The following is a 55,684-nucleotide window of genomic DNA, read 5'->3' as shown; positions in this document are numbered from 1 at the left end:
CGCCGGCTGCGTGAACGGCCGAGGTCACCTCCTTCCAGCCCGCGACCTGTTTTTCCGTCCAGATGCCCGGCGTATGGGGGTATCCAACCCCCTGAGGCGTGACCGAAGTGGCTTCGGTAATGATCAGGCCTGCACTTGCGCGCAGCGCATAGTGTCTTGCGTTGAGCGGACCCGGGCTGCGCGCGTCGAACGCCCTCATGCGAGTGAGCGGCGACATGACGATGCGGTTCGCCATCTGTAGCGCACCGATCTGGACGGGTTCGAAGAGTGTAGACATTTGCGGGCTTCCCTTGCGCATTGGGTGATACTGATCGTGCTGCCCGGCTGGCAATCGCCGGCACGGGCACGTACGGCATCGTTGGGCTCACGGCCTGACGGGCAGGCGTGCCCGTCGCGTGCGAACGCGCACGACGAGCGAGTGCTTCGGCGCTTTCAGTGCGGCGCGTCGAGGTAGACGCCTGCCGACAGCCCGGCCTTCACCTCCCGCGTGAACTCGTCGGTGGACACTTCTTGCGCACCTGCCTCGATCGCGTCGTAGGCTTGACGCACGACGTCGGCCGGCGTTGCTTTCGGAACTTCCAGCCCGCGCGTCAGATCCGTATCGATAAACCCGGCATGCAGCCCGACAACCTGCGTGTGCTGATCGCGCAGCGAATGCCGCAGCCCGTTGGTTACCGCCCACGCGGCCGACTTCGACACGCCGTAAGCGGAGAGGATTGGCCGGTTTATCCAGCTTGCGACCGACAGCACGTTCAGAATCGTGCCTCCGCCGTTGCTGGCGAGATTGCCCGCGAAGGCCCGCGACATCGCCAGTATCCCCAACACGTTGGTTTCGAAGTGATCACGCAAGGCGTCGAGCGCGCCGTCGTCCGTCAGGCTGCCGAGCCGCGCGATGCCCGCGTTGTTGATCAGAAGCGTGACGTCGCGCGCCGCATCGGCGGCAGCGGCCACGGCCGCCGGATCGGTTACGTCGAGCTTCACGGGCACGACGCCCGTCAGCGTCACGCTGGCCGGATCGCGCGCGCCAGCGTAGACCTTGTGCGCGCCTCTTTCGAGCGCCTGTTTTGCGAACTCGAGGCCAAGCCCGCGGTTAGCGCCCGTCACGAAAACAACACCACCTTCGACCTTCATATTTCGTCCTTTCTGATGATTGAATCGCATGTGCGCTGGTTCGCCGCGCGCGTGAGAGCCGCTGAAAACAAACCTGCCAGTGCGTAGCGAGCCATTGCGCCGCCGAACGGCACCTACATACGTCGGCCACCGGCGTCAAAGGCCGCGATGGCCCACTCCACTGTCATCCGTGCCGAGCCGACGTGGCTTCGCGTTGTGCGCGAAAGTGGGCTACACTTATTTCAATGTCGATCACCATCGTCTTATGGCGCATTGTGTCGAGGTAATTCGGACGTGTCAATGGTGATCGACATTGTGTTTTTTAATCGATGCGATCATCTATATAAGGGAGGGATCGATGGGGGTGTCACGACAGCAGGCCGCCGAAAACCGGAGCGCGATTGTCGCGGCCGCCGAGAGGCTGTTCCGGGCGCGCGGCGTCGACGCCGTCGGGCTGGCGGAGCTGATGAAGGAAGCCGGCTTCACGCAGGGCGGCTTCTATAACCACTTCGAGTCGAAGGACGCGCTGGTCGCCGCGGTGATGGAAAAGGCGATGCAAGACTATGCGGATTCGCCGAACGCCGGCAGTCTGGCGAAGCAGGCGGCGCGCTACCTGTCGACCTCGCACCGTGACAACATCGAGGCCGGATGCCCCCTGTCCGGCTTCGCGGGCGACGCTCCCCGGATGACCGACGCGGCGCGTGTGCCCTATGCGCGCGGCCTCGCCGTGTATCTTGACCGGCTGGCTGCCATGATCGCCACGGAAGGCGCGACGGCGCAACAAAGCCGTCGCGCTGCGATTGCAGCGTTCAATCAGATGGTGGGGGCGCTCGTGCTGTCGCGCGCAATCGCTGAAACAGATCCGGCCTTCGCTGACGAAATCCTCGAAGCGGGCCGGCGGACGCTCGTCGATGCGCCCGACGACCTGGACACGCCGGTTAGCGCGCGTCGGTGAGCGGCGGGTCTGCGTGATCGTCGCCTGCTTGCCCCAGCGCAGGCAGGTGCCTGCCGAAGTTCATTTCCGAGTCGCTCGGAACGCCATAGGCCAGGCCACGGAGCTCGGCGCGGCGGCCCTGCCCAGCCGGCGAAGCCATGCCGGGAAGAACAGGTCGATGCTCGACCGGACTTCGGCAGCCGTCGGCAGTCCGAAACGCTTGCCAAGCCCCCGGAAGACCTTGACGATCATCGCCATTGCTTCGGCGGCCCCTTCTAGCAAGCCCAGCGCGCTTACGCTCATGGCCATCGTGGCGACGAGGAATTATGGGTAGCTCGCGTGGACGTACCATGGAGTTGCAGTGCGGTAGAAGCCCGGGTTGCGCTGGGCCAATCAGACGCGTGGAGATGCGCCATGAAAAGCCTCCGGAAAATTGCCCCGACGCTGGCTGCGTCGGGGCTCCTGCTGACTGGATGTGCAGCTGGCGTGCCACAAAGCGGGCCACATCTGAGCCCAACGGAATGCCGTGACCTGGCCGCGCTAAGAAGCAACGCGCCTCCGACGATGGCGCAACACCAGAGCGAACTAGCGGCCCTGAGGAAAGCGGGCTACGACCCGTCACCCTGGTACGACGACCCTTACTACCCAGACGATCTGCAGGCGGCGCAGCGTCTGGTCGACTATTGGTTCAACACGGAGTGCCAGCAGGTTCAACCCCGATGAGAAAGGTGGGTTCTCTTGCCTGGCGACAGCGTAGAGTCTCGCTGCCGCGGACGCGAGCTGCAGGTTAGCGGCGTCGGTGCCGGCGTGCCATTTGCGCGCGAGTGAACTATCCTGAATGGATTACTGAAGGCTGGTATTTTCTACGCATTCGACAGGAGGTGTGCCATGTCGATGTCGGCCACTCTGCAGGAGCGCCTGCGCAGCAAGGGCTCACGTTACGAAATCGTGCGCCATCCGTACAGTCATTCGAGCATGGAAAGCGCTGCTGCGGCGCACATTCCCGGCGACCGTCTTGCCAAGACGGTGCTGCTCGAGGACGAGCACGGCTATGTGGCTGTTGTGCTGCCCTCGACCTACGCCGTGCAATTGTCCGAGCTTTGGAACAAGACAGGGCGCAGGCTCGGCCTTGCTACGGAAGACGAATTGCGCGAGCTGTTCAAGGACTGCGATGCGGGGGCGCTGCCGCCGATCTGTGCGGCGTATGGCATGAAAACCTACCTCGAGACGAACCTGGCCGGCCAACCGGACGTCTACTTCGAGGCGGGCGATCACGAAGAACTGATTCACATGGAAGGGGACCAGTTTCTCGCGCTGATGGACGACGCAGAGCGAGCCCATTTCGCAAGACGCATGCGAGGCATGGGTGTGCGTTCCTGAGGAAGTAGTCGGGCAGCGTGCGTTCAGGCAGGCGCGGTGCTGATTAACCCAATCGCGCCGGGCAATCGCATGCTCGCTCGGTTAGCATAGGGCGGTGGTGCTGCGTGAGCAGAGGCGGACGACCTCCACCAGGCGATCCGGCGACCACGCTCGTGGATTCATACTGCAGTTTCATGTTCATTCCCATTCTGCTTCACATAGTACTTTGGAGTGCGAAGCAAGATTCAAAGTCGTACATTCGGCGCCGCAAGGAGTTCGTTGCTCGAGTGAATCGCAGCCCCATGGCGATGCGCGAGAAGTGAAGGAGTCGGTCCGCAACGGCGGATGTATCTTTCCTGAGAGCAAGAAGTGAGCAAGACGGCAGGCACGCGCCCCGGCGCCGCGCGACAGTCACTGTCCTATACTGGGTATTCCCATTGAGCGACTTCCATGGGCCGCCTCACCGCATCAATCAACCGAAAACAGGAGGGAGAAAATGCGTATCGCCAGACAAATGTCGGTCCTGCTCGTCGCGGCATCGCTTGGGATCGGCGCAGTCACACCAACCTTCGCGCAGAACGACGCTTCGGGTGCGGGAAATGCCGCAGCGATGGGGGGCGCGTCGACTGCGAAGCCGACCAAAGCGGAACGCAAACAGGCCCGAAAGGAAGCTCGGGCGAAAAAGAACGCCGAATTGAAGAAGCTTGAAGATGCGGGCTACCAACCCGGCCGCGCCAATGACCAGAACTATCCGCAGGATCTTGAGAACGCGCAAAAAAAGGCGGGGATTGGGCAGGGAGCGAGTCAATAGTGGCCGAATGCCGTGTACCTGCTACTTGCGCAATCTAATGAGGCCCGGTCTCCCTTTTCCTGGCCCGGGTAGTGCGTCCACTACGCCGGGCTTCTGAACCTGCTATTAGAACCGGTGGTACATGCCAATGTTGGCTTGAACCTGGTTGCCGCCCGATGCCGTATTGCCGAAGTCGGCAGCCGAAGCCTGAGCGCCCTGAGCGTGAACGTAGGCACCCATGACGTATACCGAGGTGAGCTTCGACAGCGCGTACGTAGCACCCAGCGAGGCCTGGTTGATCGAGGCCATTGTGCGGCCCTCAGCGGCTTGTGCAGGCGTGGCTGCCGAACCGTAGACGTACGTGTATCCAGCAGCCAGCGACAGCGCCGGGGTTGCCTGATACTGCAGAAGGGCGCCCACTACGTTGAAGTGGATCGATTCCTGGCCATCGTTGCCTTCATATTGAGCGTTCGAGTAACGCAGGCCAGCCGTGTACGGACCAAACTGGTATTGGCCAGCGATTTGAGCGATGCCCGCGCTCTTGAACGCATTGCCACCGTAGTAACCCGAATTCGGATAGCCCAGCGCACCGCCGAACGACGGTTGCGCCGTTGCGTTCTGCCAGCCGTTCTCACCCTGGTTCGCGGCATGGAAGTAGCCGCCCGCGACCGTCAGACCGCCTTGGGCGTAGTCTGCAGCCACCGACCACGATTGACCCGAACCCATCGCGCCGGCAACGCCGCCGAACGAGTACGCGCCTTCAGCCTGGAAGCCGTGGAAAACCGGTGAAATGTACTTGACGGCGTTGTTCTGGTTCGTCGTGTTGTCGTTGTTGTCCACGTCGCCCGGGGTCGAGAATGTCGACGCCGAAACGGCGTCGCCCGTCAGGCCTTGAACCATTTCCGTCACTGCGTCGATCTGGCGACCCATACGCAGGGTACCGTACTGATCCGACGTGAGGCCGACGTAGGCCTGGCGGTTAAACAGCGAACGGGAGGAGCCAATGGGGCCCTGGCCGCCGATGCCGCCGCTGGCAATGTTGAAACCATTTTCGAGCTTGAAGACCGCCTTGAGGCCGCCGCCGAGGTCTTCCTGACCCTGGAGGCCCCACTTGTTCGAACCCGAGGCGCCGCCAACGAGGGCGACTTCCGAGTGGCCATTAACGTTCGAGGTGTAGCTGATACCAGCGTCCAGCATGCCGTACAGGGTGACCGACGACTGTGCCATTGCTGCCGAGGATGCGGCGAAAGCAGCAACAGCGATAACCGTTGCCTTGAGGGTGCTGTTTTTCATCTGTAATTCAGTGTCCCTGAGTATCTTTTGGATTGGTTTATTCGTTACTGCGCGCCGGAGGATACGGCACCTCCTGCAAACTCAAGAAACGAAAAAAAAAGACTGTCGCAAAAACGTAACAAGAAGGCGCTATGTCTTGTGCGGCGGCCGATCCATGGGCTATTCCGCGCCAGGTCCGGAACGGCTGGCAGTCACGATTGACTTAACCGGACATCCGCTCGCGCCAATCCTCATTGCGGCATCTCGAAAAGCTTCGCCTGGTCCAGGCTTCGCCATTCTCTACGGCACGCGAGACTTTGCCTTGGCGCTAGTGGATATGAGCCAGCATGTCGCCGGCTTGCGGAGACCGCGCGGTCCTCGCTCATCCCGCGGGAAATGGAGCAAAGAATGGGCGTCCCGGACCTGCAGATTCGCGACGGGAACAGTGGAACGACGTAAGGCGGACGTCCGAAAGGAGACCTTATCGATCAAGGCCGCAGATGGGGGGTGCGGACCAACGAAGCGGTCCGATACGCAGGCGTGCTGTCCGCCGACACTGCACGGGAGCAGACCCGGGACCGGATTGCCTGCTGCCGACAGACTGGGTCTGACAGCGTGCAGGATACGGGTCGGGAACTTTCGCTGTACAAACGGCTGAAGAGGGGTAACATGAGAGCGTCAGTCGACCTGCGACCGATCCCAGCCCTCCTCCTGCAGCCTTCCTCAGGGATCGAGCCGCTTCCCTCCATCGCAGACCACGAAACGCGATCGACCGCTGTCCAGATGTGTCGAGGCGGCCGCGTGCGCCCTTATCTCCGCTTTTGCCGCAAACGTGCGGCCAGAAGGTGACTCCATGACTGTCGCTGCCCGTCTCTACCGTGGACTTGAGATTTGCCCACTGGTTTATCCGCACCGACCAACCGCGTCCGGTGGCTCCCATAACTACGACGAGGGGTTTGATGCTGCTGTGCGGATCCTGTGGCCGCAGGAGCCAGACGGCACTCAACGGAGCCGGGTGTTTTGCCTCGCAGCCAGCCGCCCATTCGGAAGCGCGGGCGATGCGCGTCGTGCATCGATCGAATATGCCGAGCGCCTCATCGATACCGGTTCACCGGGCGAGATTGTGGTCGATTTGAAGTCCTGAACATTTTTTCCATTCACGTAGCCACTGTTGCGCCTGAAGCAATGGCTATGGCTTTCTTCGGTATCGATGGAGGTTCACCGTGAACAGAAACGACCTGCTCAGACGCATCCAGGTCCGCGGCCGCGACATTATCGACGAATTTTTTCCGTCGGATGCGAACGCCGACCTGGATAGCCTGATCGGCGACCGTCGCCATGAGGTCGACCCGCAAGCTTACCGGATGTTCGTCGCAGTCCGCGCGCTGTTACGCGAAAGCGGTATGCCGAGTTGCGAGTCGGATTGCGAGGCGGGGCAGATCATGGCCCTTCTCAACAGTCGCGCAGCCTGACGATCACGATGGAATCAGGCGTTCCGCGCCGCTTTGAGGCTTGCCGGCATGCGATCGAACACGTGCAAAGTTCGCGACACGTGCAGCAAGTTGGCTAACAGGATTGCCTTGTCATTTCCGCGGAGCTTCCATGCATCGAGTTTTCTCGCATCGCGGTTTTGAAATCCATGTGAGGCTGACGGAGGCTTCCAGAGGCCTCTATGACGCAACGTTCTGGATAACGGGAAACGAAAATCCCGGCGTGGTCGAAGAACTCGGCGCCGAGACGAAGCTTCGCAAAGGGCCGCTCACACTCGAAAGGGCCTTGGAGATCGCAGAGAAGGCTGGTCAAGCGGCTATCGATGCCGTTCTGGGAGAGGACGGGTCGTAAGCCTACGGCATGCCAAAATGCGGGCGATAACTCGTTCCGCGAGTCCTCCAACGTTTGGCGCGGCTTCTGTTTTGCGAGAGACCACCCTTTGGTCAGAGCGCACATCCGGTCAATCGAGGCTTGCGCGAAATCCGGTCGGCTGAAGTCGACCCGGAGCCGTCGTTGTCGCCACGCGCTCATAGACGCGCAGCAACTCGTCGTTGTCACCCGGACGGCTGCCCTCCCAGTACAGCCGCCAGCCTCCGGCGGGTACCTGTGCCTGCGTAGGTCGACCCTGTTCAATGAGCCAGTTGCACGTCGTGTCCTGAGGGTCCGTGGTAGGCACGTGCAGGACACCGGCGAAGTAGTAGAGCATGGGCGCCTCGGATTCGCCTAGCCCGCTGCTTGCCATGCAGTCGCCCGCTTTCCAGGTGCTGTTCAGTTTGGCACGCAGATCCTCGAAGGGTGCGCGATAGCTCTTCGCGACGTCGAGCCAGGGCAGCAGCAGCGTGCCGACGAGCCCCCATGCGACGACGGCGCCCAGGCACCAGCTGAATGCGCCGCGCCAGCGGCCTGCTGACTTGAGCAGCGGCAGCAGCAATACCCACCCGAGTGTGAGGGCGAGCGCCGCGACGATCAGCTTCGGCTGAATTGGCATCACCCAGTCGAGCGGGAGCCAACGGCCAAGCAAATGCAGGACACCGTGGGTATGGGGGGAGGCCGTCATCGTCCACCATACCGCCCATACAAGCACCACGAACGAGCCGAACACGATACGGCTCGTCAGGTCCCACGCGAGGTGTACGCGCTGCGGCAGATAGCGGACTCCCTGCATTGCCAACAGGGAGAGCGGGGCGATGAACGGCAGGATGTAGAGTTCGCGCACTGTCGCCGACGCCTGCAGTACCGCGAAGCCGATCCCGGAAAACAGCACCGGCAGCGCAACTTCGGGATCGCGTAGACGTCGCCAGGCGCCCCCCGCTAGCGCCACGAGCGCGAGCGGCACGACTGGAAAGCCGACTGTCAACGCCGTACGCAGCACAAATAGGTGGCCGACGTTTTCCGAGCCTAGTTGCGCTACGGAAAAGCCGAAGAAGCGGCCGATGTTGTTGTCCCACAGCCAGATTCTGAACAGCGATTCGGAGCGCAGATAGAGGCACAACGGCCAGATCAGTGCGAACGGCGCGAAGTACAGCGCCGAGCGCGCCAGTGAGCGCGCAAAACGGCTGCTACGGCATGCAGGGTAAAGCAGCATCGCCGCACAGATGGTCGCGCCGAACACGAGCGGCAGGAACAGGCCCTTTGCCAGAAAGGCGATGCCGACGCCAACGCCGAACATTGCGGCGGCATGCCGGGCAGCGGGGCTTTGCGTGCGAGGGCCCTGGCAATCGCTGGTCGCTTGCTGTGAAGCTGTGGAATCTGGTCGTGCGGGTGCAACGTTGCAGTCTCCGTTAGGATAACGACGTAATCTGTCTTCCATCTGCAAGTGAGCGCAGACAAGATCGTAAAGTGCGCAGAACGCCAGCGCGGCGCCGGCCATCAGCGCGACGTCGGTCATCATGTCGTGGATATGTTTGACGATCACCAGCGTGCTGGCGAAGAGGGCGATCATTCCGGACACGCGCACGTCGGTCCAGCGCTCGGCGCCGGTAGCCCGCCGGGCGAGGCGTGCCGTGCAGGCAAGCGTGAGCGCTGCGAATACGACGCTCGCGAGACGAGCCGCGTCGTGCAGCGGGAGAAAACGGCCGAATGTCCAGGCGAGTGAGGCTGCCACCCAATCGTAGATGGGCGGCTTTTCCATGAAGGGCTGACCGGCGTTGGTCGGGACGACCAGGTCGCCGGTGTCGAGCATGTGTTCGATGATGCCGAAGGTGTACGTTTCGTCCTGCTTCCACGGATCGTGGCCCAGCGTGCCGGGCAGGAGCCACGCACAAACGAGGGCAAGCGCAAGCAACCCGACGAACAATCGTGAAGTCGCCACTGTTCGCAAGCCTTTGCGGGTACCCGGTAATTCCGGGGCCAAGGCAATAGTGGGCGCCGCCGGCTGGCGGCCCGTGGTCAGTTCCAAAAGGCGAGGCACGTCGAACTGAGTCACGCCATTGGAGACGGGAACCTGTTCGGTGCTACCTTCTGCGCCACCGGCGTCATCCTTGCGTCCCTGCATGTAACCTCTGCTCCTGGCGCGCGACGCGATCCGGTCAGCACCTTTCGTTATGGCCGTCGACGGGACAGCTGTCACGAACAGAATTGTATGCGCGGATTATTACCAAACAGTACCGTTGGATGTCGCGTATTTGAAAGATGCGAGCGCGCCCCGCCGCCACGCCCGTCGCAGCGTCTTGCTGCCTTTTGTCAGTGGGAACGGCCGATGCTGCGAAATAGCGAACTGTACGGGAAATAGCGATGAGCCGCGTGCTGCTGGCTGACGACGATACAGCCTTTCGTGATGCGCTTCAGACCTTGCTGGACGACGCCGGGCACGAAGTCTCGACTGCGGGGAATGGCCTCGAAGCGGTTTCGGCGGCCCTTGCTGCCACGCCGGAGGTGATTGTCTCCGACGTCCACATGCCCGTTCTCGAAGGGCCAGACGCGATTTCCATGTTGCGAGCTATCCCCCGATTTTGCGATGTTTCAGTCATTCTCATGTCCGGCGAAGACACAGATGTAGCGATTGCTGCCGAAGGTTTTCTCCATAAACCGTTTGACCCAAGCGCGCTTCTCGACACCCTTGCGAGGGTTTCAGGACGCAAGAAGTGTGGAAGTGCAAGCGCGCATCCACCGCCGCTTAGTGGTGTGTGCCGGGCGGGCGAGAGGGGCACGAAGTCGGCCATAGCGACTCGGCAGCATCAACGCATTGTGCGCGCGTTCGAACTGGTGGCGGACCAGGAGCGCCGGATATGCGGCCTTGAACGGCGCGGTGTCGAGACCGCGCTGGCAATCGACTTGTACGAGAACATGGTGTGTAGCGTGGCGACGCTGAGGCGCTTTGAGGAGATCACGGCGAACCCGGATCTTTCCGCCCCATGCTGATCTCGTTGCCAGCCCCAGACGCTCGCGCAAGTCAAATCTGACGGGCAACGCATTGTTGCCAACGCGGCCATTGCGACGCATATGGGCACGCCAATTGCGGCTCCGGCCGATACGGCGGCGAGGACACCGCGCGCCAAATTGCGGAGGGAAAAGTCATGAGGCCAACCGTGCTAGGCGTATTCGACAGCTACGCGAATGCGTATTCGGCGCAGCGCGCACTGAGCGAGGCTGGGATAGCGCAGGCGGATATTGCCATCTACTCGATATCGGCTGATGCTCCCCGCGAAAAGGGGCCACGCGTCTATTTGCAGGGCGCTGTCGATACGCACCATCACAAGAAAGTATTCGATCGGCTGGAGCAGTTGTTCGCGCGCATCTTCACGACAGGAGCGTATCCACCGGATGCGGAGGATTACAGGGAATTCATCCGGCGCGGTGGCACGGTAATCAGCGCCGATATTGCTGAATTGCAAATCGATCAGGCGATCGAAACGATGCTGCGCATGGGCGCAGCCGACATTGAGGAGCGTGCCAACGCGTGGCGTACTGGTTCTGCGAAGGCGCCAGGTCCGGAACATACGGCGCATCCGGGCGGCGCCGCAATCGGCGAACGCGCCAGGCCGCACGAAGTCACACACGGATGGCAAGGCGACACGCGGGCCGCATCGGCGGCGCGGCCGATGCCTACCCAGGCTGCTCCTGCCACAGCAGCGCGCGGCCCCGCCACGGCCGGGGAGAAGCAGCCTCACACCGCGCAAGCGCACGACGCCAACACGGCTGCGTCAAACGCCCAGCGTCCATCGGGGACGGGTTTCATGGGCGACCCGGGACTCGGCAGCCAACACGACGACCAACAGCCATACGACAGCGAATTTAGAAAGGACTACGACGCACATTATGCGAATACGGGGGCGTCATACGACGAGTATCGGCGTGCCTATTCACACGGCGCCACGCTCGGACGCGACGAGCGGTTTCGCGGGGCCGACTGGCAGGGCGTGGAAGCGAGTGCGCGCGCGAACTGGGAGTCGCGATATCCGGAAAGCGGATGGGAGCGCTTCAAGACGGCCGTGAGGCACGGTTGGGAACGTGTCAGGGGCGGCGGCTAGGCTAGAACACTGGCTAACGGCGCGCCAGGCGCCGAAGCATCGACAGATTCGGTGGACGCTACGAAGGCATAGCCAATTTAGTTAAGACTCCTCTGGTCTACGCGGACAAATCCGCGTCGAGTGCCCGGCTCATGGCGCGCGAGTTCTATCACTCCCCGCACGAACGCCCGTGCGGATATCCGTCAGCCTGTTCCCGTCGCCAGTCCGCCGCTGTTCAAGCGCGCCCACGCAGGCAATGCTTGCGAATTGAAAGGTGGATATCCGCAATTACCCCAAGGAAAAGGCGCTGGCATTTCTGCGCCAGGCGTACTACGATGGCGCCCAATGTTACCGGTTACAGTAAACGGTAACATCGAGCTAAGCAGACCGCGCTTCACTGTGGCGCGGCCGCAAGCGAAATTACTAATAGAACAGGAGACAGGAGATGAATCTGGCCACCAACGTGCGAAGCCGCTCCAGGATTCGCTGGTGGGTTGCCGGGCTCATGTGGGCGGCGATTGCGATCAACTACATCGATCGAACGGTGTTGTCGGCGGCGGCGCCGCGCATCCAGTCGCAATTCCATCTGAGCGCGGTCGAAATGGGCGTCGTCATGTCGGCGTTCTTCTGGTCGTACGCGCTGCTGCAATTGCCCGCGGGGTTTCTCGCGGATCGTTTGGGCCAGAAGAAAGTGCTCGGTTTCGCCGTGCTCTGGTGGTCGCTGGCGACGGCGGCCACGGGCGTCGCGAACGGTTTCAAGTCGCTCGTCGCGTTGCGCGTGGCGCTTGGCGTGGGCGAGGCGGGCGCGTATCCGAGCAACGCGGGCATTGCGTCGAAATGGTTTCCGCGCAGGGAGCGCGCCACGGTCGCGGGTATCTTCGACAGCGGTTCGAAGCTCGGCGGCGCGATCGCGCTGCCGCTCATAGCCGCGATGCTCACGGCGTTCGACTGGAAGATCACGTTCGCGCTCAGCGGTTTGCTCGGTCTGATCTGGTACGTGGTGTGGCAATTCACGTTCAGCGATTCGCCGCGTGACCACAAGCGGGTCAATCCCGAGGAACTCGCGTACATCGAGAGCGATTTGCTGGCGCAGCAAAGCGACGGGGCGGCGAGGCCACCGCTGCGCAAGCTGCTCGCGCATCGCAACATCTGGGCGATGTGCATCGGCTTCTTCATGATCAACTACAACTCGTACTTCTTCATCACCTGGCTGCCCACGTATCTCGTGAAGGCACGCGGCATGACGATGATGGAAATGGGCTGGATGGCGTCGCTGCCGCTGCTCGCCTCGATCGTAGTCGAGATCTTCGCGGGCTGGGCGTCGGATCGCGTGTTCGCCTCGGGCAAGCTTTCGCTCACCGCCACGCGCAAGCTCTTTCTCGTGATCGGCTTGCTGATGGCGTCGATCATCGGTTTCGCCGCGTTCGCCGATTCGGCCGCTGTTGCGGTGCTGCTCCTGTGCATCGCGAAGTCGGGCACGACCGTGGCGGCTTCGCAGGTCTGGGCGCTGCCGGCCGACGTCGCGCCGCGCAACGCCGTGTCGATGGTTGCGGGCGTGCAGAACACGGTATCGAACATCGGCGGCGTGGTCGGCCCGGTCGTCACGGGTGCGATCGTCGGCGCGACGGGTTCGTTCGTGCCCGCGCTTGTAGTGTCGTCGGCGCTGATCGGCGTGGCGATCGTCAACTATCTGTTCCTGCTGGGCAAGGTCGAGCCGATTCGTCTCGACGGTGCTTCGACGCAGCCGCAGGCGCGCGAGTACAGCAACGCCCCGTAATTCCACCGGATCGATCTTCGTTGTGTCGATGGAAGCATTCCCGCTGATCCCTTGAGGCCGGAATCCGTAGTACTCCTGTAAATATTAAAACCAGACAGATCACCTGTATGAAAAAAGCACTTTTCGCAGCGGCCGGGCTTTTGTCCGTCGCACCCGTCGTGGCGCAGGCCCAGAGTTCCGTCACGTTGTATGGTCTCGTCGATGCCGGTATCGGCTATGTCAACAACATCAAGGGCGGCTCGGCGTTCCAGCTGACGAGCGGCCGCCTGAGCGGCAGCCGTTGGGGCCTGAAAGGCAACGAGGATCTCGGCGGCGGTTTAAGCGCGGTATTCACGCTCGAAGGCGGTTTCAAGCCCAGCGACGGCACCGCCGCACAGGGCGGGCGCCTGTTCGGCCGCAGCGCGTTCGTGGGCATTGCGAAGAGCGGCATCGGCACGTTCACGCTCGGGCGCCAGTATGAACCGCTCGCGGATCTGGTCGCGCAATACGCGGGTCCGGGCACGTGGTCGCCGTCCACGCACGTGGGCGACAACGACAACCTGAACCAGACGTTCCGCATCAACAACGCGGTGAAGTTCCGCAGCGAAACCATCGCGGGCTTCACTGTCGACGGCATGTACGCGTTCAGCAACCAGGCGAGCGGCTCGGCCGGGCAAGGCTTCGGCAACAATCGCGCCTGGGGCATCGCCGCCAACTACGTGAACGGGCCGCTTTCGATCGGCGGCGGCTACGTGCTGCTCGATCATCCGAACACGACGGCCAACACGAGCGGCGCGGTCGGCGGCGCATCGAGCACGACCGGCGACGACTACAGCGGGGGGTTCTTCTACGGCCTCGACGGCGGCGTAGCCCGTCAGCAGATTGCGGTGGCCGGCGCGAACTACAAGATCGGCAGCGCGATTGCGGGCTTTGCCTTCAGCCACACCGAACTCAACTACAACGACGGTTCCACGCGCAAATTCAACAACTACGACGCGAATCTGCGCTACTCGCTCACGCCGGCCACGACGCTGATCGGGGTGTACACGTTCACCGACGGCCGCGCGAACGGTCTGCCGGGCACGGGCGGCGCGACGCTCAAGCCGAAGTGGCATCAGTTCACGCTGGGCGTGGATTACGCGCTCTCGAAGCGCACGGACGTCTACCTTTCGGGCACGTATCAGCTCGCGGCCGGCGACGCGTCGACGCGCGTGGGTTCGACTTACAGCCGGATCGCGGCGATCGCGTATGCGGGCGGCGCGTCGTCCACGAATCGTCAGGTCGACGTGTTCACGGGCATCCGCACGAAGTTCTGAGCGCGCCTTCACGCGTTAAAAGCAAAAGGCCTCGCGATGATCGCGAGGCCTTTTTGCGTGGTCATCGCGACGCAATGAGTCTCAAGCCGAGCCGCGCTCGATCAGTGTGAAACCGACGTCGACTTTCGCACGCTTGCTCGTGCCGGTCTCGATTTTCTCGATCAGCATGGACGCTGCCAGCTTGCCGATCTTCGTGCCGTCGATGCGAATGGTCGTGAGCGGCGGGTCGGTGTCGGCGGCGAAATTCTGGTCGCCGTAGCCGATCACCTTGAGGCGCCCGGGCACGTCGAGCGTGCGCGCATGGGCCTCCATGAGCACGCCGAGCGCCATGATGTCGGCGCCGCAGAAAATCGCGTCGATCTGCGGATGTTCGTCGAGCAGCTTCGCGAACGCGCGCCGTCCGTCGCCGAGATGCGCAGGTGAGGGCACGGCGGCCACGGGAATCTCGCGCTCGCTGCCGAAGGCTTCGATGAAGGCGTCGGCGCGCAGCATCGCCCGGCGGTCGCCCGGCGTGACGATGGCCGGATGCCGCGCGCCGCGCTCACGCAGGTAGCGTGCAGCCGCTTCGCCCACGCGCGTGTGCGAGAAGCCGATCAGCATGTCGAGCGGCGAGCGGGTGATGTCCCACGTTTCGACCACGGGAATGCCGGCCGCGCGCAGCTTCTGCCGCGACGCCTCCGAGTGGATCACGCCGGTGAGCACGATGCCGGCCGGACGCCGGCCGATGATGGCGTCGAGCAGCGCCTCTTCGCGCGACTCGTCGTAGCCGCTCTGGCCGAGCAGCAACTGATAGCCGGCCGTCTCCAGCTCCGCGGTCAGGGCCGCGACGGTCTCCTGGAACACGCTGCCCGCCATCGCCGGGATCAGCGCGACGACGAGGTGGCTGCGATTCGAGGCGAGCGAACCCGCTATCAGGTCGGGCGTGTAGCCCGTTTGCCGCACGGCTTCGCGCACGCGTTCCAGGGTTTCGACCGAAACGAGTTCGGGATTGTTGAGGGCGCGTGAAACCGTGACCTTCGTGACCCCGGTCAGACGGGCCAGATCGCTGAGCGTGACCCGGCCGGTGTTCTTGCGGGCACGCCGCGACGCGGTGCCGGCGGCGGGCGGGGCGAATTCTGTCGAAGTCTTGGTCACGGGCGCGGGCGCTCCTGCTGCAAAAAAGGTGTTGGCAATTATCCCAAAACTATACTAGGATGGCATCTACGTTACCGGTTACATTAACCGGTAACGTGATTCCAGAACGAAAGGCGGCGCGTTCCCCGGCGCGGCCAGCAACCATCTCGCATGGGACCGGAGCAGGTGCCGCTCGCCCTCCGGATCGTCAGCGGAGACAGGCGAATGCTCCAGTCCAACAAGTCCTATAGCGGGCCGTTAATCCGGCTCAACCCGAACGACAACGTCCTGATCGCGCGCGAGCCGCTGACAATCGGGCATCAAGTCTCGATCGAAGGCGCCGCGATTCGCCTGCGCGCGCAGGTCGCCGCGGGCCACAAGGTGGCGGCGCGGCGCATTGCGTCGGGCGAGCCCATCCGCAAGTACGACACCGTGATCGGCGTAGCCGCGCGCGACATCGAGCCCGGCGACCACGTCCACACGCACAACATCACGCTCGTCGATTTCGACCGCGATCCAGGCTTCGGTCTCGACGTGAGGCCCGTCGACTACGTCGCGCCGGAACAGCGCGCGACGTTCAACGGCATCGTACGGCCCGACGGCCGCGTCGCCACGCGCAACTTCGTCGGCATCATCGCGTCGGTCAACTGCTCGGCCACGGTCATTCGCCATATCGCCGACTACTTCACACCCGAGCGGCTGCGCGATTATCCCAATGTCGACGGCGTGGTCGCGTTTGCGCAAACCAGCGGCTGCGGCATGTCCTCGCCGAGCGAGCACTTCGACGTGCTCCGCCGCACCATTGCGGGCTACGCGCGTCATCCTAACCTGGGCGGCGTGCTTATCGTCGGGCTGGGGTGCGAGCGCAACCAGGTCGGCGATCTGCTCGACTCGCAAGGATTGAAGACGGGCAAGGCCGTGCACGCGCTGGTGATGCAGGATACGGGCGGCACGCGCGCGACGATCGAAGCCGGAATCCAGGCAGTGCAGGCCATGCTGCCCGCCGCGAACGACATCGTGCGCACGCCGGTGCCCGTTAGCCATCTGAAGATCGGTCTCGAATGCGGCGGCTCGGACGGCTTCTCGGGCATCACCGCGAATCCTGCGCTGGGCGCGGCAATGGACCTGCTCGTGCGGCATGGCGGCACCGCGATCCTCTCCGAAACGCCCGAGATTCACGGCGTCGAATACATGCTCACACGCCGCGCCGTGTCGCCCGAAGTCGGCCAGAAGCTGCTCGACCGGCTCGCGTGGTGGGAGCGTTATACGCGCGGCCAGAATGGTCAGTTCAACGGCGTGGTCGGGCCGGGCAACCAGCAGGGCGGTCTCGCCAACATCTTCGAAAAGTCGCTCGGTTCCGCAATGAAGGGCGGCACGACGCCGCTGCAAGCCGTGTACGAATATGCAGAGCCGATCGATCGCGCGGGCTTCGTGTTCATGGATTCGCCCGGCTACGATCCCGTCGCGGTGACAGGCCAGATCGCGAGCGGCGCGAACCTGATCTGCTTCACCACGGGCCGCGGCTCCATGTTCGGCTCGAAGCCCGCGCCGACGCTCAAGCTCGCGAGCAACACGCCCATGTTCACGCGCCTCGAAGAGGATATGGACATCAATTGCGGTCTCGTGATCGACGGCGAACGCACGATCGAGGAAATGGGTCAGGACATCTTCGATCTGATCGTGCGCGCGGCTTCGGGCGAGCGCACGAAGAGCGAGCTGCTCGGGCTCGGCGACAACGAGTTCGTGCCCTGGCACATGGGCATCGTGAGCTGAGGGCGCGTAGCTGCGCCTTGAATCGACATCAATAGAACAGGTAGGGAGACGGCAGATGCTCGAAACTGCACAACGGCATGGCCGTTCGAAGATGCGCTGGTGGGTCGCGGGCCTCATGTGGGCCGCGATCGCGATCAACTATATCGATCGCACGGTGCTCTCGGCGGCGGCCCCGAAAATTCAGTCGGAGTTTCATCTCGACGCGATGCAGATGGGCATCGTCATGTCGGCGTTCTTCTGGTCGTATGCGCTGCTGCAATTGCCCGCGGGCTTGCTCGCCGATCGCCTCGGCCAGAAGAAAGTGCTGGGTTTCGCGGTGCTCTGGTGGTCGCTCGCGACCGCGATGACGGGCCTCGCGAGCGGCTTTCGCTCGCTCGTCGCCTTTCGCGTGGCGCTGGGCGTGGGCGAAGCGGGTGCGTACCCGAGCAACGCCGGTATCGCCACGCGCTGGTTTCCGCGCAAGGAACGCGCGACCGTCGCGGGCATTTTCGACAGCGGCTCGAAGCTCGGCGGCGCGATCGCCTTGCCGCTGATCGCGTGGATGCTGGCCGCGTTCGACTGGAAGATGACCTTCGTGCTCACGGGCCTGCTCGGCATCGTGTGGTTCGTTGCGTGGCTGGTGAGCTTCACCGATTCACCCGCCGATCATCGGCACGTGAATGCGGCGGAACTCGCGCACATCGAAAGCGATAAAGGCGCGCAAAACGCGCAGCCGCCCGTGCGTCCGCCATGGCGCAAGCTGCTTGCGCACCGCAACGTGTGGGCGATGTGCATCGGCTTTTTCATGATCAACTACAACTCGTACTTCTTCATTACGTGGCTGCCCACGTATTTGATGAAGGAGCGCGGCATGAGCGTGCTGCAAATGGGCTGGATGGCCTCGTTGCCGCTGCTCGTGTCGATCGTGGTCGAGATTTTCGCGGGCTGGGCCTCGGATCGCGTGTTTGCGAGCGGCAAGCTTTCTCTCACGGCAACGCGCAAGCTCTTTCTCGTGATCGGGCTCGTGATGGCGGCGAGCATCGGCTTCGCGGCGTTCGCGCATTCGGCGCTCGTGGCGGTGCTGCTGCTGTGCATCGCGAAGTCCGGCACCACGGTCGCGGCCTCGCAGGTGTGGGCGCTGCCCGGCGACGTCGCGCCGCCCAATGCGGTTTCGATGATCGCGGGCCTGCAAAACTCGGTGTCGAATCTCGGTGGCGTGGTCGGCCCGATCGTCACGGGCGCCATCGTCGGCGCGACCGGCTCGTTCGTTGCCGCGCTGCTGTTCTCGGCAGCGCTGATCGGCGTTGCGATCGTCAACTATCTGTTCCTCCTCGGCAAGGTGGAACCCATTCAATTCGGCGACCCCTCACAGGAGACACGCATTCATGAACCCGCAGACGTCAGGGCCTAATCCGTTCAAGGCGGCGCTGGCCGCGCGCAGGAAGCAGGTCGGCTTCTGGCTTTCCATGGCCGATCCCTACCTCGCCGAGGTGAGCGCGACGGCCGGCTTCGACTGGCTCCTCATCGACAGCGAGCATGCACCCAACGAGTTGCGCACGATCCTCGCGCAATTGCAGGCCGTGGCAGCGTACCCGGGCGAGCCGGTCGTGCGCCCCGTGAACGGCGATCCGGCGCTGCTCAAGCGTCTGCTCGATATCGGCGCGCGCAACCTGCTTGTGCCGATGGTCGATACCGCCGACGAAGCACGCGCGCTCGTCGCCGCTGTGCGCTATCCGCCGCATGGAATTCGCGGCGTGGGCAGCGCCGTGGGCCGCGCGTCGCGCTGGAGTCTGCGTACCGATTACCTCGATATTTCGGATGACGAAGTGTGCCTGCTCGTGCAAGCCGAAACGGCGACGGCGCTGGGCAATCTCGAATCGATCTGCGCGGTGGACGGCGTGGACGGCGTGTTCATTGGGCCGGCCGACCTCGCGGCTTCGATGGGCCATCGCGGCAAGGCCACGCATCCCGAAGTGCAGCAGGCGATCGACGGCGCGATCCGCACGATCGTCGCGTCGGGCAAGGCGGCGGGCACACTCACGTCCGACCCGGCGCTCGCGCGTCATTACCTGGAGCTCGGCTGCACGTTCGTCGCGACGGGCGTGGACATCCTGATGTTCGCGAACGCGGCGCGCAAGCTCGCGCGCGATTTCGCGGACGTACGCACAGCGGACTAGGGCCGCACGCGATTCGATCGCCGGTTACGCCCGTCGCGACGATATAACGGCGCACGATAACCCTTGTAGAAAGGAGCACGCAGTGAGTTTAGAGTTGACGCGAGGCGAACTGCTTCGACAGGAAAATTTCATCGACGGCAAGTGGATTGCCGCCGCCGGTGGCAACCGTTACGCCGTGACGAATCCGGCGACGCAGGCCACGCTCGCGCAGGTGGCCAACAGCAGCGCCGCCGACGCCCGCGCGGCGACCGATGCGGCGAGCCGCGCCTTGCCCGCCTGGCGCGACAAGCTGCCCCGCGAGCGGGCGCACGTGCTCAACCGTTGGCACGCGCTCATCATCGAGAACACCGAGGATCTCGCGCGCCTCATGTCGATGGAGCAGGGCAAGCCACTCGCGGAGGCGCGCGGCGAGGTTGCCTATGGTGCGTCGTACGTCGCGTGGTTCGCCGAAGAGGCAACGAAGATCTACGGCGACATCATTCCGCAGACGCAGCGCGGCAAACGCATGAGCGCGATCAAGGAGCCGGTAGGCGTCGTCGCCGCGATCACGCCGTGGAATTTCCCGCTCGCGATGATCGCGCGCAAGATCGCCCCGGCGCTGGCGGCCGGCTGCACGGTCGTGGCGAAGCCCGCCGAGGACACGCCGCTTACGGCGCTCGCGCTGGCCGCGCTCGCGCAGGAAGCGGGCTTGCCCGACGGCGTGCTCAACATGATCTCGGCGGCGCGCGACGAAGGCATTGCCGCTGTGGCCGACTGGCTCGCCGACGACCGCGTGCGCAAGATCACCTTCACGGGCTCGACGGCGGTGGGCAAGCATCTGGCGCGCGAATCGGCGGGCACGCTCAAGAAGCTCTCGCTGGAACTGGGGGGCAACGCGCCGTTTATCGTGTTCGAGGACGCCGACCTCGACGCGGCTGTCACCGGCCTGATGGCAGCCAAGTTCCGCAACGGCGGGCAGACCTGCGTGTGTCCCAATCGCATTTACGTACATGAATCGGTGTACGAACGATTCGGAGATCTGCTGGCGCAGCGCGTGGCTGCGCTTCATGTGGGACCGCCAACGGACCCCAAGGCGCAGATCGGACCGATGATCAACGAGCGTGCGATCGACAAGATTGCGAAGCACGTCGAGGATGCCGTGACGAATGGCGCGCGGGTACTCACGGGTGGCAAGCGGCTCGCTGATCTGGGGCCGAACTATTACGCGCCCACTGTGCTCGCCGACGCGACCGACGCGATGGTGCTGTGCTGCGAGGAAACGTTCGGTCCTGTCGCGCCACTGTTCCGCTTCACGCACGAGAATGACGTCATCAGGATTGCAAACGACACGCCTTTCGGTCTCGCGGCTTACTTCTACACGAACGACGTGCGCCGGATCGATCGCGTGGCGGGAAAACTGGAAGTCGGCATCGTCGGCATCAATGAAGGCGCCGTGGCCAGCGAGGCGGCGCCTTTTGGCGGCGTGAAGGAGTCTGGGTATGGGCGCGAAGGCTCGAAGTATGGCCTCGACGACTACCTGAGCACCAAGTATGTGTGCCAGGGCGGGCTCGACTGATGGTGGCGGCGCGCGTCTACATGGGCCGTTGCACGGCTAGGTGGGCAAAAGGCCAGCTTTTCGATAGCTTTCGATGAGTGCGTCATAGAGAGCGATATCGGAGCGGCTCCTCGCGATGAGCTGCGCGCCGGCGATCGCAGCGAAGATAGCGCGAGCCCGCTGTTTGCTCTCTCGCGGTCCGACCACTGCCGCGGCGGCCAACACTTTGCTCAACCACGCCACATTCACGTCAGCAAAGGTCCGGACTTCTTTCATCACGATTTCCGGCAGGTCGTCAGTTTCGGCGGCCATGAAGCTGCATAGGCATATGCGATTGCCGGTTTCAAGCGCCTTGCGGAAGGTGTCTGGGTAGTGACGAAGGCAGCGCAGCGGGTCCTGCGATCTGGCCAGCATGTCATCCAGAGCCGCCGCCGTGTCCTCCCAGTAACGCCTCGCTACCGCTGCGCCGAGATCGGCCTTGCTTTCGAAATGGTGGTAGATGCTCGCGGCCTTGATACCAACCTCGTCCGCGAGATCGCGATAATTCAAACCGCCGTAGCCGTGCGCCTGCGCGAGCCTCGTGGCGGCCGCCAGGATTCTCTCCTTCGAGTTCGAGCTCGCGTCATTGCTCACTGTTTCAGCCTCCGTAAGCGGGAAATAGGCGTTGACAACGCGTATTGTACATCTTATCGTTAACCTAACAAACGTTAGGTCGATTACCGGACGACGTGTCTTCGCGCCGCCCGATCCGATGCAGCCGACTATGGAGCGCCCCGGCAATGACTTCCCATACCGTCAGTTTCGACGCAACCCAGCTACCCGTGATGAAGATCTATGACTTCCCGACAGGGCCGTATCCGACACGCGTGCGCATCGCTCTGGCTGAAAAGGGGCTGCAATCGCGCGTGCAGTTCGTGATGGTCGACCTTTACAAGGGGGAGCACAAAAAGGCCGGGTTCATCGCCGGCAAGAACTATTCGGGGACGCTGCCGGTGCTCGAACTCGATGACGGAACCTGTATTGCCGAGTGCACGGCCATTACCGAATACCTCGACGCGCTCGGTGGCGCGCCTGTGCTTACCGGTGGCACACCGCGCGAAAAGGGCGTGATTCACATGATGAGCAAGCGCGCCGAGTTGGAGCTGCTCGACGCCGTCAGTGTCTATTTCCATCACGGCACGCCAGGTCTGGGCCCCGACGTCGAGACGTATCAAAATCCGGAATGGGGGTTCCGTCAACGCGACAAGGCGCTGAGGGGTATGCGCTACTTCGATGCTGTTCTAAAAGGACAACCCTATGTCGCAGGCGAGGCTTTCTCGATGGCCGACATCACCGTCATCGGCGGTTTGATCTTTGCGGCGCTTGTGAAGCTACCGGTGCCTGCGGAGTGCGAGGCGCTTCAAGCCTGGTACGCAAGAATGCTGGAGCGCGAGAGCGTAAGAAACCAGCCGGTGTTTGCTGCCCTGGCCCGGGCGTCAGGACCGACCGGGACAGACTAGTGATGGCTACGCAGCGCTTGTCCCGCGCGCTACGTGTGCCAACGCCAACGCCAGCCTTGCTCCGACCTCGGCATTGTGTTTCACGATCGCGATGTTCGTCGCCAGGCTACGTCCGCCTGTCAACGCATTGACGCGCGCGAGCAGGAAGGGGGTCACGGCCTTACCCGTGATTCCCTTCGCAGTGGCCTCGTCGAGCGCCTGCTGAGTCAGCGCGTCGATCTCTTCGAACGTCATCGCTGCCGCTGCCGGCACCGGAGTGCTCAGCACCACACCGCCCTCGAGGCCGAGGTCCCACTTGGTGCGGAGGAACCGCGCCTGCTCCGCGGGGTCGTCCAGCCTGAAGTCCGCGCGAAAGCCGCTGTCACGCATGTAGTACGCCGCGAAATTGTCCTGTTCGCAACTGAGTACGGGTACGCCGTGGGTTTCCAGGTATTCCAGGGTGAGGCCGATGTCCAGGATGGACTTCGCACCGGCGCAGATTACCGCCACCGAGGTCTTCGCCAGTTCCTGCAGGTCGGCCGAGATGTCGAAGGTCTCCTGCGCACCCCGGTGTACCCCGCCAATGCCTCCGGTGACGAAGACCTCGATCCCGGCCAACGCGGCGCAGATCATCGTGCCGGCGACGGTCGTGGCGCCGAGCCCGCCGCCGGCCAGGATGGCCGGCAGGTCGCGGCGGCTGACCTTGTGTACCCGTTCCGAGCGGCCGATCAGTTCCAGTTCGTCGTCCGTCAGGCCGATGCGGATCCGCCCACCGATCAGTGCGATAGTCGCGGGCTCAGCGCCCGCGTTACGGATCAAGGCCTCCACTTCGCGCGCAGTACGAACGTTCTCGGGGTAGGGCATGCCGTGGGCAATGATGGTCGATTCCAGCGCCACGAGCGGCCGGCCGGCGGCCTGTGCGGCAGCCACTGGAGAGCTGCAGGTCAACCACGAGCGTGCAAGGTCCGTCACCATGTCGATGCCTCGTCAACTGAGCTGGTTCGCTACGATCCAACCCGACCGCCGCCGAGCGCGGGACCAGGATGCGTAGACGCGCCGATGTGGTACAGGTTCGCATACGGCGCGCTGTGCCCGCGCTTATCTGAGACGCCCGCGAACGGGCGCAGCCAGAAGAACTGGTCTGGCGAGCATACCCCGAATCACCTCTTCATATACTTGCGAACAGCCTCCGGGCTCACCGGCGTAAAGAAGTTGACCAGATTGCCGTCCGGATCCCGAAAAAGCAGCGAGCGATTGCCCCATGGCTGGGTGGTGGGCACCTGTACAACGTCCTTGAGCCACTCGCCGAGCCGGCTGTAAACTTCATCCACATCGGGCACGTGGAATTCGAGAATGAGCGAGTGATTGCTTGCCGGTATCGCGGCGCCCGACCCGAACAGGTCCATGGTGCGCTTGCTGCCAATTGCGAGCGTGCAGGTAGCTGTAGACAGTTCTGCGAATTCCTCCGTGTACCAGATGGCCTTCAGCCCGATGTCCTCGTAGAATCGGACCAGCCGTTTGATGTCATCGGTGATAATGCGAGCGGAGACGAAGTCCATTTTATTGTCCTTTATGAGGAAAACCAGTATCCGGACCAGCATTGGCAAGCTCGAGGTCCGGCGATAAAGTCGCCGCTAACGCGGTAGACGACTTTCCAGCATCCTACAAAAGGCCTGCTGCCACCATTCTGTCAGCAGCGAAACTCCGTCATGCGCCGAGCAGATCGACTCTTCCAGATCATCCAGATTCTTCGACGCGCAAAGCGTCCCGTGACCGCGCGCGTTCTGTCCGATGAACTGGAAATCTCTGTGCGGACTGTTTATCGCGACATCTCCGATCTGATGGGACAACGCGTGCCCATTTCTGGCGAGGCAGGCATTGGCTACGTGCTCGACCGTCACTACGACATGCCGCCTCTCATGTTGACGCCCGATGAGCTGGAAGCCGCCGTGCTCGGCGCACAATGGGTCGCCCAACGAAGCGATCCGGTGCTGGCTAGAGCCGCTCGGGATCTGATCGCCAAGATCACTGCCGCGGTGCCGGACCAGTTGAGGCCATTCATCGCTGAGCCGACGGTCAGCACGCCGCCGCCACAATCGTCGCGGGCCGACATGCTGAACGTCGCGCAGGTTCGCGAGTGGATTCGCGTGGGTTGCAAGCTTCGAATCCGTTACCGTGACGAACACGGACGCGCGAGCGAACGCACGATATGGCCGCTGCTCGTTGGGTACGCGGATGCTGTCCGACTACTTGTTGCGTGGTGCGAATTGCGTCAGGAATTTCGCCACTTCAGGACGGATCGCATTGTCGACGCCACGTTTCTTGGCGAGCCGCATGATGTGCGGAGAAGAACACTGATGGCACGGTGGAAGCAGCATATGAAGCAATCGCGCGGAATCGATCTGCCGGAATAAATGGTTCCCCGTGCTCGCGACTGCGCTGCCGGCTGCCATGAAGGAAAAAGCGTATTGACTGCGAAAGCGGTCAATCCAACGTTGGGGAACGAATGACGGCTCCTCCTGCCGTCCGAAGCGTTCGGCTGCAGGCACCTTTCAGGCGTTGATCCAGGCTCGCGCCTGCTCCAGTTCGTTAGGGTGGAACGACTTGATTTCAGCCTTGGTGAAGAATCGCGCCAAATGCATCGAGGCGCGAATCCAGCCCGCGTCTGCCACTACTGCGGCGCGTGTGACCTTGCGGGCGAGGGAGACGCCGAGCGTCATGTCGGTCCACAACGCCTTCGGCTCCATACCGCTGAAGTGCTCGATGCGTTCGAGCACACGGGTCTTCCCGTTCAGTTCAAAATCGCCGCGCATGCGCTCGATGGCTTCGCGCAGTTCGTGGTCGGTGATTTTGCCTTCGACGGTGATTTCGATGACCGGCGAATCGGGAGTGGAATGATACTGGATCATGGCGGGCCCCCTGGGTACGGAGACGTTACACGCTCAGGCGCGGATAAGCCTGGCGCTCGGTAGTTTTCTCATGGTACCCCTTTCCTCGTGGCCGGTTGGCTTGCCACCCCACGGTAGCGGCGGTTCGAACCTCGATTCGCCGCTCCCGGCGCAGAGACAAACGGCCTCAAATGTTTGCAGTGCATAAAAAAAAGCCGCATACAGTGATGCGGCCGAGGGGTGCGCCTAACGGGGGCTATTCCGTATTCAGGCGCATCGCCAGATTACCTGCGGTGTGTGACAGTCAACTAGCCGACAAAAATAGCGGTGCGTCGTGTCGGCATAGCACAACAACAAAATTAGGGAATCTTGCGGCGCACTGTAGTCTCGGTTAGATCGGCCGCCTCGCCTTTAGCGAAGGTGCATTGGCGGGCCCCGCGGCCGGACGCAGTTTCCTGCCGATCACCCGTTATCGGTGCGCATCGCGAAACATGAAATCGCGGTCCCATCGGTCAACTGGAATCGCCTGAAAGCCGCCTTCATGGCAGCACGACGATCTTCCCTCCGGCCTTGTTCTCTTCCATGCACCGGTGCGCTTCCACGATATCGTCGAGTCGAAAAACCCTCCCAATGGGGATGCGAAGTGTTCCGGCCTTCACCTGCGCCAGCAGCTCGTCGTAGGGCGTCGCCATGAATTCATTGACTCCGCCGTCGTATATGGTGAGTTTCACCGTGCTCGGTATTACTTCCATCGGGCTGAAAGTATCGAACGACCATTGGTTGCCAACGATGCCCGTCATGCACACCACGCCGCCTTGTTTCGCACAGCGCAGCGAGTCCTTCAGTGTCGTGGTTCCGATGAGTTCCAGCACTTTATCCACGCCGCCGGGCGACACTTCGCCGATCTCCTGCGCGATTGCGCCCGTGTCTATGACGACACGGTCGGAACCGTTGGCACGCAGCGCGTCGCCTTTCTGCGGATTGCGGGTCGTCGATATCACAAACGCACCGTGCGCTTTGGCGATTGCGGCAGCGGCAAGTCCAACCGATGTCGTTCCTCCCCGAACCAGCAGCCGGTCCCGCTTCTGCAGCGCGAGGGCCTTGAAGAGCGAGCCCCACGCGGTCTGAAGCATTTCCGGCATTGCGCCGAGCGTTTCCCAAGGCACGCCAGTGATCAGTTTTTGCACCTGCCGGGCAGGTACGCAGGTGTACTCCGCATAGCTGCCGTCGAACTCACGCCCCAGGCCTCCCATCGCGGTGGCAACCGTATCGCCCTTGGCGAACTCCATTCCTGGTGCGTCTTCCACGGTGCCGACCGCCTCAATTCCGGGCACGCGCGGAAACTTCACGCTCTGGGAAAATCCCTGACGCGTGAACATTTCGGAACGGTTGAGTCCGAACGCCTTCACGCGGATCAGCACCTCGCCGCGCTGCGGCACCGGGATCGGACGCTGTTCGAGCTTGAGCACCTCAGGGCCGCCCGGCTCGTGGATCACTGCGGCTTTCATGGTCGTCATCGACGCCTCCTTTGCGGCACACGCGTGTGTATGCAAAACGATAGAGCAGGCGCGATTTTCCGGTAGGCGGTAAAGCAGAAAATCGTTTTCCAGTTCCGGAAAGATCAACGCGCCTCGACATGCCACTTGCGCGCCTGTGCAGCGGGTTCGCCCCCGTCCTTGCGACGCCGACGACGATTGGCGCACAATGGTTTTCCAACGATGGAAAAGCGATGGCGAACCTCAACTCGCTGGTGATATTCGCCAAGGTGGTCGAATCGGGCAGCCTCTCCGGGGCGGCACGCCGGCTTGGCATGCCGGTCTCCACAGTCAGCCGGCACATCGCGGAGTTCGAGCAGGCGCTGGGCGTTCGCCTCCTCGAACGCTCCACTCGTAATCTCACCCTCACCGAACTGGGCAAGGAGGTGTACGAGCAAGCCGTGCGGGGCGTCGAGCTGGGCGAGGCCATCGAGAGCGTCGCTTCGAACCATCTCTCGGACATGTCCGGGCTCTTGCGCCTTTCGGCGCCGCCGAGCGTTTCGGATACCTTGCTGACGCCGCTCGTCATGGAATTTCAGAAGCGCTATCCGAACGTGCGTTTTCAGATTCTCGTCACCGAGCGCTACGTCGAACATATCGCCGACGGCGTCGACCTCGTGTTCCGCGTTGGGGCACTGCGCGATTCGTCGCTGGTCGCGCGGCGCCTTCTGGCCTATCGGCATCGCATCGTGGCAACGCCCGCTTGCCTCAAGCGCTGCGCAGTGATCCGAAAGCCGCAGGATCTGCTCGAGCATCGCCTCCTCGCGTTTTCGCACTGGAAGCCGGATTGCAGCTGGTGCTTCGTGCACGAGAATGGAGGGCAAAAGCAGACGCTCACGTTCCAGCCGTTATTCGCGATGAACGATTTTGCCGGCCTCGCTGCCATGTTGCTGGCGGGTGCCGGCATTGGTGAGCTGCCTCCGGTGGTCCGGCCCGATCTCGTCCGCGAGGGCAAGCTGGTGGAGGTGATTCCGCAATGGCGCCTCCCGACATACGATCTCTCCCTTGTCTACCTGGGCAACCGGCACATTTCGAAACCGTGCAGGCTCTTCAAGGAATTCGCCATCGAGATGGCACCGGTGTTGTTTCCGGATCTTCCGGAGTAGCGTGCGGTACATTCGAATTCCTTACGGATTACGAATGATTGAAACGGGTTCGGTGGAATCGCCTGTTTTCGCCTTTCAGGATGGTAAGGTGCCAAAGAGCCCGGGCACCATCTTCGACGCGAAGTCCCTGAAAATACGAACCTGGCGGGGCAGATAGCGGTCGCGCAGGTTGGCGATGGTCAGGTCGAATACCGGCAGATGCCAGTCCGGCAGGACCTCGACGAGTTGCCCGCTACGCACGAGGTCTGGCTGGACGATAGGCGGCAGGTCCCCGATGCCGCAGCCTTCGAGCAGCGCCACGATGAGCCCTGTGTAATCGTTCATGGCGATTGCCGGCTGAAAGGAAACCGTTTCGGTATCCCGGCCGTTGACGTGAACAAAGCTCCAGCTATAGTCCGGCTTCCAGAACGAGAACGCGAAAAGCCGGTGCGCGGGAAGGTCTCTCGGCGATTCCGGCGGCGGGCATCTGGCGAGGTACTTCGGACTCGCCACGATCTGATGCCGGTAAGTCAGAAGCGTGCGCGCTGCGAGCGTCGCGTCGGTGAAGGTTCCGACCTTGAACGCGATGTCGACATCCTCGGCTATCTGGTCGACGATGCGCTCGGTAATGAATGCCTTGACTTCAACGTTGGGGTAAGACTGCTGGAAGGCTTCGACGACAGGCACGATGAGCGAGTCGGAGAGGCTCGGCGGCGCACAGAGCCGCACGGCGCCGGACACCTCGGGCAGGCGGTTCGAGATGACATTGTCGACGGCTTCGCTGACCTCCGTAGCCTGTTTTGCGAGCTCGAATACTTCGGTGCCGAAGTCCGTGAGCCTCAGGTGATGCGTGGATCGATCGAGCAAACGAATGCCCAGCTGATTTTCGAGTTCGGCGATACGGCGGCTCACCGAGGAGATGGGCATCTTGAGCCTCCTCGCGCCCTCCGAGAAGCTGCTCGCCTCGACGACCTTCGCGAAAATCAGCAGCGTATTCAGATCTTTCATTACCGTTACGCTCCGTCCGACCGGCATGTGGCTGGCGATCCGCGGCCTCCATCGCCTGACGCAGATTACCGCCGCAACCGGGCGGCAGCAAGGCGGCAGCATGCCCGCGGCGCGGAAGCTTTCCAGAAATGGAAATCCGATTTCCGCAATGTCCGTTAGCGGTCACCGGAGCGGTTGGCTACCATCGAGAAAAATCCGGTGAGCGTGTCGTCGTAGACCCGTCAAACCCGATCGCCCCAGACCGAAAGGGTGGATCCGGGAACATTGTTCCGGGCGAGCGACCAGGCTGCGCCAGGAAGGCCGCATCGCTCGTCCAAGCGGCGTTGGCACCGTGCATCAGATCATGGAGGGACGACTCATCGTGAACACCGCAACGCGCAACGTCTCCACGCTCGCCGAATTGCAGGCGGCGCTCGACAACGACCAGGTTCTGCATATCGTCGTTTCAGCGCAGATCGATGGGGTGGCGGCCCTTCGCCTGCGGCCCGGTCTGGCTCTGACCGGCATCGACGCACACGCCGCCCTGCGCTTCGCGCCCGGCAGCGACGGGCTGGAGCTATCGGCAGACAATCGGGTCGAGGGCTTGCGGCTTTCGACGGACCCCGATCGGCGCGCCATTTTCAACGATACTCGTGTCGACGGATTCGGTCGGCTCGTTCTCCACGATCTGAGCATTGCGGGCGTCGTGCGGTTGCTGGCCCGCGACAGCGTGGCTGGCGGCCACGTCGAAGCACACGATATCGACATTTGGGCTGCGGACGCCCGTGGCTATGACGAGCGCCCGAAGGGATATGGCGTCGAAGTCGTTCCGGGCGCATTCACGCTCTGGAATCAGCGCGAAGACCGCGACGTGGTCATCACGGCGGACCTCACCGGGCTTGCGGCGGGCCGTGCCGGTGCGCCGGTTCGCGGCAGCGGCATCTTCGTTGGCGGCGCGGGGGAGTCGGGCGGGCGTGTCGTCGCGCATCGCCTGGAAACGGGCGCCGTCCACAGCGATGGCGGCATCGCGCCGGGCACGCCGGATCGCATCACCGGCGGCGTGTTCGTCGTGTCGGGCGCATGCGTCGCCAGCGTGCACAATCACGGCCCGGTGACGACCTACGGTTCGAACGACATGGTGCTCGACAACTGGGGAGCCGTCGATAGCTGGATCGTCGACGGGAAAGTCACTTCCTATGGGCCGAGCGGCATCGGCTTCGTCAATTTCGGCTCTCTCGAGCGACTCGAAGTCAACGCGTTGATCGAGACGTTCGGCCAGGGATCGCGCGGCTTCAATGTCTACACGGGCACCGTGCGATCGGCGCAATTCGAGCGCGTCGTCACGCATGCCGATGGCGCAGTGGGCGTCCAGATCAGCCAGCCCGTCGGCGAGATCGCCGTCCGCCGGGGCATCGAGACGTGGGGCGGTACGGGCGACTCACTGGTCAAGGGCGTTGTTGTACGGCTAGCGGCGACGGCGCTCAGCATCAAGCCCGGAGGATCGGCGCGCAAGATCGCGATCGCCGGCGGCCTGATCACGCATGGCGAAGGCGTCAATCCGCTGGAACTGCATGGTGCGATCGATGCGCTCGAGGTCAGTGGCGGATTGACGGCTGCCGGCGGTGGATTTGCCAGCATCTAGCACCGAACGGTGATGCTACAGGGAACGCAATGGACCACACGACAACATCCGGTATGGCGGACGATGCCCGTTCGCGGCGCGACTTTCTTCGGGCTGGCTCGGCCTCGGCGCTCATGCTTGCCCTGGCGGCCCCGGCGCTGGCCTCGGGTGAAACGAACAGGGCTGAAGCGGTGCGATCCGGCTCGCCGCGACCAGGCGGTCCGCTCCAGTCTGCGGGCGCCCTCGAGTTCGGGCCCGACAATGTCCTCTTCGTCGGCGATATCACGGGGGCGGCCGTTCATGCGTTTGCCCTGAAGGATTCGGACGTGACCTCGCAAGCCGACGTGGAGATGGGAAATTATCATAACTTCGAAGGCCGCGATCTCGTCGTCGGCGTGGATCAGAAGCTCGCTGCGCTCTTCGGCACGACGGTCGGCAATATTGTCATCAACGATATGGTGATCCATCAGCCGTCACGACAGATCTTCATGTCGGTCGAGCGCGGCCACGGGGCAGGCGCCATGGCAGCAATCGTGAAGGTCAATCACGGCAAACTCGAGTTGCTCGAACTCGACGGGATTGCGCACTCGAAAATGGCCATTCCCAATGAGCCGGACCAGAAAGCGATGCTGGAGTTCGAGCCCCAGCAGGTCTATGCGATCACGGACGTGAAGTACTACAACGGCGAGGTTTTCGTGACAGGAATCTCGAATCAGCGCTTCGCATCGACGCTGTATCGCATCCCATATCCATTCGACTCCCGACTGTCGACGAGCACCGTCGAAATCTGGCACCCGACGCACGGAGAGTTCGAAACGCGCGCCCCGATCGTGCGGCAATTGATCCGGGAGATGGATGGAAAACCGTACCTGTTTGCGGTGTACGGTTGCACGCCGCTCGTTCGCTTACGGCTGGAAGATCTGAAGGATGGCGCGCATGTGCGCGGGGACACGATCGGCGAGCTGGGCTATGGGTCGAATCCGCTGGATATGCTGACTTATACTGATCCGATCGACCATAAGGACTACTTGCTGGTTACCATCGACGTGCGCAGCGCATCGCGTATCGAAGCTGCGGAGTTGACGACCGCGAAACCCGAGCCGACCGGTGGTCCCATCGATTTCGGGCCGGGCGGCCTCGGGCGCACGCAGCGCGATCTGCCGATCCGGGCGGAACATATCGCGATTCTCGATCCACGGTGGGCAGTCGTCGTCTGGCGGCATCCGAAGACGGCCTGGCGGCTGGACATCGGCACACTGATGGTTCCGTACTTCTTCGATCGCCGATTGGGAATGGCGGAAATGAACTGGCCGAATGGTCCGGATCCGTTCCACTACCGCGAACATCGCAACGAGATCGACCACGCGTAGCCGGTTGCCAGATGAACTGGACGCGGGGTATTGCGCAACGAGACTGCCTGAAAATGCCGATGACACTCCAGCCATCACTGCGGGTCGAGCACGAGACACAGCGGAGCGCGGCGGCTTGCGTCGGCGTGCACAACCTCGATCCAGGGCTTGTTGCGTTGCTCGTCGAACACCGGGGGACGGCTCGTCTGCTGCAATCCGTGCTGCGTGTGAACGTTGTCGATGCAGCCATGCGGGGCGGCGACGAACTTCCCGATGTGGCTGGCCGCTATCAGCTGCTGGAGACCGGGGTGCGATTCATCCCGCGTTTTCCGTTCGAACCGGGCGTTCGCTATCGAGCGAGTTTCGATCCGCAGCCGCTCGGGCGGGGCGAGCGTGCGGACGTGCTGACGCTCGAATTCTCGCTACCGGACCCAATCGGCGGCGACCCGGCTTTCGTGACGGGTGCCTTCCCATCCGCCGACGTGCTGCCGGAAAACCTGCTTCGATTCTACGTTTGTTTTTCCAGCCCGATGCGGCGTGGCTGTGCGGAGTCGCAGATCAGTCTCATCGGCCCCGATGGCCGGCCTGCTCACGACGTGCTCTATCGGCCTGCGCTGGAGCTTTGGGACAGGAGCATGCGATGCCTGACCGTTCTGCTGGATCCGGGCAGGCTGAAACGCTGGGTAGGCCCCAATCGGGAACTGGGTCCGCCGCTCACGATGGGGCAACGCTACGCGCTGGCCGTCGGCTCGGCGATGGTCGACTCGTCCGGTCGTCCGCTACAGCAGCATTTCTCCAAGCCTTTCGTTGTCGCCCAGGCGGTTCGCGAGTCCGTTGAGGTCGCACATTGGACGGTGCTGCCTCCTGCGGCGAACACTGATCAACCTCTGGAAATCATGTTTCCCAGGCCGCTGGATTGGGCGTTGCTCCGACGCGCGATTACGGTCGTTGGGGACGACGAGCTGCCGGTGCGAGGACGAGCCGCGATCGCACAGGGCGAAAGACGTTGGACCTTCACGCCAGCTTCGCCCTGGACGGCGACGCGGCCCGCCATTCGTGTCGCGCCGGACCTGGAAGATGTCTGCGGCAACAACCTGTTCGAGGCGTTTGACGGGCCGCTGCGAGCGCACCGCGAATCGAGCGTCGAACGCACCAACCGCACGATTCGCTTCGAACTCGCACTAGCGGCGCATTCCGCGTAGCGAGCGTGAAGGCGCCTTCGGTGCCCCCTCGTTCACCACGGAATCGTCTGATTTTCCCAGCGGGTAAATGTCCCCGACGGGCCCTTCGGTCCCAGCAATATCACGCGCACCGCCTCGCGGGCACCTTCCTCGACGGTCTCCGTGCCCGTGTAACCGTTCAGGTTCGTGCGGGTGTAGCCCGGCGAGACGGCGTTGACCCTGATGCCTTCCGGCTCCAGTTCGATCGCCATGGCAACGGTCAATGCATTGAGCGCCGTCTTGGAGGCGGGGTATACCGGACCGAAGATCGAGCGCCACGGGAAGGCAGGGTCCGAGTTCGTCGTGAGCGACCCAACGCCACTCGACACGTTGAGGATGCAGGCGGCCGTCGATTTGCGCAGGAGCGGCAGCATCGCCTGATAAACGGCCAGCACGCCGAACACGTTGGTGTCCCACACCGCGCGCATTTCATCGAGAGAGACATTGCTCGGGCGGGTGGTCTTTGCGAAGTCCTCCACGGATTGGCCGGGTTGCCGGTTCGTGCTAGAAATCGCGGCGTTGTTGACGAGCACGTCGAGGCGGCCATGCTCGTCGCGAATGCGCTGCGCGGCAGCTGCGATCGAAGCCCGATCCGTCACGTCGAGCTGGAGCGCCCGCGCGTTCGGCCCAATCTCCCTGGCTGCGACCTCACCGCGTTCGAGATTGCGCGACCCGACGAGTACCGTGAGGCCGTGTGACGCAAGATCCTTCGCGATCTGAAGACCGATTCCCTGATTGGCTCCGGTGACGAGAGCGATGACATTGTCCTGCATGAGAATCTCCTGGTGTTGATTAGTTGACCTCAGCTGCCCATGCTTTCGCGTCAGCGCCGGCGGGAATGTGCATCGGAGTCGAGGGGTCGGTTGCCGCGCGCCACACGGCCTCGGCGACGTCCTGTGCCTGGGTGAGAGGGGACGCCGTGTCCTCCAGACGCGCGAGGACTCCTTTGACGAGACCGGCATAGGCTTCGTTGTCGAAGCCGTGGATATGGGCACGCGCGTTCTCTCCAAAGCGCGTCTCCAGCGAACGGCCCGGCAGTACGAGGCGCGCCCGCACGCCGAACGGCTCGAGTTCCAGCGCCATCGACTCGGTGAACGCGTTCACCGCAGCCTTGCTGGCGCGATACGCGCCGAGCAGCGGGAGCGCCTTCAACGTCACACTCGACGTAACGTTTACGACGACGCCGGCCTTGCGCTTGCGGAACTGAGGCAGCACGGCTTGCGTCACTGCGATCGTGCCGAACGTGTTGGTCTCGAAGACCTCGCGCACGGCCTCGATCGGAACAAGTTCAGCTGGGGAAGCCGCGCCGAACCCCGCATTGTTGACGAGGACGTCGGTCGGGCCTGCGGCGCTGACGGCCGCGCGTATGCTTTCCGGCTTCGTGACGTCGAGCGCCAGCACGCGCAGGCGTTCCGAAGGCGGCAGTACGTCGTCACGCGGCGTACGCATCGTGGCGACGACCCGCCAGTCGCGGGCCAGGAAGTACCGGGCGATCTCGAGCCCGAAGCCGGACGAGCAGCCGGTGATCAGCACGGTTTGCATGGAATCTCCTTTGGCATGGGTCGCGTGTGTCCATACGATAGATCGCGCAGACCGTACTTGCTACAATCAAAGATCCGAATTTCGTTTGCAGGAGTCCGGCCATGATCGATCCGTTGGCTGAAGTCGTGACGCTGCTGCAGCCGAGTGCGCGCTTCTCCAAACTCGTCCTCGGCGCCGGCCCCTGGCGCATCAGTCGGTCGGGTGCTGGCGAGCCTTTCTATTGCGTCATCCTCGACGGCGGGTGCTGCATCACGATCGACGATCATGCGCCGCTCGAACTCGTGGCCGGCGACTTCGTCCTGATTCCAGCGTCCTATGGCATCGAGGTGAGCAGCCTCGAGCCTCCCCCGCCGGACGTCGACCCCGTGACGCCGGTCGCGATGGGCAACAATGAATTCAGAGTCGGCGCGCCGGACCACCCGGTCGACTCGCGCATGGTGGCGGGCCACTGCAGCTTCGGGTCGCCGGATTCGTCCCTGCTGGTTTCGCTGCTGCCGCAACTCGTGCATGTCCGCGGCCAGGAACGGCTGGCAACGCTCGTAAAACTCGTGCGCGAGGAGTCGAGAGCGCAGCGGCCTGCGCGCGAAGTCGTGCTCTCCCGCCTGCTGGAAGTGCTGCTCATCGAGGCACTGCGATCCACGGCGGGAACCTATGCGCCACCGGGGCTCGTGCGCGGGCTCTCCGACAGCCGCCTCGCGGCCGCGATCCGGGAGATGCACGAGCACCCGACGAAGCCATGGACGGTTGCCGCGCTCGCGAAGGAGGCCGCGCTCTCACGTTCGACCTTTTTCGAGCGCTTCAGCCGCGCAGTCGGCGTCGCGCCGATGGAATACCTGCTGACCTGGCGCATGGCGCTGGCGAAGGATCTGTTGCGTCGCAATCACGGCCGTATCGCCGAGATTGCACAACTTGTGGGCTATAGCTCGGCCAGCACGTTCAGCGTTGCCTTTACGCGGCACGTCGGCCGGCCGCCAACGCAGTACGCGCGCGAGGAGCAGATGGCTCCGGATGGCGCGTAAGCAGGCGCGAGCAGGCTGCCTGGAGGACTGTTCGCGTCGGCCAAACTTGTCCGCGGCACCGCTGCGACTACTGTCCGAGTATGGAGAGCGCCTCATGCACGGGCGCGAGGGAGACAGCGACGATTCCGCCGAGCGGCGTGTTCATTTCCAGAATCAGAAAAATGGCAATGGAGGTGGATATCGCGCCCAGAAAGAACGTGACGACGACTGTCGTGTTGGGTGAGGTGAACAGCCCAAACGAGCCGAAGATGATGCACAGCCACAGCACGAGCGTTAGCAGGAGCGGCATCGGGGTCGAGCCTGCCGCCTGCAGCAGCGCAAGCTCGCGCATGGCAAGGACGTCGCCGGCGATCTGGATGGCGTGCGCCTGCAGCCGGCGTTGCGTTTCGCTGTTCGGCGACAGTTCCGCCAGCCGGCGTTGGATATTCTCCCCGCGTTTAAGCTCCTCGGGGCTGCGCATGCTTGCCAGCTGAGCCGGATCGCCGGAGCTGATCTTCCGGATCCCTGTGGCGACGCCCTGCTTCAGCGAGGCCCGGATCTCCTGCGTCTCTGGACCATACTGTGCCAGTGTGCGATCGAGCAGAATGATATTGGTGGCGTCACGTACGACCGCTGCGTTCGCTGCATCGAATGAGCTTTTCGCCGACGAGATCAGCAACCCGAGCACCAATGCGGCCATGGTGGCTATCAATCCAATCGTCAGCTTAATGACGCTGACCGATTCGTCGCTGAGATGGTGCGCTGGCAGCATGGTGTGCAGATACAGGCCGAGCAGGGCGCTACTAAACACGCATGCAAACACAATGACCGCAATGCCCAGGTGTGGCACGGTTCGATTCTCCGTTTTCGCGTGCAGGCGCGGTGGCCTTCGCCGGATGCCTGAACGATTGTTTTGTATTACACGCCATGTAATTGGCCAGGCTGCGGGGCATCACTACTCTGTGACTGTCGTGTCATCGCCCCTTGATGCATGCGTCCCGCTTCAAGGGAAATATCGTGGCTAACTTCCCCGTATATACACTGGAATCGGCACCGGAAGCTCGAAGTCGGCATTTCGAGGCTTGCCTGCCGGCCGACGAGAAGCTCGCGGCGCTTTCGCATCTCGCGCGCACGTTGATCGACAAGCGTGAGCGTCTCGACGCCCAGGACGTCGCGTCGTTCACGGCCGCGGGTTTCGCTCCGGCTGCGGTGCGGGTCGTCATTGTGTTGTCGCTGCGTCGCCGATGACGAACTATACCGGCAGCGTCGCCAATCCGCCGCTGGTGATCGACGGGCGCAAGGCATAACCGAAAGGCGGATGTCTACGGGGCGCGCCTACCAGGACGATGCAGGAAAGCGCACAGCGTCTGGAATTTGAGGCAAGCGCGGAATAGTCATCGCCCGCAAGGTGTTCTGTTGACGCAAAGTAGATTCGCGTAGTGAAGCAAAGCCATCGAGAACCTTGGTATCTCTGCGAAAGGAAACAAGACAATGGAAACGCAATCGAGCACCTTGACGTCTGAAACCGGAAACGCATCTGCCGCTTCTCCGCAAAAGCTGCTTCAGCTGGCCATGGGTTTCTGGGCCTCGAAGGCGCTGCTATCCGCGGTCGAACTCGACCTGTTCACCGTTCTGGGCAGAGGCCCGCGCACCGCAACACAGCTGATGGAGCAAATGCAGTTGCATCCGAGATCGGCATACGATTTTCTCGATGCGCTGGTTGCGCTGGGGGTCCTGGATCGAGACGACGGCCTGTACCGCAATACCGCCGAGGCCGGTGCATTTCTCGACAGAGCCAAGCCGGGTTGTATCGCCGGGTTTCTGGGCATGGCTAACAACCGCCTATACCCGTTCTGGGGTTCGCTGACCGAAGCGTTGCGCACGGGGCTGCCGCAGAACGAAGCAAAGCAGGGCGGTAACCCGTTCGAGGCAATCTATCGCGACGACCGCGGGCTTCGTGAGTTTTTGGGTGCAATGACGGGTGTCAGCCTGGATCTGGCCAAGGAGATGGCGCAAAAATTTCCCTGGCAGAACTATCGCTCGGTTGTCGACGTCGGCACCGCGCAGGGTGCTCTCGTGGCGGAGGTTGCACGTGCACACGAGCACCTTGCGGGGGTTGGTTTCGATCTGCCTGCCGTCGCTCCGGTGTTCAACGACTACATCGCGGCGAACGCGCTACAGGATCGAATTCACTTTCATCCGGGCGACTTCTTCAAGGACGCGTTGCCATCAGCCGATGTCCTCGTGATGGGACACATTCTCCACGACTGGAATCTCGAACAGAAGCGCGAACTGCTTGCGAGGAGTTATCAGGCGTTGCCCGCTGGCGGGTGTCTGATCGTCTACGATGCGATGATCGACGACGAGCGCAGGCACAATGCATTCGGTCTGCTGATGAGTTTGAACATGCTGATCGAGACGCCCGGCGGTTTCGACTATACCGCCAGGCAGTGCGGCGATTGGATGACCGAGGCGGGCTTTCGTGAGATCAGAGTCGAACCGCTGGGAGGGCAAAACTCGATGGTGATTGGCGTCCGCTAGCCGTCGAGATGCGACAGCATGGGCGGCAGGTAACGTGTGCCCGCGGTCTGGTGTCCGGCAAGGAAACTCCGGATGCGATCCAGATCCGCTGACGCCAGGCGAACTGAAGCTGCGCTCAGGTTTTCCTCGAGGTATTGGCGCCGTTTGGTGCCAGGGATCGGCACCAGATCGTCACCTTGCTTGAGCAGCCACGCGAGCGCGAGCTGGCCTGGTGTCACGGACTTCTCGTCGGCAAGGGTCTTGATGAAAGCTGCGAGCTTGACGTTCGTATCGAAGTTGCTGCCCTGTATGCGCGGATCGTTGGCTGCTCGCCAGTCGTCGGCGGGCAGTTCCTCCGCCCGCCGGGCGTTGCCGGTCAGGAAGCCCCGGCCAAGCGGACTGTAGGGAACAAAGCCGATACCCAGTTCGCGCAGGGCCGGCAGCACCTTGTCTTCGACGCCGCGCTCGAACAGCGAATACTCGCTTTGCACGGCCGAGACGGGTTGCACGGCATGGGCGCGCCGGATGGTATCGACGCTCGCTTCCGACAAGCCGAAATAGCGAACCTTGCCTGCGGCGATCGCATCCTTCACCGCGCCCGCCACGTCCTCGATCGGCACGGCGGGATCCACGCGGTGCTGATAGAGCAGATCGATGTGATCGGTCTGCAAGCGGACCAGCGACGCGTCGATCACCTCCTTGATATGCTCGGGGCGGCTGTCGAGGCCGCGTACCCCGTTGTCGAACTTGAAGCCGAATTTCGTCGCGATCGTCACCGCGTGACGACGTCCTTTTAGCGCGCGTCCGAGCAATTCTTCGTTGGCGAAAGGACCATAGATCTCCGCGGTATCGAGGAATGTGCAACCGAGTTCGATCGCCCGATGAATCGTGGCGATCGACTCCGTGTCGTCGGGCGTGCCGTACGCGTAGGACATCCCCATGCACCCCAGCCCGATCTCCGAAACCACGAGTCCTTCACGTCCAAGCTTGCGCGTATTCAGCATATTGCCCTCCTGTGATGGCTAGCTACTTAGGATGGCACGCGCGTCGCAGACGTGTTAGCACAATACTCTCGATTGCTTGCACGATTCTTCGATGCTTGTTTTCGTTGCTAACGCGTACACACACGCCTGAGCGCGCCTCGCGCTACCCTGGGGCGAGCCCCGAATCGAACCTGTGGCATTACATCGCGCCTTCTCAGCGGCATTTCTCAGCGAGTCCATATAAGATGCATTGAAAATGAATGTATTGGCGAGAGTGATCATGACCGTCTTTCGGATCGAAGAACCCACCCCTGCGGCTCGCGGCGGTTTCGCGCTGTGGGCGCTCGGCTTCCGGCCGTTCTACCTTGGCGGCGCGCTCTTCGGCGGCGCGGCGTTACTGGCCTGGATGGCCGCGTATGCCGGCCATCCGTTGCCGGGGCTCAGTTCCTACCTGCCGGGCACGTTCTGGCACGCGCACGAGATGATTTTCGGCTTCGGCGCAGCGATCGTGGCGGGCTTTTTGCTGACCGCCGTGCGCGCGTGGACATCGGTCACGCCGGCGCAGGGCAAGTCCCTCGCGGCGCTGTGGCTGCTGTGGCTCGCGGGCCGCATTACCGTTGCTTACGCACCGTCTGGCGCCGCCGCCGTGGTCGACAGCCTCTTTCTACCTGCATGCGCGCTCGTTCTGCTGCGCGTGCTGATCGGCGCGAGGAACAGCCACAACATCTTCTTGCCGGTCGCGCTCGGCATGCTCGCCGCGCTGAACGTGGCGTTCCATCTTTCGATGCTGGCCGGCCGCGCGGACTGGGCGCTCCACAGCGCGTACCTCGCCGTGGGCATGCTGGTGCTGTTCATCACGATCATCGGCGGGCGCATCATCCCGTCGTTCACGGCCAACGCCGTGCCGGGCTACACGGCGCGGCGCTGGAATGCGGTCGAGCGCGCGGTGATGCCGCTCAGCGCGCTGGCGTTCGTGCTCGACGCCGCGCTCGGCTCAGGCTTGCTCGTCGCGATCGCCGCGCTCGCGGCGGCGTGCGCACACAGCGCGCGGATCTGGGGCTGGCGTTCGTGGCGCGTCGGCAACCGGCCGATCCTGACCATCCTGCACATCGCCTATGCGTGGATACCCGTCGGGTTCCTGCTGCTCGCGCTCGCCGCAATGGGTTTGGTCGCGCATACGCTCGCCGTTCACGCGTTCACGGTGGGCGCTATCGGTTGCGCGATCATGGCAATGATCACACGCACGGCGCGCGGACATACGGGCCGCAAGCTCGTGCCGGGCGGCTTCGACATCGCCTGCTACGTGTTGCTCGTACTCGCGGCGCTGATTCGCGTGGCGGGACCCTGGCTCGCGCCGCAGTGGCTCACATTCTGGATCGAAGCGTCAGGTGCGTGCTGGGCCGTTGCGTTCGCGGCCTACTGCTATCGCTACGCCGGCTGGCTCGTTGCGCCGCGTGTCGATGGTAAGGACGGCTGAACCATCGGCCTTGCGCACGGCGGATCGCGCGAGTATGTTGACTGGCTAGGGCTGGACGCGCGTGACGCCTTGGCCCGCCGATGAAGGAGGGTGAGCAATGCATCACTCTGTTCAGATCGCAGCCGCGGCCTGTCTCGTCTTTGTAACCTCGGTGCAGGCTCAAACGTCAGCTTCGGCGCCGCCAGCGGCTGCTGTGCCCGAGCGCATGCCTTACGACATTCCTTACGGTTCGCCTATCGGGCTCGAGGCGGCGAAGCATCTGCTTGCGCTTGCTGAAGCCGAGGCGCGCAGCCACGACTGGAAAATGAACATCGCCGTGGTCGATCCGCATGGCGATCTCGTTGCCTTCGAGCGCATGGATGGCGCGCAATACGCCTCTGTCGAGGTCTCTCAGAACAAGGCGCGCACGTCCGCGCGCTTTCGCCGCGAGACCCGCGTTTTCTATAACCAGTTCGAGAGCGGTCATGCCTACGTTGCCACGCTCGTGCCGGACCTCGTGGCTTCGCCCGGCGGCTTTCCGCTCGTGGAGGACGGTAAGCTGATCGGTGCGATCGGCTGCAGCGGCGGCACGGGCGATCAGGATGCCGTAACGTGCAAGGCGGCGGCTTCCGCTGTGAAGTAAACGCGCGAAACGCCGGAGCTTCTTGCGTCAATGCGGCGAGCCGTACCCCTGCACCTTGAGCAGATGCTCGCGCATGCAACGCGCGGCGGTTTCGCCGTCGCGGGCGAGAATCGCGTCGACGATGGACGCACCGGCCTCAGGAAACTCCGCTCGTAACTCACGATACAAAGCGTATCGTTGGAGTGAGGCCTGGGCTGTACTTCAAGGCGCCGCTCACGCTTGCGCCATTTCCAGAAGTTTCGCCACGGTATTCATGTTGCGCGCCGTTCCGGCCTTTGCCGCCGCGATCTTGAGCTTCGAGCGCCCGATACCGTCCTTGTAGAACACATAGATCTCGCGGGTGCCCAGGCGGAATTCTTCCGCCGCCTGGCCGCTCACGTTGTCGAACGCGTCCGCGGGCGGCGGCGTGTCGAGAAAGATGGCGACGGTGCGATCAGGCGCGGCAGCGGGAAACGGGTTGCCTTGCAGCACCGAGGCCAATTCCGCGTCCGTACGCACTGCTACGCCAACGGGCTTCCCTGCATAAGCTTCAAGGCTCTGCTCGAGCTTCTTTTTTACCGATGCTTCGCCCAGCCGGCTCTCGAACACCACGTTGCCGCTCGCGATATAGGTGCGCACTTGCGTGAATCCGAGCGTTTCGCACATGCCGCGAAGTTCGGGCATGGGGAGCTTGCCCGTTCCGCCGACATTGACGGCGCGCAGCAGGGCGATATAGACGGGCATGAGATTGGTCGGTAAGCCGCGAGTTAGTCGGGGCGCTGCGAATCGGCTACGGCGAGGCCTTCGTTTGCCACGACGGCGGCGCGCCTGCGTGCGTTGATCGTCACGAAGACCGCCATCAGCACCATGAAGGCGGCGAGTAGCAAGGCGCTGTTGACGAGCACGTGCGCGTAGCCGAGCTGAGCGACGTCGATGAACGGGTAGGGATAGAAGTCGGTCTCGCTGCCACGCCAGAAGGTGACAACAAGGTAGCCCAGCGGATAGACGAGCCAGACGAGGCGATCGCGAGCGCTAAGGGTGAAGCGCGGCACGAACAGCAGCCAATACGCCGCGCACAGCAGCGGGATCAGGCTGTGCAGGCTCTCGTTGAGCAGCGCGCGATAACCGTGCGGCGTCCAGAGATGCCGCAGCAGCAGATTGTAAGCAATGCCAACGAACACGATATACACCGTGACTGCGCTCACTGCGCCGGGAGCGCGGAGCAAGCGTGCGGGCCACGAGCGAGCGCGCAGCGCGATGCAGGTGAAGGTGAGCGCGACGAGCAATACGGTGAGATTGGTGAGGTAGGCCGAAAGCCTGCCGATAGCCTCGAACGTGTCGAAGCCGCGCAGCACCATGCGCTGGATCGTAATGTCGGTTTGGGCGGCGAGCGCTCCCCACGCGAGCAGCGCGATCAAACCCGCCAATGCGGTGGCGTAGGTGCTTTGCGGCTGCGCCGTGCCGGTGAGCGGCACGGCAGCCGCGCGTGCGGGTAGCGGTGGTTCGGACATGCAGCGATGGTAGCGCACAAAGATCAGGCGCGTCCGAAGCGGCTCGGCCCCGGCGGCAGGCTATTTGTCGCCAGCGCGCTCCGGAGTCGAAACGAGACATAGGCGCACGAGATCACGCAGTTCAGTCATGAGCACCGCGCGCCGAAAGTTCTTCGTTGGCGACGTCGGCGACGCCCTTGAGAATATGGATCGGCACGAGCCCTGGCCGGTTTGAGATGCGCTTTCGCCCGGGGCAGGCTGCCGGCGACGCCGCCGCGCATCGCTTCGCAAAAGCGCTTGCGGTGGTCGCCGTTACCGCTGCGGATATCCAGGAGTGCAGGGGCAAAGTTGCGTTGCGATTGCAACCGCAGCACGAAATCGACGAGCGCATCGGCGACGGCCTCGAGCGTCATCCCTGAACCTGTTGCTCCCGCCGTTAAAAAACAGTTGCACAGCTTAGGGGAAAACCCTATACTTGACTCGTCTCCTCCATGTCTCCTCCTGATATGGATTCAGCCCGCTCTCTCAGCGGGCTTTTTCTTTTCTGGCGCCGGGATTGGTTCGGGCCGCCAGCCATTCTCGTCGGTCATTCCTTTACGAACACAAAATCGCACTTGCTCGCGGTCGTGCGCGAGCCGCTGCCAGAAGTCGCGTCGAACTGCGCGCTGACTTCATACGAATAGGGCGTTCGAGTGTTGGTGTGCCGGGATGAGGCGGTCAGACCTTGGGCGACGAGCGTGGCGGACCCATCGGGTTCGAGCTTGCCGTCCAGCGTGAGCCAGCCACTGGCATCCCGTTCGCCGTGTTCTCCGTGAAGGACGTTTTGCTGGATTTCGACGGGGAATTGATATCGGTAGGCCGGTGTCTCGCCGGCGCCCTGGGGGCATGTGAGCGTGACGCTCCAGTCACCGTCGAAGGTGCCGGCGGCGTGTGCCGCGGATGTCCCAGCAAGGCCCGTGCAAACGGCGATGCAGCGCACGGCCAACATTAATTTACCTGCCCGCATTGCGGCTCCCGATGTTGAGTCATCTGGCACTATTGTCGCCGCAATTGGCGTGCCGGTATGGGCGCCGTCGCACAGTGCGTTCTGCGCCAGCACGGCCCCGAGTCGTGCCTTTGTCAGACTGGCTGCGGCCCAATTATGCAACTAACTGTCGACCTCGACCACAACAATCAAATTTGGTCGGCGCGACTACAAAGGAGTCCATCCATCGACGCGGACGCCGCCGTCTGCAGAGCGCACGGCGCACAAGCGCGAGCGCGAGCGCGCGTGCCGACTCTCTATGACTACCGCGCGGCGGCGGTCCTCATCGTCGGGCGAGATTGCGCTTGAGCGCCGCGCAGCCCGCATCCGTGAGCGGCTCGACCATCTGGATCCGCTCGTCGGGCTTGAAGTCGCTGATCCAGACCACGCGGCAACGTTGGGGTGAAGCCGGTGAATCCGGTACGACCTGAAGCGTCGCGTGATGATGCTCGAAGCGTCCGCCGCACACGCTGTAGGCGAGGCGCATGCGCGCGTCGTCGACGCCGATTACGCGCTCCTCAATCACGGTGCCGTCGGCGAACGTCACCCATCGCACGTCGCTCTCCATGCGCACGTCGGTCAGCACGCCGGCGAACACACGGTCGACATTGGCGGGATCGCGCAGCGCGGCCCAGACGTCCTGCGCTGCGGCTTCAACGGGAATGTCGCGGTAGACAGTAGCCATCGCACTTGTCTCCTTCGTTTTATGTGACGAGTGCAGCGTGCGCGCGCCACGCGCGGCGGTCCTGGGAAATCTTGACGTGGTTTGCGACGGCAGCGGCTGCGACGCGTGCCTCCTCAATGCGCGTGCCGATGGTGCACGTCGGGATAGTGCGAGTGGCTATGCGTGATCGGCGCGTGACGGTGCGCATGCGTGTGCGGCTCCGAGCCGTCCCACGCGAAATCGTGCTCGTGCTGATGGTGTTCCTCGTGCCGGTGCGCATGGGTGTGCTCGAGGGGCTCGTGCGTGTGCGCGTGGTCGTGACGTTCGCGCACGTGCAGCCACACGCCGAACGCCATCAGCGCGAGCGCGAGCCAGAAGGCGAGCGCCGGGCGCTCCGGCCACAGCAGCAGTGACAGCGCCACGCCGAAGAGCGGCGCCACGGAGAAATAAGCGCCGGTGCGCGCCGTCCCGAGATGGCGCAGCGAGACGACGAACAGCACGAGGCTCACGCCATAGCCCGTGAACCCCACGAGCATGGCGCCGCTGACCGCCTGCCAGGCGGGCCAGTGCGCGCCCGCGGCGAGCGCAATGCCGATATTCACCGGTCCGGCCACGAGCCCTTTGGTGCAGGCCACGACCATCGCGTCGTTGGTCGAGACCTTGCGCGTGAGGTTGTTGTCGACGGCCCAGCACAGGCACGCGAGCGCGACGAGCAGCGCGCCGGGCGCGATGCCGGACACGGCGCCGGCATGCGCGCCGGGCCACGAGAGCAGCACACCGCCCGCCACGATCGCCAGCATGCCCAGCGCGATCTGCGCATCGAAGTTTTCGCGAAAGCAGACCCAGGCGATGAGCGCCGTCAACACGCCTTCGAGGTTCAGCAGCAGCGCGCTGGTAGCGGCGGGCGTGCTGTTCAGGCCGAGCATGAGCAGGGCGGGCGCGGCCACGCCGCCCGCGGCGATAGCACCGGCAAGCCATGGCAGTTCAGCCAGGCGCAGTGGGTCGTGTCCGGGCCCATGTGCGGCGCTTGAGGCGCCGCGGCGCGCGAGGAGACGCCGTAGCAGCAGTACGACCGCGAGCCCCGAGCCGCTGCCTAGATAGAAGAGCCCCGCGAGCATGAACGGCGACACGCTGCCGAGCAGCGCCTTGGCGAGCGGTGTGGTGATGCCGAACAGGGCCGCCGCGAGCAGCGCCATGAAGATGGTATGCCGATGGGACTTCATCGCAGACTCGAAGCGAAAAGAGGTCTAAAAGAGCGTAAAAGAAGCACGATGGGCGCGCAAGCGGGCTGCGCGTTGATCGCGCCGCCTTAGCCAGCGTTACTGCCGAATCAAAGCCATCATCGCGCCAAACCCGACGAACACGCCGCCCGTCACGCGATTGAACGCTTTTGCCACGCGGCGGCTCTTGAGTGTCGCGCCGATGCGCGTGCCAAAACCCGCGTAGACGAGATACCAGCTCACTTCGCACACGGCGAAGGTCGCGACGAGCACACCGAACTGCGGCAGCACCGGTCGGGTCGCGTCGATGAACTGCGGCAGGAGCGCCGCCGCGAAAAGGATCGCCTTGGGGTTGCTGCCACCGACGAAAAAGCCGTTGCGATAGAGCGCCAGCGGCGAGCGCAGGGGGCGCGCGGCCACAGGTTCGGCAACGTCCGCGGCAGCCTCGGGCACGGGTGCGCCCCAGGCCTTGATGCCCAGGTAGACAAGGTACGCAGCGCCGATGAAGCGCAGCGCGTTGAACATGGTCGGCCACGCTTGCAGGAACACGCCGAGTCCGGCCGCCGAAACGGCCAGCATCAGAACCAGTGCGGAAAGGCAGCCGGCCATGGTCGCGCTGCTGCGGCGCAGTCCGTACTGCGCGCCGTGCGACATGATGAGCAGCATGTTGGGACCGGGGATGGCGCAGACGACGAAGACGGTGACGAGGAACAGCCACCAGGTATGCAGAGTCATTGCAGCGGCGAGATCAAAGAGGGCTGGAAAACGGCGAAAGGGACGATTATGCCAGCGGACGGCGCGCGCCTGGCCGCGGACCGCAGGCCGGCGACGAACCGGCGTCCGCTGAAAACGCGAGGCAGGAAAAAGAAAAGCCCGCAGCGAATGCGGGCTTGAACCATGCCAAGGGAGACATGGAGGAGACAACCTCACTATAGTCAAACAATTGACGCATCGCAATATACGTTCGTATGTGACATCCTTAATCATTGTCAGATTAATGAGTTAGTGATTGATGCGGCCATCGCGCAGGCACACAATGAGGCGGCGCGCTCGCTGGAGCGGCGCACGGGAGGCGAGACGTCGCCTCATCAGCCCGGAGCGGGTTTCAACTGGAGGGGTGAAATGGGCATTCTGGACAAGGTGGGTGAAATTGCCGGTGCGGTAGCCGCTGTGGAAGGCGCCGAGAAGCTCGATCCGAATGCGGGCTTCCTGACCAAGGCAGCTGCCGCGGTTGCCGGTTTCGAGGGCGCCAAGGAAGTCGAGCAGCTAGTCGAGAAGAAGGAAGACGAAAAGCCCGCCGACGACAACACCGCGCAGCCCGCGGACGGGTCGGATCAGCAGACGTGAGCACATCGCCGCGCGCATGACGGTTTGACCGGGAGTCGGGCGCGCATCGCTTCGTATGGCTGCGTATCAATTCGATACGCGAGTGGCAGTACAGATACAGCAAAGCCGCGGCTGGACCAGCCGCGGCTTTGCCATTGGACCACCCACCGGGCGGACCCCTAGCGCCCGGAAGCCGGCGACGCGCGATAAACGAAGCCCAGCGCGATGACCGCGACCGTGAAGCCGAGGGCGACGAGGCACACCCCGCTCCAGCGCGCCGTGGCCCACGCCGCGCCGGCCATGAGCGCGCCGGCGGCGCCGCCGACGAAGAACATCCCCACAAAAATCGCGTTGAGCCGGCCGCGCGCGGCGGGGTTGAGCAGGTTGACCGCTCGCCGCCCGAGCGTCTGGTCGGCGATGACACCCGCATCGAGCGCACCCGCGCCCACAACGAGCAGGCCAAGCGCCAACGCCGGATGGGCGGCGGGCGAAAAGCCTCCCCAGCCCGCGCCCGCCACGCCCAGCAGTACGACCGCGCCGAGCATCGTCGCGTGCGCGGCGTATTGAACTGGGCGCCCCGCGCCATGGTCGCCCAGTCGGCCCGCTAGTGGCGTGACGATCGCGCCGCTCGCGCCCGCCAGTGCGAACGCGGCAACGCCGTTCATGCCGAGCGAAAACGGCGGCTGCGAAAGCAGCAGGGCGACCGCGGTCCAGAACGCCGAGAAGGCGCCCAGCGCAAGCGCCGCGAGGAAGGCGCTGCGCCGCAGAACGCGTTCGGTGCGCAGCAACGTCCAGAGCGAATAGAGCAGATCGGCGTATCGCGCCTTCACGGTCGGCGTGCGGCGCGGCGTGCGCAGAAAGAGAACCACGGCGAGCAGGGCATCCGCCACCGCTTCGATGCCGTAGAACGCACGCCAGCCCAGCGTTCCCGCGATCAGGCTCGCGAGCGGCCGTGACAGCAGAATGCCCAGCATCAGGCCGCTCATCACGTTGCCCACTGCCCGTCCGCGCCGGCTTTCGGGCGCCATGGAGGCGGCCATGGGCACGAGCATCTGGATCACGCTGGAGGTCGCCCCCGCAAGGAATGCCGCGGCGAGAAAGAGGGGGCCCGAGCGCGCCAGTGCCGCGAGGGCCAGAAACCCGGAACAGGCGAGGAGGGTGCGGAAAATAAGGCGCCGGTTCTCGAGCAGATCGCACAGCGGAACGAGCAGCAGCAGGCCGGCCGCGTATCCGAGCTGCGGCAGCATGGCCACTGCGCCGACGAGTTTCGGGCGCAGATGCAGCGATTGGCTCACGAGCCCGGCGAGCGGCTGGGCCGCAGACAGATTGACGACGATCACACCGACTGCGGCCGCGAAGAACAGCGTCATCGGCAGCGTGAGCGTGGCGTGAGTGGCGTGATTAGCGTGGCTCCCGGGGGTGGCTTCGCGCGCCATCACGCGCGTACAGGGTTCAGCAGGGTGCTCCATCCAGTGGCTCCGCAACGTGGCAGGTTCACCTATCGTAGGGAGCGCCACGTTATGCGACAATTGAATTATCGCGATAATCTTTATGCGGAGTTATTGTGAACACCCGAGATCTGGAAGCCTTCGTAGCGGTGGTCGAAAGCGGCTCGCTCGTGCGGGCGTCTGAGCGGCTGTTCCTGACGCAGCCGGGCCTCACGCGCCGCGTGCAGAACCTGGAGACGACGCTCGGCATCGAGCTTCTCGACCGCCAGAGCAAGCCGCTGAAGCCCACGGCCGCTGGCAACGAGGTGTACGGCCTCGCGCGCTCGGTGCTGCGCGCGGTCGACGACCTGATGTCGGTCGCCTCGCCGGAGAGTGAGCCGGTCGGCGAACTCAAGCTCGGTGTGCCGCCGTTTCTCTCGGAGCTCGCGCTCGAACAGCCCGTCGATCAATTGCGCGGCGAATTTCCCAAGTTGACGCTGCGTGTGAGGGCGGGCTGGTCGCCAGGCCTCCTCGACGAGGTCGAGCGCGCGCGTCTCGATGCGGCCGTAATCCTCCTGCCCGCCGCAGTGATGCCGCCGGAGGGCGTGGTCGCGACTCAGCTCGGCTACACGCCGACCCTCGTCGTCGCGGCGCGCTCGTTTGGTTTGCCCGACGAGCCCACCACGCTCGCCGCGCTTGCGCACCATCCGTGGGTGCTGAACCAGGACGGCTGCGGGATGCGCTCGGCGCTGAGCCGCGCCATGGGCATGGCGGGTCTGCCGTTCAACGTCGCGGTCGAAGCCTTCGGCTCCGAACTGCAGCTTTCGCTGGTCGCGCGCGGCATGGGCGTCGGGCTCGCCGCGCCGCAGGCGCTCGCTCGCAGCCCGCTGCGCGACCAGCTGCAGATCATCGACGCGACCGACTTCCGATCCGGCCTGAATGTGTGGCTCGTGCACGGGGCGCTGCCGGGGCGTCTCGTGCGGCCGGTCGCGCTCATCCGCGATGCGCTGGCGAACAAGCTGGAGATGGCCGAGGTGGCGTGACGGTGCGTTACCTGGCGCTCAGGCGTGGCCGCCGTTGTTCGCTTGGGTTCTGCAACACCAGCCCGGAGTTCACCGTCGTGCGCGGGCTAGCCCCGCGCCAGTAACGCAGCCGCGGGACCTTTGGCGCCCCGCGGTTTCTCCCTTTCGCATGAGTCGCCTCGGGGCAAATCGCGCCCGCGAGTCGTGAACCGCTGGAAATCCAGCACGGAATCAGCAGCATGCTGTTTCTCAGCCAGCAACCTGCACACCGTTTTACCGTTGCGCTTACACCTGTTTCCCCAAAAAGGATTGGCATGGCTTCTGCTTTATCGGTAGACAGCGAGGCCCAATCACGGGCCACCCATCAAGCCGATACCTGGAGCCCCTATGACCGCATTGAATTTCGCCAGCACGGTGGCAGTTGCTCCCGTTCTTTCTCTCGGTACGGATTACGAGCGTCTCGCCTCACGCTTTCGACCTATCTTCGCCCGCATAGCAGAGGGCGTGCTCGAGCGTGAGCGCGATCGTAGCCTGCCTTACGAGCAGATCGAATGGCTCAAGGCCGCAGGGTTCGGCGCCGTTCGCGTGCCGGTTGAGCATGGCGGCGCGGGGGCTTCGTTGCCGCAACTGATTCAGCTACTGATCGAACTGGCCGAGGCGGATTCGAACCTGCCGCAGGCACTGCGCGGCCACTTCGCGTTCGTCGAGGACCGGCTCAATGCGGAGCCCGGGCCGGCGCGCGACGTCTGGTTCAAGCGATTTGTCGACGGCGAACTGGTTGGCAACGCCTGGACCGAGATCGGCAGCGTGGCGATCGGCGACGTGCTCACGCGCGTGTCGCGCGATGGCGCGCGTTGGGTCGTCAACGGCGAGAAGTACTACAGCACGGGCAGCATCTTCGCTGACTGGATTGACGTGTTTGCGCGCCGCGACGACACGGGAGAAGACGTGATCGCGGCCGTACGGGCAAGGCAGCCCGGCGTGACGCATCACGATGACTGGGACGGTTTCGGCCAGCGTACGACGGGCAGCGGCACCACCACATTCGTCGGCGCCGAGGTGGACGAGATCGACATCATCGACTTTTCGACGCGCTTCAAATACCAGACCGCGTTCTACCAGCTTGTGCTGCTGGCCGTGCTCGCGGGCACGGGCCGGGCCGCGCTGCGCGACATCTCGCAGGAGGTGCGTTCGCGCCGGCGTATCTTCAGCCACGGCAATGCGCCTTCGTTCGCGCAGGATCCGCAGGTGCAACAGGTCGTGGGCCAGGTCTCGTCGCTCGTGTTCGCGGCCGAGGCCACAGCGGTGCGTGCGGCGCTAGCTTCGCAACGCGCGTATGAGGCGCGTTTCGGCGGTGACGAGGAGGCCGAGCACGCAGCGAATGTCGATGCCGAACTCGATTCCGCTCGCGGCCAGAGTGCGATCGCCGATCTGGTGCTGCGCGCTACCACGCTGCTGTTCAACGCGCTCGGCGCATCGGGCACGAGCGAGCAGAAGCGGCTCGACCGCCACTGGCGCAACGCCCGCACGGCGGCCTCGCACAATCCGATCGTCTTCAAGGAGCGCATCGTCGGCGATCGCGAAATCAACGGCACCGAGCCACCGTACGTCTGGGCGATCGGCGCCGGTCCCGCGTCTGTGCAGAAGGCGGCCTGAGCGCGAATGCGCGGTGCCGTCAGCTGGACGGCGCCGCTATTTGAGGGCCGCGATTTCCTTCGTCCGGATCAGCCGCGCGCGCAACACGTTGCGGCTGATGCCGAGGAGCCTCGCGGCCTGAATCTGGTTGCGGTGGCTGTACTCGAATGCGGTGCGCATCACCATGTCCTCGATCTGTTCGAAGAGATTTTCGTGCTCACCGTTGAAGAGTTCGAGCAGCGCCGATTCGAGCGCGTGGTGCGGACCGCTCGGCGCACTCGCGCTCGCACCAGCCGGGGCCGTGATGCCGGACGAGAACAGGTGCAGGTCGCCATCCTGCAGGGTGTTGTGGCGGCTCACGAGCAGCGCGTGATGGATCACGTTCTCAAGCTCCCGAATGTTGCCCGGCCAGCTGTACGCGAGGAGCTTCTGCTCGGCGCGCGGCGAGATCGTGCCCGGCCCGTAACCGAGCCGGCCGCGGTAGTCCTCGATGAAGTAGCGAGCGAGCGGAAGGATGTCGCCGGTGCGCTCGCGCAGCGTCGGAATGGCGAGCTGCACGACGTTGAGCCGGTAGAACAGGTCGCTGCGAAAGTGCCCGGCCGCCACCGCGTGCTGCAGGTGGACGTTCGTCGCCGCCACCACGCGCACGTCTATCGGGATGCCGCGCCGGGAACCGAGCCGCACGACCTCACGCTCCTGCAGCACGCGCAGCAGCTTGACCTGCATGGACAGTGGCAAGTCGCCGATTTCGTCGAGGAACAGCGTGCCGCCGTTGGCCGCTTCGAACCAGCCAGGCTTGGCATGGAACGCACCCGTGAAGGCCCCTTTCTCGTGCCCGAAAAGTTCGCTTTCGACCAGCGTCTCGGAAAAAGCGCCGCAGTTCACGGCGACGAACGGCTTGTCGCGCCGCTCGCTCAGCCCGTGTACGTGGCGCGCGATCAGTTCCTTGCCGGTGCCGGTCTCGCCGATGATCAGGATATTCGCGTCGCTCGGCGCGACCAGCTGGATGCGCTCGAGCAGTTCGATTGACCGGGGATCGACGAACACCTGCGCGCGGGCGCGGATCGAGGTGGTCAGCGAATGCTTGTGCGGCAGCGTCAGGACGGGCACCTCGCCGTTGGCTTCGGCATCGTCGGACCATGCGTGGGGGAGCGGGTGGTTCATGAGTAGAAGCTCGGCGTGGGATAGGTTCGGTTGAGCGCCCATTCGCCGATCTCGCGGAGCTTGTACGCGAGCGGATCGTGCAGCGTATGGGTGCGCAGGTTGCGCCAGTGGCGGTCGAGCCGAAGCTCGCCGTGGGTCGCGCGGGCGCCGGCGACATCGAACATGCGCGTACAGATGTCGAGGCCCGTTTGCGCGGCGGCGACCTTTGCGCTCGCAATGGCGAGTGCCAGTTCTCCACGTTCGGCCGCGCCGAGGCGGGTGCCGTGCGACCATGCACCGTCGAGCCCGGCGGCAGCCTTGTCCGCGAGCGCGCGTGCGGCTTCCAGCCCGAGCCAGAACTCGCCGTACTGGCTCAGGATGTACGGGTCCTCGCCAGTGCCAGCGACCTTCGCCGCGGGCCACGGCCGTGCTTCGTTCAGGGTGTAGTGCCGCGCGTCTTCGAACGCGGCTTCGCCGATGCCGAGATAGATGTTCGTCAGTATCAATTGGGCAATGAGCGGCCGCAGGCACGCAAACGGCGACGAAAGCGGTCCCGGGTCCGAGAGCATCTCGTGATGCTCGACGCGGACCTGTTCGAACGTCAAGGAGCCGCTATCGGTCTGGCGTTGGCCGAAACTGTTCCAGTCCTGGGCGATCGAAATGCCGCTTCGCTGGGTCGGGATGGCGGCGACGAGAAACGCTCGGGTTTCGGCGTGGCGCGCGGAGACGATCAGCATTTCCGAGTCGAGCGCGCCCGAGCAGAAGCTCTTCTGTCCGCTGAATTCGAGCCACCCACTGCGCGGATGAGCCAGCGTACGTTCGTCGAGTGGATTGAGCGCGTTGCCCCAGAACCACCGGTGCCGCGAGGTCTGTTCGAACAGCGCGTGCCATTGCTCCGGCGAGCCGAACAGACGGACCGTGGCGAGCATCAGGTGATGAAATCCGAACAGGTGGGCGAGTGAACTGTCGGCGCTCGCGAGCACGCGCACGACGTTCAGAGTTGTGCGCCAGTCCGCACCGAGGCCGCCGTGAACGGTCGGAATGCTCAGGGCGAGCAGGCCGCTCGCTCGCAGCGCGTCGCGCTCTGCCTTGGGTGTGCCGCCGCGCGCATCGCGCTCCGCGGCGGTCTGTGCGAAGCGCCCGGCAAGATGCCGGGCGACGCCCAGGGGCGACTCGTCCTGCAGGACGGCCCGGACGTCCTCGGGCGCTTCGGCCAGCGGCAACGGTAGGGGAAGGGAAGCCATCGCAGTGTGATTGGTTGAAGCAGCCATGCACGCGCGTGCGTGCTGCTGGATCAGCACAGTGTTCAAGGTTTTGGCCGACGAGAGAAGCAACCATTTCTCATAACCTAATCAGGCTGCTGCGAGAGCAGCATCGAGACGCGAAGCCATGCGTCCTGCGCGCCTCCATTCATGTGATGAACCGGCGCTGCTGCGTGGGAAGCAGCGAAGCAGCAGCATTGTTGCCGGTGCGTCATCACATGTTGGCATATCGATCCGAGTGTCTTCGGGATGTGCTTATCAGGTGCATTTCCCCTTCTCGAGAGGCTGCTCGACGACGGAAACGGCTGCTATGTCAGCGGCTGAGCTGTGAGAGGTAAGGTCGCGCGATTTGGCACGCTCCTTGCCTTTAGCTCATGACGGGACCTATCAGGCACGTCCCGATTCACGAAGGAATCCTCATGAGCAAGAAATACAAGATCGTCGCAGTGTCGGGCAGCTTGCAGCGGCCGTCGCGCACGCTGGTACTGGTGCACTCGCTACTGTCCGCGCTGGAGGCCGCGCTGCCTGTCGAAATCCGCGTGATCGATCTGGGCGAGATCGCGGGGCGACTCTCCGGTGCGCTCACGCGTTCGCAGGCGCCGGCGGATATCGAAGAACATATCCGCGCGATCGAGACAGCTGACCTCGTAATTGCGGCGAGTCCGGTTTATCGCGCCTCCTATACAGGCCTCTTCAAGCATCTGTTCGATCTCGTACATCACGAGGCGCTGATCGATGTGCCGGTACTGCTGGCCGCCACGGGCGGCAGCGAGCGTCATGCGCTCGTGATCGACCACCAGCTGCGTCCGCTCTTCAGCTTCTTCCAGGCACGCACGCTGCCGGTCGGCGTCTACGCCGCCCAAAGCGATTTCGATCGCTACGAGATCGCGAGCGAGGCGTTGCGCACTCGTATCGCATTGGCTGTCGACCGTGCGGTCCCGCAACTCGTTGCGCGCGCGGAAAACGTCACCGCGGCGCTTGTCGTCTGAATTCAAAGTCATTCAAGGAACCTCCAATGAGCCAGACTACCCAAACCGGGGACGCCGTCAAGTTCGCCTACTGGGTGCCGAACGTGAGCGGCGGCCTTGTCGTCAGCACGATCGAGCAGCGCACCGACTGGAGCCTCGAGTACAACCAGCGTCTCGCGCAGACCGCCGAGCGCGCGGGCTTCGAATACGCGCTGAGCCAAATCCGCTTCACGGCCGGATATGGCGCCGAGTACCAACACGAGTCGGTTTCATTCAGCCAGGCGCTCCTGCAATCGACCACGACGCTCAAGGTGCTCGCGGCGATCCTGCCTGGGCCGTGGCATCCGGCCGTGGTCGCCAAGCAGATCGCCACCATCGATCACATCTCGAACGGCCGCATAGCGATCAACGTCGTGAGCGGCTGGTTCAAGGGCGAGTTCACCGCGATCGGTGAACCGTGGCTCGAGCACGACGAGCGTTACCGCCGCTCGAATGAGTTCATCCGCGCGCTCAAGGGCATCTGGACCGAGGACAACTTCACGTTCAAGGGCGACTTCTACCGCTTCAACAACTACACGTTGAGTCCGAAACCGGTGCAGAAGCCTCATCCCGAGATTTTCCAGGGCGGCAGCTCGCGTGCGGCGCGCGACAACGCGGCGAGCGTATCGGACTGGTATTTCACGAACGGCAACACGCCCGAGAATCTCAAGGCACAGATCGACGATATCCGTGCGAAGGCGGCGCAGAACAATCACCAGGTGCGTATCGGCGTCAATGCCTTCGTGATCGCGCGCGATACCGAAGAGGAAGCGAAGGCCGTGCTCGACGACATCATCAGGCATGCGCACGTCGAGGCGGTGCACGCGTTCGGCGATGCGGTCAAGGAGGCGGGCAAGGCGTCGCCGGAAGGCGAGGGCAACTGGGCCAAGTCGACCTTCGAGGATCTCGTTCAATACAACGACGGCTTTCGCACGAACCTGATCGGCACGCCGCAGCAGATTGCCGAACGCATCGTCGAGCTCAAGTCGATCGGGGTCGACCTGGTGCTGACCGGCTTCCTGCATTTCATCGAGGAAGTCGAGTATTTCGGCCAGAAGGTGCTGCCGCTCGTGCGCGAGCTCGAGGCGCAGCGCGAAAAGCAGGCCGCCTGACGCAAGTGTGGGCGGG

The 55,684-nt window shown here is 63.7% G+C and carries 57 protein-coding genes and 1 pseudogene (1 of these 58 cut by a window edge); 31 read left to right on the top strand and 27 right to left on the bottom strand.

The genetic code is table 11. From position 1 onward, the window contains the following. Both M3I53_RS32090 and M3I53_RS32085 read right to left on the bottom strand, forming a co-directional pair. On the bottom strand, positions 1-277 hold the 5' portion of the coding sequence (locus tag M3I53_RS32090; protein WP_254319842.1) for an alkene reductase. It extends 800 nt beyond the left edge of the window; the window shows 277 of its 1,077 coding nt (coding positions 1-277); its start codon is at positions 275-277; its stop codon lies beyond the left edge, outside the window. Positions 278-432: 155 nt separating this feature from the next. Further along, entirely contained in the window at positions 433-1,131 is a 699-nt protein-coding gene (locus tag M3I53_RS32085; RefSeq protein WP_254319841.1) for an SDR family oxidoreductase, read from the bottom strand. 337 nt (positions 1,132-1,468) lie between these two features. Between M3I53_RS32085 and M3I53_RS32080 the strand changes: the two genes are divergently transcribed. From M3I53_RS32080 to M3I53_RS32065, 4 genes are all read left to right on the top strand, one after another. Further along, positions 1,469-2,065, top strand: coding sequence for a TetR/AcrR family transcriptional regulator (locus M3I53_RS32080; protein ID WP_254319848.1), 597 nt, complete (start codon positions 1,469-1,471; stop codon positions 2,063-2,065). Positions 2,066-2,458: 393 nt separating this feature from the next. Further along, the gene (locus M3I53_RS32075) at positions 2,459-2,767 is read left to right on the top strand and encodes a DUF4148 domain-containing protein (RefSeq protein WP_254319840.1); all 309 of its coding nucleotides are present in this window, start codon (positions 2,459-2,461) and stop codon (positions 2,765-2,767) included. A gap of 165 nt (positions 2,768-2,932) precedes the next feature. After that, on the top strand, positions 2,933-3,424 hold the full coding sequence (locus M3I53_RS32070) for an aminoacyl-tRNA deacylase (protein WP_254319839.1): 492 nt from the start codon (positions 2,933-2,935) through the stop codon (positions 3,422-3,424). A 475-nt stretch (positions 3,425-3,899) separates the two neighbouring features. Next, the gene (locus M3I53_RS32065) at positions 3,900-4,214 is read left to right on the top strand and encodes a DUF4148 domain-containing protein (RefSeq protein ID WP_254319838.1); all 315 of its coding nucleotides are present in this window, start codon (positions 3,900-3,902) and stop codon (positions 4,212-4,214) included. Between the two features lie 105 nt (positions 4,215-4,319). On the opposite strand, the gene M3I53_RS32060 is transcribed toward M3I53_RS32065, so the two are convergent. After that, a complete protein-coding gene (locus M3I53_RS32060; protein ID WP_254319837.1) occupies positions 4,320-5,486 on the bottom strand; it encodes a porin in 1,167 nt (388 codons plus the stop codon). Between the two features lie 832 nt (positions 5,487-6,318). Between M3I53_RS32060 and M3I53_RS32055 the strand changes: the two genes are divergently transcribed. The 3 genes from M3I53_RS32055 to M3I53_RS32045 all read left to right on the top strand — a co-directional run bounded on the left by M3I53_RS32055 (position 6,319) and on the right by M3I53_RS32045 (position 7,307). Next, a complete protein-coding gene (locus tag M3I53_RS32055) occupies positions 6,319-6,609 on the top strand; it encodes a hypothetical protein (RefSeq protein ID WP_254319836.1) in 291 nt (96 codons plus the stop codon). Positions 6,610-6,688: 79 nt separating this feature from the next. Then, positions 6,689-6,937: a hypothetical protein gene (locus tag M3I53_RS32050; RefSeq protein ID WP_254319835.1), complete on the top strand. Its 249-nt coding sequence runs from the start codon at positions 6,689-6,691 to the stop codon at positions 6,935-6,937. A gap of 130 nt (positions 6,938-7,067) precedes the next feature. Next, positions 7,068-7,307: a hypothetical protein gene (locus M3I53_RS32045; protein WP_254319834.1), complete on the top strand. Its 240-nt coding sequence runs from the start codon at positions 7,068-7,070 to the stop codon at positions 7,305-7,307. 109 nt (positions 7,308-7,416) lie between these two features. Here the strand turns inward: M3I53_RS32045 and M3I53_RS32040 are convergent, their stop codons facing one another. Then, positions 7,417-9,450, bottom strand: coding sequence for a glycosyltransferase family 39 protein (locus M3I53_RS32040; RefSeq protein WP_254319833.1), 2,034 nt, complete (start codon positions 9,448-9,450; stop codon positions 7,417-7,419). Between the two features lie 239 nt (positions 9,451-9,689). Here M3I53_RS32040 and M3I53_RS32035 point away from each other — a divergent pair, with 239 nt between their 5' ends. From M3I53_RS32035 to M3I53_RS32020, 4 genes are all read left to right on the top strand, one after another. Further along, positions 9,690-10,316: a response regulator gene (locus tag M3I53_RS32035; RefSeq protein ID WP_254319832.1), complete on the top strand. Its 627-nt coding sequence runs from the start codon at positions 9,690-9,692 to the stop codon at positions 10,314-10,316. 155 nt (positions 10,317-10,471) lie between these two features. Then, positions 10,472-11,425 carry a hypothetical protein gene (locus M3I53_RS32030; protein WP_254319831.1) on the top strand — a complete coding sequence of 318 codons (954 nt, stop codon included), beginning with the start codon at positions 10,472-10,474 and terminating at the stop codon, positions 11,423-11,425. Positions 11,426-11,849: 424 nt separating this feature from the next. After that, on the top strand, positions 11,850-13,181 hold the full coding sequence (locus M3I53_RS32025) for an MFS transporter (protein WP_254319830.1): 1,332 nt from the start codon (positions 11,850-11,852) through the stop codon (positions 13,179-13,181). 107 nt (positions 13,182-13,288) lie between these two features. Continuing rightward, entirely contained in the window at positions 13,289-14,476 is a 1,188-nt protein-coding gene (locus tag M3I53_RS32020) for a porin (RefSeq protein ID WP_254319829.1), read from the top strand. Between the two features lie 81 nt (positions 14,477-14,557). On the opposite strand, the gene M3I53_RS32015 is transcribed toward M3I53_RS32020, so the two are convergent. Continuing rightward, entirely contained in the window at positions 14,558-15,610 is a 1,053-nt protein-coding gene (locus M3I53_RS32015; protein WP_254319828.1) for a LacI family DNA-binding transcriptional regulator, read from the bottom strand. Between the two features lie 204 nt (positions 15,611-15,814). Between M3I53_RS32015 and M3I53_RS32010 the strand changes: the two genes are divergently transcribed. The 4 genes from M3I53_RS32010 (at position 15,815) to M3I53_RS31995 (ending at position 21,073) form a co-directional block, all read left to right on the top strand. After that, complete coding sequence (locus M3I53_RS32010; RefSeq protein ID WP_254319827.1) at positions 15,815-17,362, top strand: UxaA family hydrolase; 1,548 nt, start codon at positions 15,815-15,817, stop codon at positions 17,360-17,362. A gap of 55 nt (positions 17,363-17,417) precedes the next feature. After that, the gene (locus M3I53_RS32005; protein ID WP_254319826.1) at positions 17,418-18,752 is read left to right on the top strand and encodes an MFS transporter; all 1,335 of its coding nucleotides are present in this window, start codon (positions 17,418-17,420) and stop codon (positions 18,750-18,752) included. Beyond that, entirely contained in the window at positions 18,727-19,518 is a 792-nt protein-coding gene (gene hpaI / locus M3I53_RS32000) for a 4-hydroxy-2-oxoheptanedioate aldolase (protein WP_254319825.1), read from the top strand. The genes M3I53_RS32005 and hpaI overlap by 26 nt, the downstream gene beginning before the upstream one ends. Positions 19,519-19,600: 82 nt before the next feature. Continuing rightward, positions 19,601-21,073 (top strand): NAD-dependent succinate-semialdehyde dehydrogenase, encoded by a 1,473-nt coding sequence (locus tag M3I53_RS31995; protein WP_254319824.1) that lies wholly within the window; start codon positions 19,601-19,603, stop codon positions 21,071-21,073. Between the two features lie 36 nt (positions 21,074-21,109). Here M3I53_RS31995 and M3I53_RS31990 read toward each other — a convergent pair whose 3' ends face one another. After that, complete coding sequence (locus M3I53_RS31990) at positions 21,110-21,685, bottom strand: TetR/AcrR family transcriptional regulator (protein WP_254319823.1); 576 nt, start codon at positions 21,683-21,685, stop codon at positions 21,110-21,112. Between the two features lie 146 nt (positions 21,686-21,831). On the opposite strand from M3I53_RS31990, the gene M3I53_RS31985 reads away from it, so the two are divergent. Further along, complete coding sequence (locus M3I53_RS31985) at positions 21,832-22,551, top strand: glutathione S-transferase (protein WP_254319822.1); 720 nt, start codon at positions 21,832-21,834, stop codon at positions 22,549-22,551. Between the two features lie 6 nt (positions 22,552-22,557). On the opposite strand, the gene M3I53_RS31980 is transcribed toward M3I53_RS31985, so the two are convergent. The 3 genes and pseudogenes from M3I53_RS31980 to M3I53_RS31970 form a co-directional block, all read right to left on the bottom strand. Further along, a complete protein-coding gene (locus M3I53_RS31980; RefSeq protein ID WP_254319821.1) occupies positions 22,558-23,505 on the bottom strand; it encodes a pseudouridine-5'-phosphate glycosidase in 948 nt (315 codons plus the stop codon). A gap of 12 nt (positions 23,506-23,517) precedes the next feature. Then, positions 23,518-23,687: pseudogene (locus M3I53_RS31975) on the bottom strand (NAD(P)/FAD-dependent oxidoreductase); the annotation flags it as partial. A 3-nt stretch (positions 23,688-23,690) separates the two neighbouring features. Then, the gene (locus M3I53_RS31970) at positions 23,691-24,089 is read right to left on the bottom strand and encodes a VOC family protein (protein ID WP_254319820.1); all 399 of its coding nucleotides are present in this window, start codon (positions 24,087-24,089) and stop codon (positions 23,691-23,693) included. Between the two features lie 150 nt (positions 24,090-24,239). On the opposite strand from M3I53_RS31970, the gene M3I53_RS31965 reads away from it, so the two are divergent. Beyond that, complete coding sequence (locus tag M3I53_RS31965) at positions 24,240-24,944, top strand: YafY family protein (protein ID WP_302057925.1); 705 nt, start codon at positions 24,240-24,242, stop codon at positions 24,942-24,944. 138 nt (positions 24,945-25,082) lie between these two features. Here the strand turns inward: M3I53_RS31965 and M3I53_RS31960 are convergent, their stop codons facing one another. Together M3I53_RS31960 and M3I53_RS31955 are read right to left on the bottom strand one after the other, a co-directional pair. Next, entirely contained in the window at positions 25,083-25,439 is a 357-nt protein-coding gene (locus M3I53_RS31960) for an STAS/SEC14 domain-containing protein (protein WP_254319818.1), read from the bottom strand. A gap of 518 nt (positions 25,440-25,957) precedes the next feature. Next, a complete protein-coding gene (locus M3I53_RS31955; protein ID WP_254319817.1) occupies positions 25,958-26,935 on the bottom strand; it encodes a zinc-binding alcohol dehydrogenase family protein in 978 nt (325 codons plus the stop codon). Between the two features lie 119 nt (positions 26,936-27,054). On the opposite strand from M3I53_RS31955, the gene M3I53_RS31950 reads away from it, so the two are divergent. Next, positions 27,055-28,059: a LysR family transcriptional regulator gene (locus M3I53_RS31950; protein ID WP_309249560.1), complete on the top strand. Its 1,005-nt coding sequence runs from the start codon at positions 27,055-27,057 to the stop codon at positions 28,057-28,059. A gap of 75 nt (positions 28,060-28,134) precedes the next feature. On the opposite strand, the gene M3I53_RS31945 is transcribed toward M3I53_RS31950, so the two are convergent. After that, positions 28,135-29,046, bottom strand: a complete 912-nt coding sequence (locus M3I53_RS31945; RefSeq protein WP_254319815.1) for a LysR family transcriptional regulator — start codon at positions 29,044-29,046, stop codon at positions 28,135-28,137. A 400-nt stretch (positions 29,047-29,446) separates the two neighbouring features. On the opposite strand from M3I53_RS31945, the gene M3I53_RS31940 reads away from it, so the two are divergent. From M3I53_RS31940 to M3I53_RS31930, 3 genes are read left to right on the top strand one after another with little or no spacing between them, the layout of a single operon-like run. Further along, positions 29,447-30,667, top strand: coding sequence for a hypothetical protein (locus M3I53_RS31940; RefSeq protein WP_254319814.1), 1,221 nt, complete (start codon positions 29,447-29,449; stop codon positions 30,665-30,667). 29 nt (positions 30,668-30,696) lie between these two features. Continuing rightward, positions 30,697-32,016, top strand: a complete 1,320-nt coding sequence (locus M3I53_RS31935; protein ID WP_254319813.1) for a hypothetical protein — start codon at positions 30,697-30,699, stop codon at positions 32,014-32,016. A gap of 53 nt (positions 32,017-32,069) precedes the next feature. Continuing rightward, on the top strand, positions 32,070-33,197 hold the full coding sequence (locus M3I53_RS31930) for a hypothetical protein (RefSeq protein WP_254319812.1): 1,128 nt from the start codon (positions 32,070-32,072) through the stop codon (positions 33,195-33,197). Positions 33,198-33,229: 32 nt separating this feature from the next. On the opposite strand, the gene M3I53_RS31925 is transcribed toward M3I53_RS31930, so the two are convergent. Further along, on the bottom strand, positions 33,230-33,988 hold the full coding sequence (locus M3I53_RS31925) for an SDR family oxidoreductase (protein ID WP_254319811.1): 759 nt from the start codon (positions 33,986-33,988) through the stop codon (positions 33,230-33,232). Positions 33,989-34,007: 19 nt separating this feature from the next. Then, positions 34,008-34,757: an SDR family oxidoreductase gene (locus M3I53_RS31920; RefSeq protein WP_254319810.1), complete on the bottom strand. Its 750-nt coding sequence runs from the start codon at positions 34,755-34,757 to the stop codon at positions 34,008-34,010. Positions 34,758-34,858: 101 nt separating this feature from the next. On the opposite strand from M3I53_RS31920, the gene M3I53_RS31915 reads away from it, so the two are divergent. Then, positions 34,859-35,776, top strand: a complete 918-nt coding sequence (locus M3I53_RS31915; RefSeq protein WP_254319809.1) for an AraC family transcriptional regulator — start codon at positions 34,859-34,861, stop codon at positions 35,774-35,776. Between the two features lie 67 nt (positions 35,777-35,843). On the opposite strand, the gene M3I53_RS31910 is transcribed toward M3I53_RS31915, so the two are convergent. Beyond that, entirely contained in the window at positions 35,844-36,605 is a 762-nt protein-coding gene (locus M3I53_RS31910) for a hypothetical protein (RefSeq protein ID WP_254319808.1), read from the bottom strand. A gap of 167 nt (positions 36,606-36,772) precedes the next feature. On the opposite strand from M3I53_RS31910, the gene M3I53_RS31905 reads away from it, so the two are divergent. Further along, a complete protein-coding gene (locus M3I53_RS31905; protein ID WP_254319807.1) occupies positions 36,773-37,003 on the top strand; it encodes a hypothetical protein in 231 nt (76 codons plus the stop codon). 243 nt (positions 37,004-37,246) lie between these two features. Next, entirely contained in the window at positions 37,247-38,296 is a 1,050-nt protein-coding gene (locus M3I53_RS31900) for an acetylserotonin O-methyltransferase (RefSeq protein WP_254319806.1), read from the top strand. Here the strand turns inward: M3I53_RS31900 and M3I53_RS31895 are convergent. Beyond that, entirely contained in the window at positions 38,293-39,279 is a 987-nt protein-coding gene (locus M3I53_RS31895; protein WP_254319805.1) for an aldo/keto reductase, read from the bottom strand. The genes M3I53_RS31900 and M3I53_RS31895 overlap by 4 nt on opposite strands. Before the next feature lie 259 nt (positions 39,280-39,538). On the opposite strand from M3I53_RS31895, the gene M3I53_RS31890 reads away from it, so the two are divergent. Together M3I53_RS31890 and M3I53_RS31885 are read left to right on the top strand one after the other, a co-directional pair. Further along, positions 39,539-40,735, top strand: a complete 1,197-nt coding sequence (locus tag M3I53_RS31890) for an NnrS family protein (RefSeq protein WP_254319804.1) — start codon at positions 39,539-39,541, stop codon at positions 40,733-40,735. Between the two features lie 97 nt (positions 40,736-40,832). Then, entirely contained in the window at positions 40,833-41,357 is a 525-nt protein-coding gene (locus tag M3I53_RS31885) for a heme-binding protein (RefSeq protein WP_254319803.1), read from the top strand. 27 nt (positions 41,358-41,384) lie between these two features. Here M3I53_RS31885 and M3I53_RS31880 read toward each other — a convergent pair whose 3' ends face one another. From M3I53_RS31880 to M3I53_RS31845, 8 genes are all read right to left on the bottom strand, one after another. Continuing rightward, on the bottom strand, positions 41,385-41,525 hold the full coding sequence (locus tag M3I53_RS31880) for an FCD domain-containing protein (RefSeq protein ID WP_254319802.1): 141 nt from the start codon (positions 41,523-41,525) through the stop codon (positions 41,385-41,387). Between the two features lie 45 nt (positions 41,526-41,570). After that, a complete protein-coding gene (locus tag M3I53_RS31875; RefSeq protein ID WP_254319801.1) occupies positions 41,571-42,080 on the bottom strand; it encodes a DUF1697 domain-containing protein in 510 nt (169 codons plus the stop codon). Between the two features lie 23 nt (positions 42,081-42,103). Continuing rightward, positions 42,104-42,847 (bottom strand): Pr6Pr family membrane protein, encoded by a 744-nt coding sequence (locus tag M3I53_RS31870; protein WP_254319800.1) that lies wholly within the window; start codon positions 42,845-42,847, stop codon positions 42,104-42,106. Between the two features lie 125 nt (positions 42,848-42,972). After that, a complete protein-coding gene (locus tag M3I53_RS31865) occupies positions 42,973-43,239 on the bottom strand; it encodes a hypothetical protein (protein WP_254319799.1) in 267 nt (88 codons plus the stop codon). Positions 43,240-43,412: 173 nt separating this feature from the next. Further along, a complete protein-coding gene (locus M3I53_RS31860; protein WP_254319798.1) occupies positions 43,413-43,832 on the bottom strand; it encodes a hypothetical protein in 420 nt (139 codons plus the stop codon). 301 nt (positions 43,833-44,133) lie between these two features. Beyond that, complete coding sequence (locus M3I53_RS31855) at positions 44,134-44,535, bottom strand: SRPBCC family protein (RefSeq protein ID WP_254319797.1); 402 nt, start codon at positions 44,533-44,535, stop codon at positions 44,134-44,136. A 113-nt stretch (positions 44,536-44,648) separates the two neighbouring features. Then, positions 44,649-45,737 carry a DMT family transporter gene (locus tag M3I53_RS31850; RefSeq protein WP_254319796.1) on the bottom strand — a complete coding sequence of 363 codons (1,089 nt, stop codon included), beginning with the start codon at positions 45,735-45,737 and terminating at the stop codon, positions 44,649-44,651. Positions 45,738-45,833: 96 nt separating this feature from the next. Further along, complete coding sequence (locus M3I53_RS31845) at positions 45,834-46,469, bottom strand: LysE family translocator (RefSeq protein ID WP_254319795.1); 636 nt, start codon at positions 46,467-46,469, stop codon at positions 45,834-45,836. A 387-nt stretch (positions 46,470-46,856) separates the two neighbouring features. On the opposite strand from M3I53_RS31845, the gene M3I53_RS31840 reads away from it, so the two are divergent. After that, positions 46,857-47,081 (top strand): hypothetical protein, encoded by a 225-nt coding sequence (locus tag M3I53_RS31840; protein ID WP_028205419.1) that lies wholly within the window; start codon positions 46,857-46,859, stop codon positions 47,079-47,081. Between the two features lie 158 nt (positions 47,082-47,239). Here M3I53_RS31840 and M3I53_RS31835 read toward each other — a convergent pair whose 3' ends face one another. Then, positions 47,240-48,529, bottom strand: coding sequence for an MFS transporter (locus M3I53_RS31835; protein WP_375542612.1), 1,290 nt, complete (start codon positions 48,527-48,529; stop codon positions 47,240-47,242). 95 nt (positions 48,530-48,624) lie between these two features. On the opposite strand from M3I53_RS31835, the gene M3I53_RS31830 reads away from it, so the two are divergent. Further along, complete coding sequence (locus M3I53_RS31830; protein WP_254319794.1) at positions 48,625-49,530, top strand: LysR family transcriptional regulator; 906 nt, start codon at positions 48,625-48,627, stop codon at positions 49,528-49,530. Positions 49,531-49,896: 366 nt separating this feature from the next. Next, positions 49,897-51,165, top strand: coding sequence for an acyl-CoA dehydrogenase family protein (locus M3I53_RS31825; RefSeq protein WP_254319793.1), 1,269 nt, complete (start codon positions 49,897-49,899; stop codon positions 51,163-51,165). 36 nt (positions 51,166-51,201) lie between these two features. Here the strand turns inward: M3I53_RS31825 and M3I53_RS31820 are convergent, their stop codons facing one another. Both M3I53_RS31820 and M3I53_RS31815 read right to left on the bottom strand, forming a co-directional pair. Continuing rightward, positions 51,202-52,308 carry a sigma-54-dependent Fis family transcriptional regulator gene (locus M3I53_RS31820; protein WP_302057923.1) on the bottom strand — a complete coding sequence of 369 codons (1,107 nt, stop codon included), beginning with the start codon at positions 52,306-52,308 and terminating at the stop codon, positions 51,202-51,204. After that, on the bottom strand, positions 52,305-53,531 hold the full coding sequence (locus M3I53_RS31815) for an acyl-CoA dehydrogenase family protein (RefSeq protein ID WP_254319792.1): 1,227 nt from the start codon (positions 53,529-53,531) through the stop codon (positions 52,305-52,307). The genes M3I53_RS31820 and M3I53_RS31815 overlap by 4 nt, the downstream gene beginning before the upstream one ends. Before the next feature lie 437 nt (positions 53,532-53,968). Here M3I53_RS31815 and msuE point away from each other — a divergent pair, with 437 nt between their 5' ends. Together msuE and sfnG are read left to right on the top strand one after the other, a co-directional pair. Then, a complete protein-coding gene (gene msuE / locus M3I53_RS31810; RefSeq protein WP_254319791.1) occupies positions 53,969-54,538 on the top strand; it encodes an FMN reductase in 570 nt (189 codons plus the stop codon). 26 nt (positions 54,539-54,564) lie between these two features. Further along, the gene (gene sfnG, locus M3I53_RS31805; RefSeq protein ID WP_254319790.1) at positions 54,565-55,668 is read left to right on the top strand and encodes a dimethylsulfone monooxygenase SfnG; all 1,104 of its coding nucleotides are present in this window, start codon (positions 54,565-54,567) and stop codon (positions 55,666-55,668) included. Positions 55,669-55,684 lie beyond the last annotated feature (16 nt).

The organism is Paraburkholderia sp. CNPSo 3272 (assembly GCF_024206495.1).
Lineage (GTDB): Bacteria > Pseudomonadota > Gammaproteobacteria > Burkholderiales > Burkholderiaceae > Paraburkholderia.
The sequence above is the reverse complement of the archived record's forward strand: the minus strand, read 5'-3'. Positions and strand labels throughout refer to the sequence as shown.

Bases quoted from the DNA above. Each gene is read 5' to 3' on its own strand.
- M3I53_RS31845 (WP_254319795.1), bottom strand. From the start codon at position 46,469: ATGACTCTGCATACCTGGTGGCTGTTCCTCGTCACCGTCTTCGTCGTC.
- M3I53_RS32035 (WP_254319832.1), top strand. From the start codon at position 9,690: ATGAGCCGCGTGCTGCTGGCTGACGACGATACAGCCTTTCGTGATGCG.
- M3I53_RS31875 (WP_254319801.1), bottom strand. From the start codon at position 42,080: ATGCCCGTCTATATCGCCCTGCTGCGCGCCGTCAATGTCGGCGGAACG.
- M3I53_RS31865 (WP_254319799.1), bottom strand. From the start codon at position 43,239: ATGACGCTCGAGGCCGTCGCCGATGCGCTCGTCGATTTCGTGCTGCGG.
- M3I53_RS32010 (WP_254319827.1), top strand. From the start codon at position 15,815: ATGCTCCAGTCCAACAAGTCCTATAGCGGGCCGTTAATCCGGCTCAAC.
- msuE (WP_254319791.1), top strand. From the start codon at position 53,969: ATGAGCAAGAAATACAAGATCGTCGCAGTGTCGGGCAGCTTGCAGCGG.
- M3I53_RS32060 (WP_254319837.1), bottom strand. From the start codon at position 5,486: ATGAAAAACAGCACCCTCAAGGCAACGGTTATCGCTGTTGCTGCTTTC.
- M3I53_RS31985 (WP_254319822.1), top strand. From the start codon at position 21,832: ATGACTTCCCATACCGTCAGTTTCGACGCAACCCAGCTACCCGTGATG.
- M3I53_RS31925 (WP_254319811.1), bottom strand. From the start codon at position 33,988: ATGCAGGACAATGTCATCGCTCTCGTCACCGGAGCCAATCAGGGAATC.
- M3I53_RS31945 (WP_254319815.1), bottom strand. From the start codon at position 29,046: ATGAAAGATCTGAATACGCTGCTGATTTTCGCGAAGGTCGTCGAGGCG.
- M3I53_RS31930 (WP_254319812.1), top strand. From the start codon at position 32,070: ATGCCGATGACACTCCAGCCATCACTGCGGGTCGAGCACGAGACACAG.
- M3I53_RS31890 (WP_254319804.1), top strand. From the start codon at position 39,539: ATGACCGTCTTTCGGATCGAAGAACCCACCCCTGCGGCTCGCGGCGGT.
- M3I53_RS32070 (WP_254319839.1), top strand. From the start codon at position 2,933: ATGTCGATGTCGGCCACTCTGCAGGAGCGCCTGCGCAGCAAGGGCTCA.
- M3I53_RS31885 (WP_254319803.1), top strand. From the start codon at position 40,833: ATGCATCACTCTGTTCAGATCGCAGCCGCGGCCTGTCTCGTCTTTGTA.
- M3I53_RS32085 (WP_254319841.1), bottom strand. From the start codon at position 1,131: ATGAAGGTCGAAGGTGGTGTTGTTTTCGTGACGGGCGCTAACCGCGGG.
- M3I53_RS31820 (WP_302057923.1), bottom strand. From the start codon at position 52,308: ATGAACCACCCGCTCCCCCACGCATGGTCCGACGATGCCGAAGCCAAC.
- M3I53_RS32040 (WP_254319833.1), bottom strand. From the start codon at position 9,450: ATGCAGGGACGCAAGGATGACGCCGGTGGCGCAGAAGGTAGCACCGAA.
- M3I53_RS32025 (WP_254319830.1), top strand. From the start codon at position 11,850: ATGAATCTGGCCACCAACGTGCGAAGCCGCTCCAGGATTCGCTGGTGG.
- M3I53_RS31950 (WP_309249560.1), top strand. From the start codon at position 27,055: ATGCCACTTGCGCGCCTGTGCAGCGGGTTCGCCCCCGTCCTTGCGACG.
- M3I53_RS32030 (WP_254319831.1), top strand. From the start codon at position 10,472: ATGAGGCCAACCGTGCTAGGCGTATTCGACAGCTACGCGAATGCGTAT.
- M3I53_RS31860 (WP_254319798.1), bottom strand. From the start codon at position 43,832: ATGCGGGCAGGTAAATTAATGTTGGCCGTGCGCTGCATCGCCGTTTGC.
- M3I53_RS32080 (WP_254319848.1), top strand. From the start codon at position 1,469: ATGGGGGTGTCACGACAGCAGGCCGCCGAAAACCGGAGCGCGATTGTC.
- M3I53_RS32075 (WP_254319840.1), top strand. From the start codon at position 2,459: ATGAAAAGCCTCCGGAAAATTGCCCCGACGCTGGCTGCGTCGGGGCTC.
- M3I53_RS31855 (WP_254319797.1), bottom strand. From the start codon at position 44,535: ATGGCTACTGTCTACCGCGACATTCCCGTTGAAGCCGCAGCGCAGGAC.
- M3I53_RS31980 (WP_254319821.1), bottom strand. From the start codon at position 23,505: ATGGTGACGGACCTTGCACGCTCGTGGTTGACCTGCAGCTCTCCAGTG.
- M3I53_RS32045 (WP_254319834.1), top strand. From the start codon at position 7,068: ATGCATCGAGTTTTCTCGCATCGCGGTTTTGAAATCCATGTGAGGCTG.
- M3I53_RS31935 (WP_254319813.1), top strand. From the start codon at position 30,697: ATGGACCACACGACAACATCCGGTATGGCGGACGATGCCCGTTCGCGG.
- hpaI (WP_254319825.1), top strand. From the start codon at position 18,727: ATGAACCCGCAGACGTCAGGGCCTAATCCGTTCAAGGCGGCGCTGGCC.
- M3I53_RS31960 (WP_254319818.1), bottom strand. From the start codon at position 25,439: ATGATCCAGTATCATTCCACTCCCGATTCGCCGGTCATCGAAATCACC.
- M3I53_RS31815 (WP_254319792.1), bottom strand. From the start codon at position 53,531: ATGGCTTCCCTTCCCCTACCGTTGCCGCTGGCCGAAGCGCCCGAGGAC.
- M3I53_RS31870 (WP_254319800.1), bottom strand. From the start codon at position 42,847: ATGTCCGAACCACCGCTACCCGCACGCGCGGCTGCCGTGCCGCTCACC.
- M3I53_RS32055 (WP_254319836.1), top strand. From the start codon at position 6,319: ATGACTGTCGCTGCCCGTCTCTACCGTGGACTTGAGATTTGCCCACTG.
- M3I53_RS32065 (WP_254319838.1), top strand. From the start codon at position 3,900: ATGCGTATCGCCAGACAAATGTCGGTCCTGCTCGTCGCGGCATCGCTT.
- M3I53_RS31955 (WP_254319817.1), bottom strand. From the start codon at position 26,935: ATGACGACCATGAAAGCCGCAGTGATCCACGAGCCGGGCGGCCCTGAG.
- M3I53_RS31825 (WP_254319793.1), top strand. From the start codon at position 49,897: ATGACCGCATTGAATTTCGCCAGCACGGTGGCAGTTGCTCCCGTTCTT.
- M3I53_RS32020 (WP_254319829.1), top strand. From the start codon at position 13,289: ATGAAAAAAGCACTTTTCGCAGCGGCCGGGCTTTTGTCCGTCGCACCC.
- M3I53_RS31840 (WP_028205419.1), top strand. From the start codon at position 46,857: ATGGGCATTCTGGACAAGGTGGGTGAAATTGCCGGTGCGGTAGCCGCT.
- M3I53_RS31970 (WP_254319820.1), bottom strand. From the start codon at position 24,089: ATGGACTTCGTCTCCGCTCGCATTATCACCGATGACATCAAACGGCTG.
- M3I53_RS31915 (WP_254319809.1), top strand. From the start codon at position 34,859: ATGATCGATCCGTTGGCTGAAGTCGTGACGCTGCTGCAGCCGAGTGCG.
- M3I53_RS31895 (WP_254319805.1), bottom strand. From the start codon at position 39,279: ATGCTGAATACGCGCAAGCTTGGACGTGAAGGACTCGTGGTTTCGGAG.
- M3I53_RS31900 (WP_254319806.1), top strand. From the start codon at position 37,247: ATGGAAACGCAATCGAGCACCTTGACGTCTGAAACCGGAAACGCATCT.
- sfnG (WP_254319790.1), top strand. From the start codon at position 54,565: ATGAGCCAGACTACCCAAACCGGGGACGCCGTCAAGTTCGCCTACTGG.
- M3I53_RS31835 (WP_375542612.1), bottom strand. From the start codon at position 48,529: ATGGAGCACCCTGCTGAACCCTGTACGCGCGTGATGGCGCGCGAAGCC.
- M3I53_RS32005 (WP_254319826.1), top strand. From the start codon at position 17,418: ATGCTCGAAACTGCACAACGGCATGGCCGTTCGAAGATGCGCTGGTGG.
- M3I53_RS31920 (WP_254319810.1), bottom strand. From the start codon at position 34,757: ATGCAAACCGTGCTGATCACCGGCTGCTCGTCCGGCTTCGGGCTCGAG.
- M3I53_RS31850 (WP_254319796.1), bottom strand. From the start codon at position 45,737: ATGAAGTCCCATCGGCATACCATCTTCATGGCGCTGCTCGCGGCGGCC.
- M3I53_RS31965 (WP_302057925.1), top strand. From the start codon at position 24,240: ATGCGCCGAGCAGATCGACTCTTCCAGATCATCCAGATTCTTCGACGC.